Here is a 56,839-nt window from a genome sequence, read left to right as displayed (position 1 = left end):
AGGGCGCGTCCGAATAATCGGAGGGTTGCTCCACATGGCCTTGGTTGCTCAGGGCGTCGTGCTCGGCCGGGGTGAACTGCGCCAGCATCAGGTCCTGCGTCATGTCCACGGCCGGGGCGATCAACACCAGACCTGCGACCCGATGATCGCCTTGCGCGAGCATGGCGCGTACCAACAGGAGGGCGAGCCAGCCGCCCATGGAGGAGCCGACGACGATCTGCGGCCCGGTCGTGGTGGCAAACACCGACTGGGCTTCCTCGAGCCAGCGGCTGATCGTGCCCTCATTGAAATCGCCCCCCGAAGCGCCATGGCCCGAATAATCAAAGCGGGTGACCGCAAGACCCTGTTCGGCCCCCAGGGCATCAAGCGCCAGCGCCTTGCTGCCATTCATGTCCGAGCGAAAACCGCCGAGCCAGAAAATACCGGGGGCTGCACCCTCCCGCCGGGCCACGGCAATGGACCGGGCGGCGTCGCCTGTGCCGACGGAAAGCAAGGATGGCTCAACCATGAAATGCACCAATCATTATCCAGTTGGGAACGCAAAGCGGCTCAAGAGCGCTTTAGTGTGGCCCCGAACGCCCAGCAGGCAAGAAATCCCTGCTTGTGCAGTTGACTTCCGGTGCCGCTACCACGATTTTACGCCTGTTTTCACCACTTTGTTTAACTACACAAGGAACGCCCGCCATTCGCCGTCCCATGAGACCCGTTACGCCCCAGAAAGATGGGCCGCTCTCCAATGAGGATATCACCAGCCCTGATGTTCAGTTGATCGATGCCGAAGGTGAGAACCGCGGCATTGTCCGAACGCGCGAGGCGCTGACTGAAGCCCAGGAAGCAGGCCTTGATCTGGTGCTGATCTCGCCTAACGCCCAGCCGCCGGTCGCCAAGATGCTCGATCTCGGCCGCTTCAAATATGCTGCCCAGAAAAAGGCGGCCGAAGCGCGCAAGAAGCAGAAGGTGATCGAGGTCAAGGAAGTCCAGCTGCGTCCCAATATCGATACGCACGACTACGAGACCAAGATGAAGGCCGTTCAGCGCTTCCTCGACGAGGGTGACCGGGTCAAGGTGACAATGCGTTTCCGTGGCCGCGAAATGGCGCACCAGGAAATCGGCATGCAACTGCTCATCAAGGTCAAGGACCAGATGGAAGCCCTGGCCAAGGTCGAGTCGCAGCCGCGCTCGGAAGGCCGCCAGATGGTGATGGTGCTGGCGCCCAAGTAAGCGCTGGCGCTTCAAAGGTATTCAAAGGCAGGCCAGTGGCCTGCCTTTTTGCTTGTGGACCCTACTGCCCGTATGGCTCAAGCTCATCGGCGCGGGGGATGGCCGGCTGCGCTCCGGGTTTGAGGCAAGCCAGGCTCGCCGCCGCCGTTGCGCGCCGCACTGCGGCCTCAAGCGACAGCCCGGCATCGAGCCCGGCAGCGAGATAGCCGCAGAACGTATCGCCTGCGCCAACCGTGTCGACGGGGGTGATCGGCAGGGCAGGCACGCTGATGACGCCTTCCGGGGTCGCGGCCCGCGCGCCATCGCCGCCGAGGGTCACGATCACGGTCTGGTTGTGCTGGATGGCCCAATCCTGCATTGCCACCATGATATCGGCATGGCTTTCACCGCAAAGCAGCGCAAACTCGCTTTCATTGGCGACGAGGATGCTCGCCTGCGTCGCGATCGCGGCGGTGGTGGGCAGGAAAGGGGCGGTGTTGAGGATCGAGATCGCCCCACGCTCCCGGGCGAGCTCCAGCGCGCGCTGGGTGGCTTCCTGGGGGATTTCCTGCTGCAGCAGCAGCACCGAACCGGCCTGGAGCCCCGAAAGGGCGGCATCGGCATCAGCCGGGCCCAAAGTGCCATTGGCGCCGGGCAGCACCGCAATGACGTTTTCGCCCTGGGCGTCCACCAGGATCATAGCAATGCCGGTGGGCTCGGCGGCAATCTTGACCTCGTTGAGATCAACCCCATCGGCCTTGAGCAGCTCGAGCGCTGCCTGGGCGAAGACGTCGTTGCCTACGGCCGATACATGGCGCACTTCCGCCCCGGCGCGGCGGGCAGCCAGAGCCTGATTGGCCCCCTTGCCCCCGGGGGAAACCGAAAACGTGCCGCCGGCCACCGTTTCACCTGGGCTGGGCAAGCGGGTGACAGTGCCGATCTGGTCGAGATTGGTGGAGCCAAAAATGGTGATCATGTGGGGCAGGCCGCCTTAAGTATGGTGTTCCAGTTGCGCGTGGTGGCAAGACCCGCCTTGTCCTGCATGTGCCCGAGCTTGTCCATGCCCGGCACACTCATTTGGGCGTGTCCCTGGTCTGGGGGTAAATGGCCTCACCGCGGGCCAGCATGGCGACGAACTCGGCGATCTTGCGAGCGCGACCGGCAGGGGTGCGCAAATTGGCGAGGCGAAACGCCAGGGCAAAGCGGTTGGTCTTGCTCAGCCCCTCAAAGGTGGCGAGAGCGGCAGGATCGGCGGCAATCGCCGCCATCAAGTCGGCCGGTATGTCCATCTTGCTGGGGGACGCATAGGCGGCGTCCCAACGGCCATCGGCCTTGGCAGCCCCGACCTGGCGCAGGCCGTGCTCGGTCATGCGCCCCTGGGCAATCAGTCTCGAGACATGATCGCGATTGACCTGGCTCCAGATGCTGCGGGGCTGCCGGGGGGTGAAGCGCTGCAGAAACGAGGCCTCGTCCCAGGATTTGCGGATGCCGTCAATCCAGCCCCAGCACAAGGCGACGTCGAGCGCCTCGGCATAGGTAACCGTGGGGGTGCCATTGCCCTTCTTGAAAATGCGCAGCCACAATTCGGGCTCGCTCCCGTGGTGCTCGGCGAGCCACGCTTCCCAGGCGGCCGCGTTGGGAAAGGCGCGGATCCGGTCGGGGCGGGGCACCACCGGGGCCATCAGGTGGTGAGCGGATTGGCGCCGGCAAGGATCGCGAGGAGCTTGGCGTCGAGCAACTCGCTTTCGGGCAAGGTGATGCCGAAATTGGCCGTCAGGGCTTCGCGCAGTTCGGCCTCGTCGGTGAGGGTCCGCTGATCGGGCTCGCCTTCGGGACCGGGCAGGCTCAACTGGTTGCCGGACAGCACGATCCGGCTGCCCTTGGGGGAGAGGGCCGCGGTCAGCGTACGGCGCTGCGAGGAGGCGGGATCGCTCCAGACGAACTGGTTGGAGGCTTCGATGTCGCCTTCGGCGTTGGTGTCAAAGCTATAGAGCGGCACCCAGTCCTCGCCGAGCTTGGTCTGCAGCTCCCAGCGCGGATCCCCGCCCAGGAGGCGATAATCGCCATGGGGGGTGGTCTGCTCCACATCGGCGCGCAGCTTAAGAGGTGCTGTCGGGGTCGTGGCGCCAAAGCCGGCATCGGCGAGATAGGTCTGCCCGGCAAGCTCGACCAGCACGATCAGATGCAGATCCGGATCGATTTCGGTCTGCGGGCTGGGCCAGAGCACCGAGGCCAGCAGAGGGCGGGCGGTATAGTCGAGCTCGCCCAGCATGCTCAGCAAGAGGCTGTTGTGCTCAAAGGCGTTGCCGCCGCGATTGTCGGCCAGGAGCTTGCGCTCAAGGCTCGCCTGATCGAGCAGCACCGGTTCGCCCAGCAGGGGATCGAGATTTTCAAAGGGAATGCTGGCTGGATGCAGCTGCACCAGCTGCTCTAGCGTGCCAAGGGTTGGAGCAATGGAGCCGGCGAAGCCGATCCGCTCGAAATAGGCATTCAGATTAACCTTTGGCCGCATCAGCCACCCGTTTTGCTGTTTCCGTTGCGGCGCAATATGCCGGTGGGTCACGCTTTTGTCACCCGCCAAGCACCCGGAGGGGCCGACCGGAGCGCCGGAGCACGCCTGCGCGCCGCGGTGGAGCGCAGGCCCAAGCTGCAGTTTTTCGGCCCTTTACTGGGCCTGCTTGCGCACCCGGATCACCACATCCACATGGCTCACCTGCATGCCCTGGGGGGCTTCAGGCAGGGTCCGGAACTCCACCGAAGAGGCCGGAATGTCGATCATGCGCTGCTCGTCCTCAACATAGAAATGGTGGTGGTCGGAGGTATCGGTATCGAAATAAGAGCGCGATGCATCCACCGCCACTTCGCGCAGCAAGCCCGCCTGGTGGAACTGGTGGAGGGTATTGTAGATTGTTGCCAGCGACACATTGACCCGTGCCAAGCTGGCTTCGCCGTGCAGCTGCTCGGCACTGACATGGCGATGCGGGCCGCCAAACAACAGTTCGGCCAGGGCCACGCGCTGCCTGGTCGGGCGCAATCCCGCCATGCGCAGCACGGCCGTGAGACACGGTTTACGGGAAGGAACAGGTCGGAGGGTCTGGGATCGCTCTGACATGGGGTCCTTGAAACGCAAGATCGGGATCAATAGTCCGGACCTTATAGCTTTGGCGGGCGTTTAGGACAAGCTAGAGCGCCTGGGAGGGCTAACGGGATGCCCCCGATCCCTTGACCCTCCCCCTGCGCGCCTATACGAGACGATTTAAACATAAGGAGCCAGGCCATGGCCGAGCGCCAGCACGCTTTTGGATACGAAGAACTCCTGGCTCACGGCCGGGGTGAATTGCCCGGGCAAGGCGATGCGCGCCTGCCCGCTCCACCCATGCTGATGTTCCATCGCATCACCCATATCGACGATACCGGCGGCGCCTTCGGCAAGGGCCAGGTGCGGGCCGAACTCGATGTCGATCCAAGCCTGTGGTTCTTCCAGTGCCATTTCGTCGGCGATCCGGTGATGCCGGGTTGCCTGGGGCTCGATGCCATCTGGCAGATGACCGGGTTTTTCCTCAGCTGGATCGGCCAGCCCGGTCGCGGCCGTGCGCTCGGTGGCGAGATCAAGTTCACCGGCCAGGTCACCAATGACGTCAAGCTGGTGGAATATGCCATCGACCTCAAGCGCGTGATGCGCGGGCGACTGACGCTGGGCATTGCCGATGGCTGGGTCAAGGCTGACGGCAAGGTGATCTATGAGGCCAAGGACCTGCGGGTAGGCCTGTTCACCGACAGCCAGATGGGCGAACAAAAGGTCGCCTGAGCCCCTTTTACCCAACAAGCCGAGGGGTCCGGTTCAACGGGCACCCGCACTTAGGAGCGGAACAGATGAAACGCGTCGTCGTGACCGGCATGGGCATTATTTCTTCCATCGGCAATTCGGTTGCCGATGTGACCGAAAGCCTGCGCACCGCCCGGCCCGGCATTTCCTTTGCCCAGGATTATGCCGATCTGAACTTCCGCAGCCAGGTCAAGGGCGATCCGATGCTGGATCCCTTTGCCGAGCTTGATCGGCGCACCACGCGCTTCATGGGACGCGGCGCCGCCTGGAACTATCTAGCCATGCAGCAGGCCATCGCCGATGCCGGGCTGGACGCCGCCGATATTTCCAACGAGATGACCGGCATCGTGATGGGCTCGGGCGGCAGCTCCACCCGCACCATCGTCGAGGCCGCCGACATCACTCGCGAAAAAGGGCCCAAGCGCATCGGGCCGCTGGCCGTGCCCAAGGCGATGGGTTCGACCGCTTCGGCAACCCTGGCGACCGCCTTTGGCATCAAGGGCATCAATTATTCCATCACCGCGGCCTGCGCGACCTCCAAGCACTGCATCGGCAATGCCGCCCAGCAGATCATGCTGGGTCAGCAAAACATCATGTTTGCCGGTGGACACGAGGATCTCGACTGGACGCTGTCGAACCTGTTCGACGCCATGGGCGCCATGTCCTCGAGCTATAACGCGACGCCGGAACGCGCTTCGCGCTGCTATGACCGCGACCGCGACGGCTTCGTGATCTCGGGCGGCGCGGGCGTTCTGGTGCTCGAGGAGCGTGAGCACGCCATTGCCCGCGGCGCCACCATCCATGCCGAGCTGATCGGCTATGGCGCCACGTCCGACGGCGTCGATATGGTGGCTCCTTCCGGCGAAGGCGCCGAGCGCTGCATGCGCCTGGCGCTGCGCGACGTGAAGCAAAAGGTCGACTACATCAATCCCCATGCCACTTCGACGCCGGTAGGCGATCTCAAGGAGATCGAGGCCCTGCGCGCCGTGTTCGGCAACGAGGACAAGTGCCCGCCGATCGCTGCGACCAAGTCGCTGACCGGCCATTCACAGGGCGCCACGGGCGTGCATGAGGCGATCTATTCGATCCTGATGATGAAGAACCGCTTCATTGCCCAGAGCGCCAATATTGACAATCTCGACCCGGCCTTCGAGGACATGCCCATTTTGCGCGAACGGCGCGACAATGTGGATCTGGGCGTGGTGCTGTCCAACAGCTTTGGCTTTGGCGGCACCAATGCGGCGCTCGTCTTTAAGCACCCCGACGCCTGAGGTTGTTAGAGGGCGAACTCGGAAAACCGGGCGTCCTTGCCATCATAAACCAGCACCCGCCCGACGAGGGGGGTGCCGATGCCGGTGATGAGCTTGACCGCTTCCATCGCCATCAGCGTGCCGATCACCCCGGTGAGCGGGCCGATAATGCCCGTGGCCTCGCAGGAGGGCAGATCGGCATCATCGGCGGCGGCGGGATAAAGCGCCGCAAAGCCTGGGCCGCCTGGGGCAAACACCGTCACCTGGCCAGCAAACATCGAGACAGCACCCGAAACCAGCGGCAGGCCAAGCTTGGCGGCGGCTGCGGCGGTGATGCGGCGCGTGGCGAGATTGTCAGTGCCATCCAGCACCAGGTCGTATTGCGCCAGGAGCGCTTCGGCATTGTCCGCAGTGACGGCCGCCTCATGGGGCACCAATTGCACATGCGGGTTGAGCGCTTCGGCAAAAGCGGCGGCGCTCTGGGCCTTGTTGGTGCCCACACCGGCGCCGGTATGGATCACCTGCCGGTGCAAATTGGACAGCGACACCGTGTCGTGATCGGCAATGCCGAGCGTGCCAATGCCGGCGCCGGCGAGATAGGCGATGACGGGGCTGCCCAGCCCGCCCGCACCCACCACCAGCACCCGGGCCCGCTTGAGCGCCTGCTGGCCGGCCCCGCCCATGCCCTTAAGCACGAGGTGACGGCCATAGCGGCGGGTTTCTTCGGATGAGAGTGGGCGGGGATCAGCGGGCAAGCGGCACCCCCGGTTTATGGCACGCTGGTGCCGGTGGAGCCAAACCCATTGGCGCCACGATCGGTGTCATCAAGAACGCTCTGCACGCCGAACTGTGCCGGGGTGACGGGCGCCACGAGGAGCTGGGCAATGCGTTCGCCGCGGCGGATCTCGAAGGGCTCCTGCCCCAGATTGATGAGGAGGGCGCAGATCTCGCCGCGATAATCGCAGTCGATCGTGCCCGGCGCGTTGAGGACGGAGACCCCGTGTCGGAGCGCCAGGCCCGAGCGGGGCCGCACCTGCGCTTCAAAGCCGGCGGGGAGCGCCATGGCAAAGCCGCAGGGCACCGGCGCCCGCTGGCCGGGCGCGAGCACGAGAACTTCACCTTCGGCGATGGCGGCTTGCAGGTCCATGCCGGCGGCGCCGCTGGTTTGGGCGGCGGGAAGGGGGAGGCCCTCGCCATGGGGCAGCCAGCGGAGAGGGATGGTTACAGCGGCCATCTAGAGCACCGCGCCGATGAGGATGCCAAGCAGTAACAGCGCCCCCGCACCAAGGGCGAGGGGCAGGCGACTGCCGGCATCGCGCAGCCGGGCCTGTTGCTCGAGCCGGGTTTGCGCCAGCACCAGTTCGGCTTCCGCCAGAATGGTGGGCACGCGCTTGCTCGCATCGGTAAAGACCTCAAAGCCGCGCTTGAGATCATCGATCCGGCCCATGGGCCCGGCTTCCCGGCGCAGCCAGTCGCCGACGACTGGTTCGGTCAGCGACCAGATATCGAGATCGGGATCGAGGGCGCGGGCGACGCCTTCCACCAGCACCATGGATTTTTGCAGCAGCACCAATTGCGGCTGGGTCTGCATGGAAAACAGGTCGGTGACGGCAAAAAGCTGCCCCAGCACCCGCGCCATGGAGATATCGGCGGCGGTGCGGCCATGCAGCGGCTCGCCGATGGAGCGGATGGCGAGGGCGAAATCGTCCACCGACTGGTTGGCGGGCACATAGCCGATCTCGAAATGCCGCTCGGCGACGAGGCGATAATCGCGGGTGATGAAGCCGTAAAGAATATCGGCCAGGAACCGGCGCTCGGAGCGCCCGATCCGGCCCATGATGCCGAAATCGACGGCGATCACGTCATTGCTGCCCGGGGCGGCAAAGAGATTGCCCGGATGCATGTCGGCATGGAAAAAGCCGTCACGGATGGCGTGCTTCAAAAAGCTCTGCAGGATATTGGCGGCCAGAACCTTGCGAGCGATCCCCGCCGCATCGAGTGCCGCGAGGTCGCGAACGGGGATGCCCTCGACCCAGGTCGTGGTCAAAACATTCTGCGCGGTATGGTCCCAACTGACGGTGGGGATCACAAAGCCGGTGTCATTCTTGATGTTCTCGGTCATTTCCGAGATGGCGGCGGCTTCCAGGCGCAGATCGAGTTCGAGCCGGGCGGAGCGGTCGAGCGTTTCCACCACCTGGAGCGGACGCAGGCGCCGCAGCTTGCGGGCGAGCCGCTCGAACAGGCGCGCGCCGGCATAAAAGCTCTCGATATCGGCGGCAAAGCTTTGCACGATGCCGGGGCGCAGGATCTTGACCGCAACGGTGGTCGGGGCGGCACCCGTGGGCACGAGCCGCGCCTTGTGCACCTGGGCAATGGAGGCGGCCGCGACGGGCGCCGAGATGTCGCGCAACTGCTCGGCCTTGGGGCCGAGCGCCTGGGCAAGAATCTCGGGGACGAGCTTGGGGTCGAACGGCTCCATGCGGTCCTGCAGGCCCTGCAGGTCGGCGGCAACCTCGGGACCCACGACGTCGGGGCGGGTCGCCAGCGTCTGGCCGAATTTTACATAAGTCGGGCCGAGGAGGCGCAGGGCGCGGTTGAGCCGCTCCACATGACCCGTGCGGCGCACTTCGGGGCGCTCCACGAGGCGCCCCAGCGCGATGGGGGCCCGCAGCGCGGGCGGCAGGCTTTCCTTGGGGATGATCGACAGGGCGCCTTCGCGCGCCAGCACAAAGCCGGCTCGCGCCAGGCGGAAATAGGGCGACAACCACATGGGCTAGAGCTTCCAGCCGCTGAACAGCGCCGCGATATTGCCGGTCATGGCGGTGTGCTTGACCCGCTTGAAGCCCGCCTGGGTCAACATGGCCGAAAAAGCGGGCGGGGAGGGGAACTTGCGGATCGATTCGACGAGATACTGATAGGGCTGACTGTCGCCGGTCACGAGCCGTCCCATGGGCGGGATCACCCGGTCGGAGAACTGGCGATAGATCGCGTCGAGCCCGGGCACATCCACTTGGGAAAATTCCAGCACGAGGATGCGCCCGCCGCGTTTGAGCACCCGGTGCGCCTCCGAAAGCGCCAGGGGAATGCGCGGCACATTGCGGATGCCAAAGGCGATCATATAGGCGTCAAAGCTGTTGTCGGGGAAGGGCAGGGCCTCGGCATTGGCCTCGACGAAGCTCACCTGGTCGGGATAGCGCCACTCGCGCGCCCGCTGGGCGCCCACGCGCAGCATGTCCGAATTGATGTCCGAAACGACGACCTCGGCATAACCCACCGAGCGATTGATGATGCGCTCGGCAATGTCGCCGGTGCCGCCCGCCATATCGAGCACGCGATAGGGCCTTGTGCCCGATTTGGGAGGGCTCAGCTCGGTGACCATCGCATCCTTCCAGATGCGGTGCACGCCCCCGCTCATCAGGTCGTTCATCAGGTCATAACGATCGGCGACGCCGTGGAACACGGCATTGACCATGCCCTGCTTGTCTTCGAGCGCGACAGTTTGCTCGCCGAAATGGGTGGTCTCGCGCGTGTCGGTCATGGCATGGAACTCTTGAACGCTGGGGGCCTTGGTTTCGGGCGCACCATAGCGAAGCCCGCCTTGCTTTGCCATGGCGCAAAGCAGCACAGCGCCAGGAGCCGAGGATGCCAGAACTGCCCGAGGTCGAAACCGTGCGCCGGGGCCTGGCGCCATGGCTCGAAGGCGCGCACATCGAGAAGGTGACGTTGCACCGCGAAAACCTGCGCTTTCCCTTTCCGCGGGGTTTGAAGGAAAAGCTGGAAGGCCAGAGCGTGCGCCATGTCGGGCGGCGGGCCAAATATCTGCTGATGGAGCTCTCGAGCGGAGCCACGCTGTTGAGCCATCTCGGGATGACGGGGGCGTATCGCTTTGCCGAGCACCCTATCGACAAGCCGCCGCGCTATTATGAGCTCCAGCCCCGGCCCAAGCACGACCATATGGTTTGGGAAATCTCTCACCCCGTCCATGGCCGTTCGCACCTGATCTATGCCGATCCGCGCCGCTTCGGCTTTGTGGATCTCTATGATGACATCACGACGAGCCCCTATCTGCAGGGCCTAGGTCCCGAGCCACTGGGCAACGCGTTCAATGTGGAGAGCCTGAGCGCGGCGCTCAAGGGCAAGAAAACCCCGATCAAGGCCGCGCTGCTGGATCAGCGCGTTGTTGCTGGTCTGGGCAATATCTATGTGGCCGAAGCGCTGCATCGCGCTCATATTCACCCGACCGTCTTGGCCGGAACGCTGCTCGACGAGGATGGCACGCCCAAGCCTGCGCTCGAAGCGCTGGTGTCCGCCACCCGCCAGGTGCTGATCGAGGCCATCGAGGTGGGCGGCTCGACCCTGCGCGACTTCCGCAATGCGGAGGGGGGATCGGGTTATTTCCAGCATCGCTTTGCCGTTTACGACCGGGAAGGGCAGCCTTGCCCCACCCTTGGTTGTACCGGTACGATCGAGCGTACCGTGCAGTCCGGCCGCTCCACCTTCTTTTGTCCGGTTTGCCAGGGGCAGCCCTGAGCGGGGCGCGGGTGAATCCAGTTGACGCCTGCCGGCCTATCCCCTATAGAGCCCACGACCTGGCGGCTCCTGTGCCGCCGCTTTCATTTCGCCCCGTACCCTGCTGCGCATTTTGCGCATCTCGTCCGGATGGACCGCAAGAGGACCGTTATGGCCAATACGCCTTCAGCCAAAAAGGCTACCCGCAAGATTGAAGCCCGCACCGCGGTCAACAAGTCGCGCCGCTCGCGCGTTCGCACCTTCATCCGCAAGGTTGAGGAAGCCATTGTTGCCGGCGATCACGCCACTGCCATGCAGGCGCTCCGTGCCGCTGAGCCCGAGATCAACCGGGCTGCCACCAAGGGCATCGTCCATGCCAATCTGGCTGCGCGCAAGGTGTCTCGCCTCAACAACCGCGTTAAGGCTTTGAGCGTCTGATCCCTGCCTTTGCAGGAGCGAGCCAAGCATTGAACGGGCCCCGCAAGGGGCCCTTTTTTATTGCCCGATCGCGGGGTGCTTTTTTGCCTTTGTCGGCAGATTGTGTCAGCTGCGTGAATGCGGCACGCCAAAGAGTGTAACAAAGCGCTGCGACAAAAAGCGCCGCATAATCATAGGCTTGCCTTGATTCTGCGTTGACGGCCGCAGCTTCCAATTTTCCGGATACCGTCGAATTTGCCGGTCGGTCGAAATATTTTTTTCGCCTTCACAAAGCGCTTGCTACGCGATTCATCGTGGAGTCACAGAGCCTTGAGCGAGGGGGTCACAGAGCCCTTGCTGGAGGTTAACGGAGGCCGGGCGAGTCAACCCCCATTTTGAAAAATTCACGTGTTGCGAGCCCAAAACCCACACTCTAGAATGCCTCTCGTCAGCTCAGGACGGGACGCGAAAAGCGCCATCCGAACCGAGTTGACGGGTCGAATAGGCTTATGGATTGGATCGCTTTGGCAGCAATGGCGAGGCGAAGTGCGGTGACGATGGCAGCGGTGAAATTGGTTCATCCGGTCCGGTCCGGACCTGCATCAAGAACAAAAGCCCACTAACCGACTCCGGTTGGGTTCAGCGACAAGAACGTAAATAGCCAATGGTGGCTTGCGCCGCCAACGATACTTCTTTGCGTCCACAGCTTTGGGACGCAATGGCGAAGCTTTGGCTGCGGAGACCCTCCGCCGCCATAACAAACCAGGCCGGCCCGATCTTGCGGACGGGGCGGCAACACGAATGGGGCACCAGAATATGAAGCAGCAGATTGCCGCCGGAAGAGCAGATTGGGACCGATCCAGCGCTTCTTCCTTTTCGTCGACCAGCATGGGCGAGGTGTCTGCCGTGAACGAAGCCGAGTTTCCCTCAGCCGATCAGCGTCAGCTCTGGAACCGGGTCCGTGCCCGCCTCAAAACTGCGGTTGGCGAGGATGTGTTCACCTCCTGGTTCGCCCGCCTCGAACTCGAGGAAATCGCCGGCGAAGTGGTGCATCTGTCTGCCCCCACCCGGTTTCTCTGTTCCTGGGTTCAGTCCAATTATGCCGATCGCATTGTGGAAGCGTTCCGCCTGGATGATGAAGCGATCACCCGGCTCCAGGTCACGTTGCGCGTCAATGGCCAGCCCCGCCAGCGCCCGACCCTAGTGGCTGAATCGGCGCCCGCCGAAAGCGCCGCCGCTGCGCCCGCGCAGTCGCCACAGCCCTCGGCGACCGTGACGCGGATTGGCCGCGAAGCTCCCGCCCCCAAGGGCGATGCCCTTTCGGGCAGCGGCATCGATCCGCGCATGACCTTCGATACATTTGTCGCCGGCGCCGCCAACGAAATGGCACTGGGCGTTGCCCGCCAGATCGCGCAGGCCGCCGCCAATGACACCGTGACCTTCAACCCGGTTTACATTCATTCCACCGTGGGCTTGGGTAAGTCGCACCTGCTCAATGCCATCGCCCATGCCACCCAGCAGGCCGATGCCACCAAGAACATCGTCTATCTGACCGCCGACCACTTCATGTACCATTTCATCACCGCCGTGCAGCGCCAGTCCGCGCTCGGCTTCAAGGAATGGTTGCGCCGGGTCGATCTGCTGCTGATCGATGACATGCAGTTCCTGCAGGGCAAGTCGGCTACCGAATTCGGCCATACGCTGGGTACGCTCCTGACGGGCGCCAAGCAGGTCGTCGTGGCCGGCGATGCGCCCCCGCGCGATCTCGAAATGCTCGACGAGCGCGTGCGCTCGCGCCTGTCGGGTGGGCTCGTGGTGCCGATCTCGGGCTTTGACGTCGAGCTGCGCCGCTCCATCGTGCAGCGCCGCGCCGATCAGGCGACCGCGCGCTTTGGCATGCACTTTCCCGCCCCCGTGCTCGATTATGTCGCCCGTGCCGTGGTCAGCCATGGCCGCGATCTTGATGGCGCCGTCAACCGTCTCGTGGCCGCCAACCAGTTGACCGGCGAACTCATCACCGTGCCGCTGGCCGAAAAGACCCTGGGCGACCTCATCCGCACCCATGACGCCAAGCGCGTGCGCATCGAGGACATTCTCAAAATGGTGTCGCGCCACTACAAGGTGCCGCGCAACGAATTGCTGTCCGCGCGCCGCTCGCGCGATGTGGTGCGGCCGCGCCAGATCGCGATGTTCCTTGCCAAGGCCCTAACCTCGCGCTCGCTGCCCGAGATCGGCCGCCGCTTTGGCGGGCGCGACCACACCACCGTGCTCCATTCGGTGCGCAAGGTCGAGCAGATGATCAAGGACGATGTGGAACTCGCCCAGGAAATCGAACTGCTTAAGCGCATGCTCGAGGAATAGGACGGGCTTGGCGTGAAGTGAGTTGCGGCGAGGCTTTGAGGTCTCGCCGTACTTGTTTTGGGGCAATGGGCCAGCGTGTCGCGCTCCCGGGCCTTGCCAATCGGTTCACAAATTGTAAATGTCCAAACCCGCCTAGCCGGGGTGTTGGCTGGCCCGATCAGCCGCGTAGTGCTTTGGAAGTTGTTGCCATGAAGATTACCCTCGAACGCAATCATCTGCTCAAGTCGCTGAGCCATGTGCATCGGGTGGTTGAACGGCGCAACACCTATCCAATCCTGGCCAATGTGGTGTTCAAGGCCGCCGAGGACGCGGTGGAACTGCGCGCCACCGACCTTGATATCGAGGTCACCGAAAGCGTGCCCGCGATGGTCTCGACCCCGGGCACCACCACGGTTCCCGCTCACACGCTCTATGAAATTGTGCGCAAGCTGGCCGATGGCGCCGAAGTGCGGCTTGAAACCGAAGGTGGCGAGCAGATGCTGCTGACCTCCGGGCGCTCGCGCTTTCACCTGGCATGCCTCTCGCCCGACAGCTTCCCCGATCTCAAATCCGGCGCCTTTGGCCACGAGTTTTCCATGCCCGCGAGCGGCTTGCGCGAGTTGATCGAGCGCACCCAGTTCGCCATTTCCAACGAGGAAACCCGTTACTACCTCAACGGCATTTACCTGCATGCGGTGGAATCCAGCGCCAACGGCCCGCTGCTGCGCGCAGTCGCGACCGATGGGCACCGCCTGGCCCGTGCCGAAATGCCGGCGCCTGAAGGCGCCCAGGGCATGCCCGGTATCATCGTCCCCAAAAAGACCGTGGGCGAAGTGCAAAAGCTGCTCGACGGTGTTGATGGCGATGTCAAGGTCGAGGTGTCCGACACCAAGATCCGCTTCACCGTGGGTCCGGTCGTGCTGCTGTCCAAGCTGATCGAGGGCACCTTCCCCGATTATGATCGGGTCACGCCCAAGAACAACGACAAGCAAATGAATGTCGATCGCGCTTCCTTTGCCATTGCGGTGGATCGCGTTTCCACCATCGCCTCGGATCGCGGCGGCAAGGCGGTCAAGCTTTCGGCCAAGGATGGCCTCTTGGAGTTGTCCGTCACCAATCCCGATCACGGCACAGCCAGCGAAGAACTCGCGGTGGAATTCGACACCGATGGCTTCGAGATCGGCTTTAATGCCCGTTACCTCTTGGACATTGTCGGGCAGATCCGCTCGGAAAGCGCCGTCTTCATGTTCAATGATGCGGGCTCGCCGACCCTGGTCAAGGAAGAGGGCGAGGCCAGCGCGCTTTACGTGCTGATGCCCATGCGGGTCTGAGCGGCGTTCACAAGTTGAGCATTGATGCGGAGCCAATGGCTCCATTGCGCCTGCGGGGTCATCGATGATCCGCCACCTGTCACGCCTGCGCCTGACGGCCTTTCGCAACTACACTGCCGCTGCGCTCGATCTGGATGGTCGCCATCTGGTTCTGACCGGCTCCAATGGCGCAGGCAAGACCAATCTGCTTGAGGCCATTTCCCTGCTGTCGCCCGGGCGCGGGCTGCGCCGGGCGACGTTCGACGCCGTGAGTGAGCAAGGCTCCGACACGGGTTGGGCAGTGGCCGCGACGGTGGAAACCGAAGCCGGACCCACCGACATTGGCACCGGCGCGTCCCTCGGCGATTCCGGACGCCGGGTGCGCATCAATGGCGCCAATGCCCGCTCGGTGGAGGCGATGAGCGAGTATCTGCGCGTATTGTGGCTCACCCCTGCTATGGACGGGCTGTTCTCGGGCCCCGCCAGTGACCGCCGCCGCTTTCTGGATCGCCTCGTGACCACGCTGATCCCCTCCCACGGGGCGGCGGTGTCGGACTACGACAAGGCGATGCGCCAACGCAACCGGCTGCTTGAAGAAGGTGGCGATGTTCGCTGGCTCGGCGCCATCGAGGCGCAGATGGCCGAGTTGGGCGCGTCCATTCACCTCGCCCGGGTCGACAGCCTCGAGCATCTGCAAACCCTCATCGCCCATAGCCTTGAGGACGAGAGTTTTCCGGCGGCCGATCTGGCGTTGACCCCGCTCTGGGAAGACGGGCCGGCACCCACCGTTTCAAGCGAGCTCGAAACGGCCTTGGGTGAGCTCTGGCTGGGCTCGCGCGGCCTTGATCGGGCGGCCGGGCGCACCATATATGGTCCACACCGTCTGGATCTCGAAGTGACCTATCGCCAGAAGGGCATGCCGGCCGCCTTGGGCTCGACTGGCGAGCAGAAAGCGCTGCTGATCGGCCTCATTCTGGCGCATGCGCGCCTGGTGCATCACCGCACCGGCATCACGCCATTCCTGCTGCTGGACGAGATTGCCGCGCATCTGGATCCAGATCGCCGCCGTGCGCTGTTTGGCGCTCTGGACGGTCTGGGCACGCAGTGTTTTCTCACCGGCACGGACAGTTTGCTGTTCGCCGATCTGGGCGAGCGGGCCCAGGCAGTAACGGTGCGCGACGGGCGGCTCCTCACGGAGCGCTAAAGCCCGGACTCACCTGCCGATTTGCGCTATATAGACCCATTCGACTTGGGGTTGACGCCCCAGTTGGATACAACAGTTTCACTCCCTAACGACTTGATTCGGACCCCATGACCGACAGCGAAAATTCCGTTCCCAACGAATACGGCGCCGATAGCATCAGGGTGCTCAAAGGCCTCGACGCGGTGCGCAAGCGCCCGGGCATGTATATCGGGGACACGGATGACGGCTCGGGCCTGCATCACATGGTCTATGAAGTGGTCGACAACGCCATCGACGAAGCGCTGGCCGGCCATGCCGACCTCGTAACGGTCACGCTGAACGCCGATGGCTCGGTGACGGTGATCGACAATGGTCGCGGCATCCCGACCGACATCCACAAGGAAGAAGGCGTTTCGGCGGCCGAGGTCATCATGACCCAGCTCCATGCCGGCGGCAAGTTCGACCAGAACAGCTACAAGGTTTCGGGCGGCCTGCATGGCGTGGGCGTGTCCGTGGTGAATGCCCTCAGCCAATGGCTCAAGCTCAAGATCCGTCGCGACGGCAAGATCTTCGAGATGAGCTTCACCCATGGCGATGCCGATGGTCCGCTCCAGCAGACTGGTACCTATGTGCCCGACAAGCAGCCCGGCACCTATGAAGGCCGCTCAGGCAGCGCCATCACCTTTTTCCCGTCGGACCAAACCTTCACCATGGTGGAGTTCGACTTCAAGACGCTCGAGCACCGCTTGCGCGAACTGGCCTTCCTCAATTCCGGTGTGCGCATCCTGCTCAATGACCTCCGGCATCCCGAGCCGGTCAAGGTCGAGTTGTTTTATGAAGGCGGCCTCGAGGCCTTTGTGCGCTATCTCGACAAGGCCAAGACGCCGGCGATCGACCACCCCATCACCATGATCAGCGAAAAGGACGGCATCACTGTCGAAGTAGCGCTGCAGTGGAACGACAGCTACCACGAAAACGTGCTGTGCTTCACCAACAACATCCCCCAGCGCGACGGCGGCACCCACCTTGCCGGCCTGCGCGGTGCGTTGACGCGCCAGGTCACCAGCTATGCCGAAAGCTCTGGCATCAGCAAAAAGGAAAAGGTGACCGTTACCGGCGACGATACGCGCGAAGGGCTGACCTGCGTGCTCTCGGTCAAGGTGCCCGATCCCAAGTTCTCGAGCCAGACCAAGGACAAGCTTGTGTCCTCCGAGGTGCGCCCGGTGGTCGAGAACATCGTCAATGAAAAGCTCGGCCAGTGGTTCGAGGAGCATCCCAACGAAGCCAAGATCATCGTTGGCAAGGTCGCCGAAGCTGCCGCTGCACGTGAAGCCGCCCGCAAGGCGCGCGAATTGACGCGCCGCAAGGGTGCGCTCGAAATCTCCTCGCTCCCCGGCAAGCTTGCCGACTGCCAGGAACGCGATCCGGCAAAATCCGAAATCTTCATCGTCGAAGGTGACTCGGCCGGTGGCTCGGCCAAGCAGGGGCGCGACCGCTCCAACCAGGCGGTGCTGCCGCTGCGTGGCAAGATCCTCAATGTGGAGCGCGCGCGCTTTGATCGCATGATCTCGTCCGACCAGGTCGGCACGCTGATCACGGCGCTGGGCACCGGCATTGGGCGCGAAGAGTTCAACGCCGACAAGCTGCGCTACCACAAGATCATCATCATGACCGACGCTGACGTGGACGGCGCCCATATTCGCACGCTGTTGCTGACCTTCTTTTATCGGCAAACGCCCGAACTGCTGGAACGCGGCCACATCTATATCGCCCAGCCCCCGCTTTATAAGGCCAAGCGCGGTCAGTCCGAGCAGTATCTCAAGGACGAGCGGGCGCTCGAGGACTATCTCCTGGCGGCCGGCCTCGACGATGCGGTGTTCACCACCAGCGCAGGCGTCGAGCATGGCGGGCATGATCTGCTCTCGATCCTTGGGCAGTCGCGCGACATCGTGCACGCCATCGCCAATCTCAACACCCGCTACAACCGTAGCCTTGTTGAGCAGGCCGCTATCGTTGGTGGCATGGACCCTGAGGGTCTGGCCGATCCCGAGCGCGCCGCCGCGACCGCCAAGCGCATTGCGGGGCGCCTTGATCGCATCTCCGATGAGCTCGAACGAGGCTGGATCGGGGAACTGGCCGATGACGATGGCCTGACCTTCTCGCGTACCGTGCGCGGCGTCACCGAAACCCACCGCCTCGATCCGGCACTGCTGGGGAGCGCCGATGCGCGGCGCCTGCGGCAACTGGCCGAGCGGCTCGACGAACTCTATGCCGGCGTTCCCACTCTGACGCGCAAGGGCGAAACGATCCCGATCTTCGGGCCGTCCTCGCTGTTCAATGCCGTTACCGATGCCGGCCGCAAGGGCGTGTCGCTGCAGCGCTATAAAGGCCTGGGCGAGATGAACGCCGAGCAGCTCTGGGAAACCACGCTTGATCCCAATGCCCGCACCCTGCTCAAGGTGGAAATCGACAAGTCCGACGAGGCCGACAGCGTGTTCACCGCCCTGATGGGTGATCTGGTGGAGCCGCGCCGCGATTTCATCCAGGACAACGCGCTCAGCGTCTCCAATCTGGACGTTTGACCTGGCTGATGGCGGGGTGTCGCAACCCCGCCACAGCGCCGGGAAATCGGCTGTTATCACATAAACCGGCCACATTTTGCCGGGACAAGCAAAGTCGTGTGGACGCGCGGCAGCACCCCGATTGGGCGGGCGCCAGGTGAGCGGCCAGACCAGCATCTCTTTGCCAGGCAAGCGCATTGCGCGATACCGGGCCGGGACACCGTTCAGGGTTCAGATTTGATGGATTTCCGCATCACCGCCGATGACCGTGTCGGGGCTCAGCCTGGCAGGAAAGCCAAACCCGCGCAGCGTTCCGCCTCAGCCAAGAGCCGGGAACGCGTCGAGCCTTCAATGGGCCGCTCCGTTGGGGTGTTTGTGGACGATGAACGCACGGGCGGGGCGTCACCCGGGCCCAAGGGCGCCAAGCGCCCCGCGCAAAAACGCGGCAAGGCAACGCCACCCCGTCGCCCCGGCAAGCCCAAGCGGCGTCGTTCGGGCGCGGGCGGCTTTCTGATCGGCGTGCTCCATTGGGGCTTTGTCTTGTGCCTTTGGGCCGGCATCGCCATCGCCGGCGTCGTGGTTTACTACGGCGCGCAACTGCCATCCTCTGACACCTGGGCTGTGCCGGATCGGCCGCCCAATATCCGCATCCTTGCCGCTGACGGGCAACTGATTTCCAATCGCGGCCAAACCGGCGGCGAAGCCACCGTGCTACGTGAGCTGCCGCAATATGTGCCCGCGGCGCTGCTCGCCATCGAGGATCGGCGCTTTTACGACCACTTCGGCGTCGATATTGTCGGCCTTGCCGCCGTGGCGGTGGAAAGCCTGCAGGCTGGACGCGTCACCCGTGGCGCCTCGACCATTACCCAGCAGCTGGCCAAGAACCTCTTTCTCACCCCCGACCAGACAATTGGGCGCAAGGTGCAGGAGGCGCTGCTCGCCGTGTGGCTCGAGCAGAACTATTCCAAGGACGAAATCCTCGAGCTTTATCTCAACCGCGTGTTCTTCGGCCACAATTCCTACGGCATCGAGGCGGCGGCGCAGACCTATTTTGGCAAATCCGCCCGCAATCTGTCCCTGGGGGAAGCGGCCATGCTGGCCGGTTCGCTCCAGGCGCCATCTCGCCTCAATCCCAAGTCTGATCCTGCCGCCACCTCGGCGCGGCAAAAGCTCGTCCTCAGTGCCATGGCCGAAGAGGGTTATATCACCCGCGAGGAAGCCCAGGCCGCGCAGATCGATCCCGATCAGACCATCCGCACCAAGGTGGCCGGCTCGGAATCCTATGTCGCCGATTGGGTGGAGTCATTGATGACCGCCTATATCGGTGAGATCGAAGGCGATGTGGTGGTCTCTACCACAGTCGACTGGGACCTGCAGAAGCAGGCCGAGTTCATCGTGCGTGAAGCGGTGGCCAATGAAGGCCCCAAGCGCGGCTTCACCCAGGGTGCGCTCGTGGCCATGGATGTGGATGGTACCGTTCGCGCCATGGTGGGTGGCGTGGATTACCAGGCCAGCCAATACAACCGCGCCGTCACGGCCAAGCGCCAGCCCGGTTCGACCTTCAAGCCATTCGTGTATCTCGCGGCCATGGAAAAGGGCTACACCCCTGATACCCTCGCCGAGGATGCCCAGTTCGAATATCAGGGCTGGAGCCCGCGCAATGCTTCGGGCAAATATGCCGGCACGGTAACGCTGCGCCAGGGACTGGCTTATTCGCTCAACACCATCGCCGCACGGCTCGCCATTGATGTCACGCCCCAGGCGGTGATCGACACCGCCATGCGGATGGGCATTTCCTCGCCACTGACGGCGGTGCCCTCGATTGCGCTCGGAACCCAGGAGGTGAACTTGCTTGAGCTCACTTCCGCTTATGCACCCTTTGCCAATGGCGGCATGGGCGTGATCCCCAATGTGATCACCCGCATCGAAAGCAAGGACGGCGAGGTGCTTTACGAAGCCAGCACTGCCGGCCCGGGCCGCGTCATTTCCCCCAATATCCTGGCCGAAATGAACGACATGCTCAAAACCGCCGTGGAAGTGGGCACCGGCAAGGGCGCCAACCTCAATGGCTGGCCCTTTGGGGGCAAGACCGGTACCAGCCAGGAATCCAAGGATGCGCTGTTTGTCGGCTATACCGCACGCATGGTCACTGGCGTGTGGCTGGGCAATGACGACAACACCAAGACCACGCTGTCCGGCGGCAATGTGCCGGCAGCGATCTGGAGCCAGTTCATGACCAAGGCCCATGAAGGGCTAGAAGTGGCGCAGATACCAGCCGGTTCCGGTGAGGCCAGCGGCGCCGGGGGCACGGCCTCCAGCCAGCCGGTTGCCCAGCCGGTTTATGATCCCCAAACCGGTCAGCAAGCCGTCGACCCGACGACCGGTCAGCCCATGGTGCAATATGTGGATCCGGCGACCGGCGAGCCGGTGGACGGCTTTGCTGAAGCAGCGTCTGCTCCCGCAGCGCAGATCGATCCCACTACGGGCCTGCCGGTCGATGCTGGCCAGTCGGCTCCGGCGATCGATCAGGCTACCGGCTACCCCGCCGGGACCATCGTTGACGCCTCGGGCCAGCAGATCGATCCTGCCACGGGCTATCCCGTGGGCGAGGCAGCTCCAGGCTTTGACAACACCCCGATCGATCCTGACACCGGCATGCCCATGCAGCTGGTGGTGGATCCGGCAACCGGCCAGGAGGTTTGGGTCCCGAGCCAGCCCGCGCAGCAGGCCCAGCCGCAATGGCAACAACAGCAGCCCCAGGGCATCCAGCCGCCGGGCGACTTCGTAGCGCCCCAGCCGGTGGAAAGTTTTGCGCCGCCCCAGCCGGTGCAAACCCAGCCCGCCCCCAGTGGCGAGCGCAAGCCGCGCACGCTGATGGACATGATCTTTGGTGGTTGAACTGGTTCTTCGAGGCTAATTGGCGCGAAACGCCATCAGCTCGCGGCCATGGGTCTTGAGCCAGGCCCGGCCGCGATCCATCTCGGGCAGGGTGCGCTTGACCGTAGCCCAAAAGGCGGCGGAGTGGTTCATCTCCACCAGATGAGCGACCTCATGGGCCGCCACATAATCGAGCACGAAGGGCGGCGCGAGGATCAGCCGCCAGTTATAGTTGAGGCTGCCGCTCGAGGAGCAGGAGCCCCAGCGGCTGGCCTGGTCGCGCATCGTAATGGAGCGCACGGTGACCCCGAGCCGGGCGGCATGGTGGGCGCTGCGCAGCTTGAGCTCGCGAGCCGCCTCTTCCTTGAGCCAATCAACGAGCCGGCGGGCGCGGTGCGCCGGCTCTCCTGGCACAAACAACACTTTCTCCCCATCCTGCTCGCCCACCTCCACCCGGCCGCGCAGCTTGCCCGTGGCAACGATCCGGTGCGGCACGTTCCGTAGCGGCACGAGCACGCCATCGGCAAAACTGACGGGTCCAGTCGCGCCGTCGAGCCGTTCGGCCAGCCAACCGGTTTGGCGCTGCAAAAAGGCTTCGGCGTCGCTCCAGCGGCCGCCGGGCGGCAGGGTCAGCACCGGCGTGCCGTCATGGGGAATGGACAGGCGATAGGAGCGCGCGCGGGCATGGGTGCGCACGGCCACGCTCACGGTGCGATCGGCAATCCGGATCTCGGTCGAGGGAGGGATTTTGCTTTTAAAGAACAGGGCAGTGGTCCGCAGCGAATCAGCCACGCCCAGACTAGCGCGCCCGCCAGCCACACCCCAAGAAAAAGGCGCCTTCCTTGCGGAAGACGCCTTTGCTAATGCGGTCCCGGGCAGGGCTTAGCTGCCTCAGTTGGCCGTGTTGTTGTCGCCATAACCCTGGCGGGTGCCGTTACGCTCGCTCATGAAGCGGTCGAACTCCTCGCGGTCCTTGGCCTTGTGCAGATTGGCCATGTATTCGCGAAAGGCCTCGATCTCTTCGTCGAGCCGGCGGCGCTCTTCCTCAAGCCGGCGCAACTGCTCGCTGCGATACTCGTCAAAGGCGGCATTGCCGCTAGAGGACGCTGCAAAGCCACCGCTAACGCCAGCCGGCTTGTTGGAGGAAACAAAGGAGCGAGCCTTGTTCCAATAGGCCTGGGCCTTTTCAGGCGAGCCGCCAAATTTTTCACCCCACAGGATATAGCCAAGAACGGCCAGACCCAGGGGCCAGAAGATGATAAAGCCTAGAACCATCAGGGCGATGGTCAGGGGGGACCAAGCCGGTTTGATAAGGGCAGTGTTCATGTTTCGCATTCTCCCAGTCACAACAGGGAATACGTGGTCCCCTCGGGCGCGGGATCAAGCATGACGGACCAAAAATTTCGTCTTGAATCATACGCCCGCCATTCCCATGCGCTATGGAGGGGTTTCCCCGGGAGGCGCGCGCCATGAGTTCAGTTGAAACGGCCGACGGGCTGCTGCGGCCTTCCACCTGGCGCCGGCTCCGGCTTGAAACCCTGGTCTTGCTGCGCTGGCTAGCCCTTGCCGGCCAAACCATTGGCGTGTTGTTCGTGGCGTTCGGGCTGGGCTATCCGGTGCCGCTAATGGAATGCGCTGTGTTGATCGGGCTTTCCGCCGCGCTCAATATCTGGCTCGTCTTGCGCTTTGGTCCCGCCCACCGGCCCACCTCACTCTTTATCGCGAGCCAGATCGCCTATGACTGCCTGCAGCTTGGCGGCCTGCTGGCGCTGACCGGGGGGCTGCATAATCCCTTTTCGGTGCTGCTGCTGGCCCCTGTATCGGTCTCGGCAACCACTTTGCCGCGCCGCGACACGCTTCTCATCGCGCTTCTCGCAGCCCTGATCGCCTCCATATTGGCGGTCTGGCACCTGCCGCTACCCTGGAGCCCCAATGAGCGCATTGTTTTCAACCGCATCTATGTGGTTGGCATCTGGGTCGCCATTATCTGCGGCCTGACCTTCATTACCTTTTATATCAACCGCGTCGCCCATGAAGCCCGCCAGATCGGGGACGCCCTGGCAGCAACCGAGTTGGCGCTGTCGCGACGAGAGCAACTTTCAGCCCTTGATGGGCTTGCCGCCGCCGCTGCCCATGAATTGGGGACCCCTCTTTCCACCATTGCTCTCGCGGCCAAGGAGATGCGGGCCGAAGTACCAGCGGGCAGTGATCTGGCCAGTGACGTGGAATTGATCATCAGTCAGGCCGCGCGCTGTCGCGCCATTCTCTCTAAATTGCGCAATCTTGGCAGCGAAGGCGGCGATCCCTTTGCGGCGGCGCCCCTGACCGATCTGTTGTCCGAAGTCGCTCGTCCTCACGAGGCGCTCGGCAAGACCATCCTGTTTGATGTGGACGGTGCGGGTGGTGAGCCTCCGGTGTTCCAGCGCAGCGTCGGTCTGCTTTATGGCCTGGGCAATCTCATTGAGAATGCCACCGATTTCGCCCGCAGCACTGTTCGTGTCGGCGTCCGCTGGGATGCTGACAGCGTGTGCGTGACCATTGCCGATGATGGGCCCGGTTTTGCCCCCGAGCTGATCGCCCGACTGGGCGAGCCTTATCTCACGACGCGGCCGCGCGATCCTCAAGGCAGCGATGCCCATCAGCCAGGGGGACTTGGGCTCGGCATTTTCATTGCCAAGACGCTGCTGGAGCGCACGGGCGCACGGCTCGAATTTGCAAATGCTGACCCAGAAGGGCACGCCCAAGTAACCATTGTTTGGCCACGTTCAGCCGTGGAGGGCTGAAACGGCCGCCGGGCTTTTGCTTTTTGCGCCTGCAATACCTAAATAAGGCGCATGAGCACGATTGAAGAACTTTTGGCCGCCGATTCCAGCTTGTTGCTGGTGGACGACGATGCCGCATTCCTGCAGCGCCTCGAGCGCGCCATGGCCCGGCGCGGCTTTGACGTCCGCTCCGCTGGCTCGGTCGCCGAAGGGCTGGCGGCGGTGGCCGAACATGCCCCCGCCTATGCGGTCGTCGACCTTCGGCTTGAAGACGGCAATGGCCTTGAAGTGGTCTCGGCTCTCCACCAGCAGCGTCCAGATGCCCGGGCCGTGGTGCTGACCGGCTATGGCAATATCGCGACGGCGGTGACGGCGGTCAAGCTCGGTGCTGTGGACTACCTCTCCAAGCCCGCCGACGCCGACGATGTCATCAATGCGCTGCTGGCCACCGGGGAAGACAAGCCCGAGCCGCCGGAAAACCCGATGTCGGCCGACCGGGTGCGTTGGGAGCATATCCAGCGCGTCTATGAACTATGCGACCGTAACGTTTCGGAAACCGCGCGGCGTCTCAACATGCACCGCCGCACGCTGCAGCGCATCCTCGCCAAGCGCGCCCCACGCTGATCTCTAGTCGAGCCGGCCGAGGCCGCGCTCGCTCCTGAGGGCCGGATCCATCAAGCCATGGATCCGCTCGGCGCCCAGTCGCGCCAATTGCAGCAACAGCGCCCGCCGCCGCGCCGGGGGCAGGGGCGTATCGGGGCTCGGACGCAGCACCGCTCCTTCATGCCCATCGGCCACGATCAGCCCTTCGCTCTCCGGAAAGATCTCGGCTTCCAGTTCAGGCGGCTTGGCAAAAAAGAACCGATCGGAAAACGCCCTGTATTCCGGCCATTTCGTATCCACCTGAAAATCTTGCAGGCTCGATTTGATCTCGACGATCCAGATCTCGCCCTTGGGGCCGACCGCCAGCACATCGGCGCGCCGGCCATTGCTCAATGGCACCTCGGCATAGGGGGCCATGTTGTAGACGTCACGCAAGAGACGCATCACGCCGCGTTGCACCCGCAGGGCCGTGGGCGATTGGCGCCCATCGACAATGGGGGGCAGCTCAGCCATGGGGCGCGGGCGCCGGCGTGCCCGTCACGGGCAGCACTGCATTGCGAGTGGAAAGGGCGCGCACGGCCAGCAGGCCCGCGGCGAGCACGGGCAGGCAGATCAGGTAGGAATTGCGGATGCCCAGATATTCAGCCACGAAGCCCAAAAGGGGCGGGGCGAGGAAGAACACCACAAAGCTGATCTGCCCCAGCGCCGCAACATTGACCGCCGAGGGGCGGTCGGTGCGCTGCGCGGCGGCCGAAACGGCCAGCGGATAAACCGCGCTGCAGCCAATGCCCATCAACGCAAAGCCGGTCAGCGCCAGCACAGGGGAGGGAGCAAGGCCCACCAGCAGCGTGCCGCAGGCGGCAAGGGCCAGGAGGATCGTTGCCACAAGCCTTGGCCCCAGCCGCTCAACCACCGGATCGACGGTAAGGCGGGTGAGGGCCATGAAGAAGGAAAAGAGCGTGAGGCTGAGCCCGCCGATAAAGGGCTCCACGGCAAACACATCGCGCATATAGATGGCCGACCAGTCGATGCCCGCGCCCTCAACCAGGAAGGCGGCAATGCCGATGATGCAAAGGGGCAGCAACCCCAGGGTCGGGAAGGCAATGCGCGGCGTGTCGCCCTGATGCCCGTCAGTCCGGCGCGGTGCACTGCGCATGCCCGCGATCATGTAGCCGCCAACGCCCAGCACGACGAGCGCGATCAGCGCCAGATGCAGCTGCATCGAGAGCTGGGACTGGCGCACCACGGCGCCGAAAAGGGCGGTGACGAAAAAGCCGGCGCTCCAGAACCCATGGGCGCGGTTCATGAACCGTTTGCCATATTGCGCCTCGAGCCGGTCGATCTCGACATTGAGGTTGATCTCGAGCGCACCCGACAGCAGCCCCGTGCAAAAGAACACCGCAAACACTGCCGGCGCGACGCCCAGCCAGGGTACGCAGGCAAACAGCAGCGCCGGGCCCAGAACGGTAATGAAGGCGGTGGTCCGGGCGCCCAGCCGGTCAATCAGCGGCGCCGACAGGGTCAGCGACAGCAGCGAGCCAATCGACATGCCGATCAGCGTCAGCCCCAGCTGGCTTTCCGTGACGCCCAGCGCGTGCTGCAGGTCGGGCAACCGCGACAGGAGCGCCCCCGTGGTCAGGGCAAACAGGAAAAAGCAGGCATAGATACGGTGCTGTGGTGCAATCGACATGGCGTGAACTAACTCGGTATGCCCGGCAATTCAGCGCGAGAATGGCGCTGCCGGCCTGCCCGCAAGGGGTGAGCCAGCGCCAATCGGGCTGAACAAGGGATGAAAGCCGGCCGAAAGCTAGTGGGTTTCTGCCCAAAGGGAAAGAGAGGGCCGCAAGGTGCCTGCTCGGGAAAGAAGAAAAGGCGCCCCAACGGGGCAGCCTTTTTCGTTGGAGCGACTAGAGCTTTTCGATGCACACGGAGGTTGTGCCCCGGTTGCGGAAACCCAGCTTGTTGGCGGCGCCCTTGGAAAGATCGATGATCCGCTTGCCGTGGAATGGACCGCGATCATTGATCGTCACCTGGATGGTCTTGCCCGTGCGCTGGTCAGTCACCCGCAATTTGGTGCCGAAGGGGAGCGAGCGGTGCGCCGCGGTCATGGCATCTTGGTTGAAGATTTGTCCCGATGCCGCGCGCTTGCCGTTAAAGCCCGGACCGTACCAGGAGGCGCCGCCACATTGGGCGTAGGCGGCCGAGGAAAAGCACAGGGCGGAAGCAGCAACGGCCAGGGTTAACAGAGTCTTTTTAAACAAGCGTCCAGTCTCACTTCAATTGATGTGAGCAGACGATACCCGGCGGGCCGGGGCCAGAATGTGGACTAATTTACCAAAATGCGTTTTCAGGCGGAACCAATGCCGGCAAGGGGCGTTACGCCGCCCCGATTTGCTGGAATGTCGCGGTAAGTTCCTTGGCGTAGCTAGAATGAGGTTCTAGTTCAAAGCGCCTGGTCGCCGCGGATGCAGCTGAATCGCGCAAACGCGGGATTGTGTTTGCGTGGTGCTGCACATCAGCCACACCAACCCTACAAGGGCAATAAACGACCGTACTGTCTGTTAGTTCCGGGGAAACCACAGGAAATTGCGGCGATGTTGCCGACAATGCGGCGGCTTCGTGGCGCTCGTATTCTGATATTTGACCAATTGATAAAAGATTGGGGTCGCGCTAGCCTCCTCAAGAAGACTGCAGCAGGGGAGGAGAAACCATGCCGGACGGTGTTCTCAAGGAGGGCATTGCGCCCGCACGGCTCGAACCGGCGCAGTACCGCGCCAATTTCGCCGAACTGCATCCCCCTCTCGACAAGCACGAAGCCTTTGTGGAAGCCGATCGCTGCTACTTCTGCTTTGATGCGCCCTGCATGAATGCTTGCCCCACCAGCATCGATATTCCGCTCTTTATTCGCGAGATCGCGACGGACAATCCGCTGGGGGCAGCCAAGACGATCTTCGAGCAGAATATCTTGGGGGGCATGTGCGCCCGGGTCTGCCCCACCGAGCAGCTCTGCGAGGAAGCCTGCGTACGCGAGGAGGCCGAGGGCAAGCCGGTGCGGATCGGGCTGCTGCAGCGCTATGCCACCGATATCGCGATGAGCGAAAACCGGCAGTTCTTCACCCGCGCGCCCGCCACCGGCAAGAGTGTGGCGGTGATCGGCGCGGGGCCGGCGGGACTGGCCGCCGCGCATCGCCTCGCCACCAAGGGCCATGCCGTGGTGATGTTTGATGCCCGCCCCAAGCCTGGCGGGCTCAATGAATATGGCATCGCCTCCTACAAGGCGACCGACAGCTTCGCCCAGGACGAGGTGGACTATGTTACCGCCATTGGCGGCATCGAGATCGTCAATGGCCAGGTGCTTGGGCGCGACCTCACGCTGGAGCGGCTGTGCGAAACCTATGATGCGGTGTTTCTCGGCATTGGTCTGGGGGGCGTCAATGCGCTGCGGGCCGAAAACGAGAATGTGGCCGGCGTCAGCGATGCGGTGGATTTTATCGCCGATCTGCGCCAGGCCGAGGATTTGTCCCGCCTGCCCATCGGGCGGCGGGTGGTGGTGATCGGCGGCGGCATGACGGCGATCGATGCGGCGGTGCAGGCCAAGCTCCTGGGCGCCGAAGAGGTCACGATGGTCTATCGCCGTGGCAAGGAACACATGAACGCGTCGGAATGGGAGCAGGACCTCGCCGCCTCCAAGGGCGTTACTATCCGCCACTGGCTGGCGCCCAAGCGGGTGCTGACCGATGGCCGCAAGGCCATTGGGCTGGAACTGGCCTATACCGCGCTGGTGGATGGCCGGCTGACGGAAACCGGCGAAACCACCACCATTGCGGGCGACCAGATTTTCAAGGCCATCGGGCAAACGCTCGCCATCGAGGGCGGCGGGCCGATCCTGGCGGGCGGCAAGATCGAAGTGGATGCCGAGGGGCGCACCTCCATGCCCAAGGTCTGGGCGGGCGGCGATTGCGCCGCGGGTGGCGATGATCTGACGGTGACGGCCGTGGCCGAAGGGCGCGATGCCGCCGAAAGCATGCACATCTTCCTTATGGGAGGCAGCAATGGCTGACCTGCGCAACAATTTCGTTGGCATCAAGTCGCCCAACCCGTTCTGGCTCGCGTCCGCGCCGCCCACCGACAAGGCCTATAATGTCGAGCGCGCCTTTCGCGCCGGCTGGGGTGGCGTGGTCTGGAAGACGCTGGGCGAAGAGGGCCCGCCCGTTGTCAATGTGAACGGGCCGCGCTATGGCGCGATCTGGGGCGCCGACCGGCGGCTCTTGGGGCTCAACAATATCGAGCTCATCACCGACCGGCAGCTGCAGATCAACCTGCAGGAAATGAAGCAGATCAAGATGGCCTGGCCCGACCGGGCGCTGGTGGCATCGATCATGGTGCCCTGCGTCGAGGAGGCCTGGAAAGCCATCCTGCCGCTGGTGGAGGAAACCGGCGCCGATGGCATCGAGCTCAATTTCGGCTGTCCTCATGGCATGAGCGAGCGCGGCATGGGCGCCGCCGTCGGGCAGGTGCCTGAATATATCGAAATGGTTGTGCGCTGGTGCAAGCAATATACCCGCATGCCGGTGATCACCAAGCTCACCCCCAATGTCACCGATATCCGCAAACCCGCCCGCGCCGCCAAGGCGGGCGGCACTGATGCGGTGTCGCTCATCAACACCATCAACTCCATTGTTTCGGTTGATCTCGACCTCTTCGCGCCCACCCCGACCGTGGGCGGCAAGGGCACCCATGGCGGCTATTGCGGCCCGGCGGTCAAACCCATCGCCCTCCATATGGTCGCCGATATTGCCCGCGATCCCGAAACCTATGGCCTGCCCATCTCCGGCATTGGAGGAGTGACCACCTGGCGCGATGCGGCCGAGTTCATGGCGCTGGGCGCGGGCAATGTGCAGGTCTGCACCGCCGCCATGACCTATGGCTTCAAGATCGTCGAGGAAATGATCTCGGGGCTCAGCCAGTGGATGGACGAGAAGGGCCATGCCGATCTCGAAGCCTTTACCGGCCGCGCCGTGCGCAATGTCACCGATTGGCAGTATCTGGATCTCGAATATATCGCCAAGGCCAAGATCGACCAGGATCTGTGCATCAAATGCGGGCGCTGCCACATCGCCTGCGAGGACACCTCGCACCAGGCCATCACCAAGGAAAAGGATGGTCGGCGCTATTTCGAGGTCAAGAACGAGGAATGCGTGGGCTGCAATCTGTGCGTCAATGTCTGCCCGGTGGAAGACTGCATCACGATGGAAGCCCTGCCGGTCGGCTCGGTGGATGAGCGCACCGGCCGCGTCGTGACCGGGCGTTATGCCAACTGGACCACCCACCCCAACAATCCCAGCGCGGCGCAAACGCCGATGGGCGACATCTCGGTGGTTGAGCCGGCACAATAGCGCCCTCCCTTCAGCCAAGCACTGGTCAGCGCCCCGCAGCACGGCACTCGCTTGCGGTTAGGCGCTGATGATGCTCGTCCAGCGAGCGCAGGGGTGCGCCTACTGCTAGCCGCTGACGCCAAATCCAACTCGCAAGAACGTTTAAACCTGCGGAAGGCTCAGACTGCCTCAGGTTAGCGGCGGGCAACGGGATGAGCGTCCGAGCCTTTCCCCCGCCGAACCCTAACGGAGATCAACCATGTTCTACACTGACGGAAAGCTGCAATATCCGGTCCGCGTTGAAACGCCCGATCCACTATTCGCCCGCGCGCTGCAGCAGGCAATCGGCGGCGTGGAAGGCGAAATCCGCGTTTGCATGCAGTATTTCTTCCAGGCCATGGGTGCCCGCGGTAACCCGAAATTCCGTGACCTGTTGCTCAACACCGCCACCGAAGAGCTGGGCCATATCGAGATGCTCGCCACCGCCGTGGCCATGAATCTTGAGGGCGCACCAGTCGGCATCAGGGACGAAGTGGCCAAGGACCCGATCGCCAGCGCCGTGCTGGGTGGCATGAACCTCAAGAACTTCCTGTCCGCCGGGCTTTCGGCCATGCCGGTCGATTCCGACGGCGTCCCGTTCGACATGTCCCACATCTATGCCAGCGGCAACATCGCTGCCGACATGACCGCCAATGTCATGGCCGAGTCCACCGGCCGCGTACTGGCCGTCCGGCTCTACAACATGACCAGCGATCCCGGCATGAAGGACATGCTCCAGTTCCTGATCGCCCGCGATACCATGCACCAGAACCAGTGGATGGCCGCGATCGAGGAGCTGGGCGGCGACAAGGGCGTGTTCCCGATCCCCAACAGCCATCCGCAGGCCGAGGAAAAGACCGAATTCGCCTATGGCTTCTTTAGCCATACGCTCGACAAGCAGCCCCCTGAAGGCCGCTGGTCCAAGGGTCCTTCCATCGACGGCAAGGGCGAATTCAGCATTGTGGTCAGCGAGCCCCTGGGGCAGGTCCCCAATCTCGGGCCAGCCCGTCCCAAAGGCGGCGCTCAAAAAGAACAGATGTAAGCCAAGCGGCTTGCACGATTCCTGTGGGGCTGGCTTGTGCCAGCCCCATTTCTTTATGTCAGCCGAGCAGTGGCATCAGCCGGACCCGGGCAGGATTAGCGCTCACTTGCTCCACAATGCCGTGGGCCAGGAGGCGCCGCATCAGCCCCTTGCCACCGCTTAGGCGCTTAAAGAGTTGCGGGTTAGCCTGGGCGAGCCTCGAGCCAATGTGGCCCGGATCGGCCCGGCCCGTGGCGTTGTCGCTCAGCGCCCGCACAAGATCTTCCAGCTCGTCCCGCTCAGCTGCAGAAAGCGCGGCCAGCCCCTTGGCACCGGGAGGAGCTGCCGGTTTCTGGGGCGCGGGAGCGGACTTGCTGGTTGTGGGCGCCGAGGAAATAACGATCGCCTTGGCCAGCAGGGCGCTGGCGCAATCCGCCTCGGGCAAACAGGTGAACCCGGTGCAGCCGGCGCGAAAGGCTTGCGGCGCCTTTGCCGTCCCGAAGCCCAGTACGTCCAGCCCCATGTCGCGCAGATGCAGCGCCAAGGGAGTGAAGTCGCGGTCATTGCTGACCAGAGCAATGGTATCGACTTGCCCACGATGCGCCAGGTTCATCGCCTCGATGGCAAGGCGGATATCGGCGGAGTTCTTGCCCTTGCCCAAGCTTGGTTGCAGCACCAGCATCAAGCCGTGCGTGCTGGCTTCGGCCCGCCACGGCCCGAGCGTCGGCTCGGCGAAATCACCCACGGCCTTGGCAGTGGTCACCTGGCCGCGCTGCGCCAGTTGCGAGAGCACGGGCTCAATGCAGCCTGCTCCGATGTTTTCCGCATCAAACAGCACAGCGATCTGCCGCATGATAGTCCCCCCGCCCCGGCCGCAGGCTAGCGCAGGGGCTCTCTCCAGAGCCTCTCCAAATTGCCTGCAATTGCGCGGATCAGGCGCCGCTGCGGCGGGGGGTGAGGCCGTGCATGAACAGGTGCTCGAGAAAGCGCGCGGCGTCCTCGAAGCGCCCTTCGCCGCCGCGGGCGGGCCCGAGGACGGCGCGCACCTGCACGTCGAAATCGGCGTAATGCTGGGTGGTCGCCCAGATCGAAAAGATCAGGTGATAGGGGTCGGTGCGCGCGAGCTTGCCCTGGTCCATCCAGCTCAGCAGCACCTGGGCTTTTTCGTCGACGAGGTTCTTGAGATCGACCTCGATCATCTCGATGATCCGCGGCGCGCCCTGCAGCATCTCATTGGCAAAGAGCCGGCTTTCGCGCGGGAAGTCACGCGCCATTTCGAGCTTGCGCCGGATATAGGAGCGGATCTCGGGGAAGGGATCGCCCGCCGCATCCATCTCGCGCAGGGGCGCGAGCCAAGTCTGCAACAGCGCCGCAATCAGGCGGCGATGGATCTCTTCCTTGCGCGGGAAGTAATAGAGCAGGTTCGGCTTGCTCATCCCCGCAACCTCGGCGATCTGGTCGATCGTGGCCCCGCGAAAGCCATGCAGCGAGAACACATCCAGCGCGGCTTCCAGGATAATGTCGTGCTTTTCACGCTGGATCCGCGTCAGCGGCCGGCTGGGCTTGGCGCCTGGGCCGGCTGCCGCGATCTGCCCATCGGCACCAGCGGCGGCCGCAAGATTTTTAGCATCGGGGGGCGGCATTTTGGCCTTGCGGGAAGTTCTGGGAGTGCTAACGTTTTTCCATATGGTCAAAATTCTTGGGTTCGCCGGGCCACGTCAAGAGCCAAAAGCGCGCACCGAGTTGGTTCTTGGAGGAGTTAGCCGTGGCGTCAACGTCCAGCAGCAGAGCGCCCAATGATCTGAGTGCCTTCTGGATGCCGTTTACCGCCAACCGGCAATTCAAGAAAGCGCCCCGCATGCTCGTTGGGGCCAAGGACATGCACTACACCACCGCCGATGGCCGCCAGATTCTCGATGGCACGGCCGGGCTCTGGTGCGTCAATGCCGGTCATGCCCGGCCACGCATCGTGGAAGCGATCGGCAACCAGGCGGCCGAACTCGATTATGCGCCCGCCTTCCAGATGGGGCATCCCAAGGCGTTCGAGCTGGCGAGCCGCCTCGTCGACCTCGCGCCCGAAGGGCTCGACCATGTGCTCTACACCAATTCGGGTTCTGAATCGGTGGAAACCGCCCTCAAAGTGGCTCTGGCCTACCACCGCGTGCGCGGCGAAGGCAGCCGCACCCGCTTGATCGGTCGCGAGCGGGGCTATCACGGCGTCAATTTCGGCGGCATCTCGGTGGGCGGCATCGTCACCAACCGCAAGATGTTCGGCACGCTGCTGGCGGGGGTCGATCACCTGCCCCACACCCATAACCTGCAGAAAAATGCCTTCAGCAATGGCTTGCCCCCGCATGGCATGGAACTGGCCGACGAGCTCGAGCGCATCGTGGCCCTCCATGATGCCTCCACCATTGCGGCGGTGATCGTTGAGCCGGTGGCGGGCTCGACCGGCGTCTTGATCCCGCCCGCCGGCTATCTGCAGCGCCTGCGCGAGATCACGAAGAAGCACGGCATCCTGCTGATCTTTGACGAGGTGATCACTGGTTACGGACGGCTGGGCACGCCCTTCGCGGCCGATTATTTCGGGGTGACGCCCGATATCATGGTCACGGCCAAGGGCCTCACCAATGGCGTTATTCCGATGGGCGCGGTGCTGGTTTCCGCCGAAATCCACGACGCCTTCATGGCCGGGCCGGAAAACGCCATCGAGCTGTTCCATGGCTATACCTATTCGGGCAATCCCATCGCCTGCGCCGCCGCGCTCGCCACGCTGGAAACTTACCGGGAAGAAGGGCTGCTGACGCGCGGGGCGGAACTGGCCCCCTATTTCGCCGAGGCGCTGCATTCGCTGCGCGGCGAGCCGCATGTGATCGATATCCGCAATATCGGACTGGTTGGCGCCGTCGAGCTCGAGCCCATCGCCGGCAGTCCGACCAAGCGGGCCTTCTCGGCCTTTATCAAGGCATTCGAAAGCGGCTATCTGATCCGCACCACTGGGGACATCATTGCGCTGAGCCCACCCCTCATCATTTCGCGCGACCAGATCGACGAACTGGTGGATGGATTGCGCACAGTTTTGCGGAGCATCGAATAATGCGGCTGATCGAAAACGCCGTAGCAGGCAAGCGCTACATTTCCAGCGGCCGGCGTGTGCCGGTGTTCAATCCGGCCACGGGCGAACAATCGGCCGAACTGCCGCTGTCGACGCCTGCCGAGCTCGACGCCGCGGTGCAGGCTGCAAAGGCCGCGCAGCCCGTTTGGGGCAATACCCCGCCCATGAAGCGGGCGCGCATCATGTTCCGCTACAAGGCCCTGCTCGACCAGCATGCCGATGAGCTGGCGCGCGAAATTTCGCGTGAGCACGGCAAGGTGCATGACGATGCGCTGGGGGAAGTGGCGCGCGGCATTGATTGCGTCGAATTTGCCTGCGGCATTCCCCAACTGCTCAAGGGCGAGTTCTCGCGCAATGTGGGCCCGGCGATCGACTCCTATTCCGAGCGCCAGCCGCTCGGCGTCGTGGCGGGCATCACCCCGTTCAACTTCCCTGCAATGGTGCCGATGTGGATGTATCCAGCGGCCATTGCCTGCGGCAACACCTTTATCCTCAAGCCCTCCGAGCGCGATCCTTCGGCCTCGATGCTGGCCTGGAACCTCTTTATGGATGCGGGTCTGCCTGAAGGGGTGTTCAACATCGTTCATGGCGACAAGGAAATCGTCGACGCCATTCTCGACCATCCCGACATCAAGGCGGTGAGCTTTGTCGGCTCCACCCCGATCGCCGAATATGTGTATCGCCGCGGTACGGCCGCGGGCAAGCGCATGCAGGCGCTGGGCGGGGCCAAGAACCACATGGTGGTGATGCCCGATGCCGATCTCGACCAGGCGGCCGATGCGCTGATGGGCGCCGGTTACGGCTCGGCCGGCGAGCGCTGCATGGCCGTTTCGGTGGCGGTGCCCGTGGGCAGGGAAACTGGCGACGCGCTGATTGCCAAGCTCAAGCCGCGCGTCGAAGCGCTCAAGATCGGCCCGGCAACCGACCCCGATGCGCAGATGGGCCCGGTGGTGACCAAAGCCCATCGCGACAAGATCATCGGCTATATCGACTCTGGCGTCGAGCAGGGCGCCGAGCTCGTGGTCGATGGGCGCAACTTCTCGCTCCAGGGCTATGAAGGCGGCTATTATGTCGGCGGAACCTTGTTCGACAATGTGACCCGCGACATGACTATCTACAAGGAAGAGATCTTCGGGCCGGTGCTCTCGGTGGTGCGGGCGGCGGACTATGCCGAGGCCGTCGATCTGATCAACAGCCACGAATTTGGCAATGGCACCGCGATCTTCACCCGCGATGGCGATGCGGCGCGCGAATTTGCCGACAAGATCGAGGTGGGCATGGTCGGCGTCAATGTGCCAATCCCGGTGCCGGTCGCCTATCATAGCTTTGGTGGCTGGAAGCGCTCGCTCTTTGGCGACCATGCCATTTACGGTCCAGAAGGCGTTCACTTCTATACCCGCCTCAAGACCGTCACCACCCGCTGGCCCGCCGGCATCAAGGGTGGCGCCGAGTTCTCCTTCCCCAGCGTTAAATAAGGAACACAACCGCATGCCGTCCCCCGGAGAAAACCTGCGCATTAATGGTGACCGGCTTTGGGACAGCCTGATGGACATGGCCAAGATCGGCCCGGGCGTGGCCGGCGGCAATAACCGGCAAACCCTGACCGACGAAGATGGAGAAGGGCGGCACCTCTTTGCGCGCTGGTGCGAAGCGGCGGGGCTCACCCTCGGCGTTGACCAGATGGGCAATATGTTTGCCACCCGCCCCGGCACCGATCCCGCGGCGCTGCCGGTTTACATCGGTTCGCACCTCGATACCCAGCCCACCGGCGGCAAGTTCGATGGCGTGCTCGGCGTTCTGGCCGGGCTCGAAGTGGTGCGCTCGCTCAACGACCTCAACATCGCCACCCGCCACCCCATCGTCGTGACGAACTGGGCTAATGAGGAAGGGGCGCGCTTTGCTCCGGCCATGCTGGGTTCGGGCGTGTTTGCCGGCATCCATAGGCTCGACTATGCCTATGCGCGGCGGGATGGCGAGGGCAAGAGCTATGGCGAGGAGCTCAAGCGCATCGGCTGGTTGGGCGACGAAGAGGTAGGCGCGCGCCCCATGCACGCCTATTTCGAATATCACATCGAACAGGGCCCGATCCTTGAGGCCCAGAACAAGCAGATCGGGGTCGTCACCCATTGCCAGGGCCTGTGGTGGCTCGAATTCACGCTGACGGGCAAGGAAGCCCATACCGGCTCGACCCCGATGAATATGCGCGTCAATGCCGGGCTGGCGATGGCACGGATCATCGAGATGGTGCAGGCCGTCGCCATGGACAACCTGCCGGGCGCGGTGGCCGGCGTCGGCCAGGCCCGGTTCTTCCCCAATTCACGCAATGTTCTGCCCGGCAAGGTGGTGTTCACGGTTGATTTGCGCTCGCCGGATCAGGCCAAGCTCGACGCCATGCGGCGCCGGATCGAGGAAGAGGCCGCCAGCATTGCCGCCGCGCTCGGCGTGGGTTGCAGTGTCGAGGATGTCGGCCACTTCGATCCCGTCACCTTCGCGCCCGAACTGGTAGACCGCGTGCGCAGCGCTGCCGAAAAATTGGGCTATTCGCACATGCCCCTCATCTCGGGCGCCGGCCATGATGCCTGCTGGGCGGCCAAACTAGCGCCCACAACCATGATCATGTGCCCTTGTGTTGATGGCATCAGCCACAACGAGGCCGAGGAAATCAGCCCGGACTGGGCCGCCGCTGGCGCCGATGTGTTGTTCCACGCCGTGCTCGAAACCGCGGAGATCGCGGACTGAGACATGGCATAGCGATTGCATAGAATGGAAAAGATCGTGCAGGGGGGATGTGACGATGAGCATAGTCATCAAGAACGGGACGGTGGTTACCGCTGACCTGACCTATAAGGCCGATGTGCTGATCGAAGGCGAGCGCATCATCGAGATCGGCGCCGATCTCGATAGCGACGAAGTGCTCGATGCCACTGGCTGCTATGTGATGCCGGGCGGCATCGATCCGCATACCCATCTCGAAATGCCCTTCATGGGCACCTATTCCGCCGACGATTTTGAAAGTGGCACGCGCGCCGCCCTTGCCGGTGGGACAACCACCGTCGTGGATTTCTGCCTCCCGAGCCCCGGCCAGTCCCTGCTTGAAGCGCTGCAGATGTGGGACAACAAGACCGGCAAGGCCTCGACAGACTTTGCCTTTCACATGGCCATCACCTGGTGGGACGAGCAGGTCTGGCGCGAAATGGCTGAGGTGGTGGATCGCGGCATCACCTCCTTCAAGCATTTCATGGCCTATAAGGGCTCGCTGATGGTCAATGACGACGAGATGTTCTCATCGTTCAGCCGTTGCGCCGAGCTCGGGGCCTTGCCGCTGGTCCATGCGGAAAATGGCGATGTCGTCGCCGCCATGACCCAGAAGCTGCTCAATGCCGGCAATAACGGCCCCGAGGCCCATGCCTATTCGCGCCCCCCCGAAGTGGAGGGGGAAGCGACCAACCGGGCCATCATGCTGGCCGATATGGCGGGCGTGCCGCTTTATGTGGTCCATGTCTCGTGCGAGCAGGCCCATGAAGCCATCCGCCGCGCGCGCCAAAAGGGTATGCGGGTTTATGGCGAGCCGCTGGTGCAGCACCTGACGCTCGATGAAAGCGAATACGCGAACCCCGATTGGGACCATGCCGCGCGCCGGGTGATGTCGCCTCCGTTCCGCAACAAGCAGCACCAGGATTCCCTTTGGGCTGGCCTGCAATCCGGCTCGCTGTCGGCCGTGGCGACCGATCACTGCGCCTTCACCACGGCCCAGAAGCGCACCGGCATCGGCAATTTCAGCAAGATCCCCAATGGCACGGGAGGCCTCGAAGATCGCCTGCCGGTATTGTGGACGGCCGGGGTCAATACCGGGCGCCTGACCATGAATGAATTTGTAGCGGTGACCTCGACCAACATCGCCAAGATCCTCAACATGTATCCCAAAAAGGGTGCGGTGCTGCCCGGCGCCGATGCGGACCTGGTGGTCTGGGACCCCAAGCGAAGCAAGACCATATCGGCCCAACGCCAGCAATCGGTGATCGACTACAATGTGTTCGAGGGCTTTGAAGTCACCGGGCTGCCCCGCTTTGTCTTGAGCCGGGGCAAGGTGTCCATCAGCGAAGACGAGGTGCGGGCCGAGCCGGGTCACGGCAAGTTTGTGCCGCGCGAGGCCAAGAACCCGGTCAGCCGCGCCCTGTCGCAATGGAAGGATCTCGTGGCACCGCGCCGCGTCGAGCGCTCCGGCATTCCCGCGAGCGGCGTCTAGCCATGACGTCAATGCTCGTCAAACTTATTCGCTCCAAGCACTAGAGGGCCAACTCTTGTCCGTGTTGTCTGCTGCACCCGCCATTTCTTCTCCCACGGCTTTGCAGTCGGCACCCGTTGTCTCAGCGCGTGGCCTGGGGCTGATGTTCAAGACCAATGATGGTCCGGTCCATGCCCTATCCAATGTCGATCTCGATATCGGCAAAGGCGATTTCGTATCCTTTATCGGCCCGTCGGGCTGCGGCAAGACGACGTTTCTGCGCACCATTGCCGATCTGGAACAGCCGACATCAGGCACGCTCACCATCAATGGGCAAACGCCCGCAGAGGCGCGCAAGAGCCGGGCCTATGGCTATGTGTTCCAGGCCCCCGCGCTCTACCCCTGGCGCACCATCGAAAAGAACGTCGCCCTGCCGCTCGAGATCATGGGCTATTCCGCGGCTCAGCAGCGCGAGCGCATCACCCGCACGCTTGAGCTCGTGAACCTGACCGGCTTTGCCGGCAAATTCCCCTGGCAGTTGTCGGGCGGCATGCAGCAGCGCGCCTCGATCGCCCGGGCGCTGGCCTTCGACGCTGACCTCTTGCTGATGGACGAGCCCTTTGGCGCGCTCGACGAAATCGTACGCGACCACCTCAATTCCGAACTGCTCAAGCTTTGGCAACGCACCGGCAAGACCATCTGCTTTGTCACCCACTCCATCCCCGAGGCGGTGTACCTGTCGACCCGGATCGTCGTGATGTCGCCCCGCCCCGGGCGGGTCACCGAGGTGATCGACTCAACGCTCCCCCGCGAGCGCCCGCTCGACATCCGCGAAAGCCCCGAGTTTCTGCAGATCGCCGCGCGGGTGCGCGACGGTCTGCGCGCCGGCCACTCCTATGACGAGGTCATGGTCTGATGGGGCGCCTGCAGCGAGCTTTGCCCGTTCTGGCTGTGCTGCTGATGCTTATCCTCGCCTGGTATGGCGCTGCCATCGCGATGAATGCGGCCTGGCAAAACGATGTGAACCGGCGCGCCGGCATCGAGAATGTACCGGCAACCGAGTTTGTCCTGGCAACCTGGAACCAGGAAAAGCCGGTTCTGCCCGCGCCGCATCAGGTGGTGGGTGAATTGTGGAACTCGACAGCTTTGGTGGCGCCCAACAAGCCGCGCAGCCTGCTGTTTCATGCCTGGGTGACCTTTTCAGCGACGGCGCTGGGCTTTGTGATGGGGAGCCTGCTTGGTATCGCGCTAGCCATCGCCATTGTCCATAGCGAGGCGACCAGCCGCTCGCTGATGCCCTGGATCGTAGCGAGCCAGACCATCCCCATTCTGGCGCTGGCACCGCTGATCGTGGTCATTGGCTTTAACATCTTCACCGGCAGCCTGGGCCTGCCGACCGATCCGGCGCGGCTGCTGTCCAAGGCCATCATCTCGGCCTATCTGAGCTTTTTCCCGGTGACCGTGGGCATGGTCAAAGGGCTGCGCTCCCCCGAAACCATCCCGCTCGACCTGATGCGCACCTACCATGCCTCGCGCGCGCAAACCTTTTGGAAGCTGCGCTGGCCCGCAGCGGTGCCGTTCCTGTTTGCCTCGCTCAAGGTGGGCGTGGCCGCGAGCCTTGTCGGGGCCATCGTGGGCGAATTGCCGACCGGAGCGGTGGCGGGGCTCGGGGCACGCCTTCTCGCCGGATCCTATTACAGCCAGACCGTCCAGATCTGGGCGGCGCTCGTCGCCGCGTCGATCCTGGCGGCGCTGTTGATCCTCCTTGTCGGCTGGGTCGAGGCGCTGGTCGCCCGCCGCATGGGGGTGCGCGCGTCATGAGCCAGTTCCAGCTATACCTCGCCATCCTTGCGAGCGGGCTTTGCGCGGCAGCGCTGGGCCTGACGCTTCTGAGCGGGGTCGAGCCGACGCTGCTGCTGCACGGGTTCCTGGTGTTGGGCGCCCTGTCGCTGTTGCGGCTGTGGCTGCATGCGGGGCTGTGGCTCGATGGGGCGCTCGCGGTCCTCGGCGCGGTCGCGGTGCTTGCGAGCCTGCAGCTTTACCCCGGGCCGCCCGCTTTCCTGTGGTTAGCGCTGGTCGCGACCTGGCTGTGGAGCTGGGTGTTTGTCGAGCGCTTGTCGGACCTGACGGCACCGAGCCTGGGGCAGAATGGCGGCCTGGGCTTGTTGATCCCGCTGACCTTTGGCCTCGCCATTCTCGTGACCTGGGAAGCGATCACGCGCGGCGCTGGTGTGCCGCAGGTGATCCTGCCGCCCCCCTCCCAGATCGGCAGCCGCATCGCCGCGAGCCTGCCGACGCTCTGGACCGATTTTCAGCAAACCTTTCTCAAAGCGGTGCTGGCCGGCTACGCCATTGGCTGTGGGCTGGGCTTCTTGGTGGCCATCCTCATCGACCGCTCGCCTTTCCTCAAATCCGGGTTGTTGCCTCTGGGCAGTTTTGTTTCGGCGCTGCCCATCGTGGGGGTCGCGCCCATCATGGTGATGTGGTTCGGCTTTGACTGGCAGAGCAAGGCGGCCGTGGTCGTGATCATGACCTTCTTTCCCATGCTGGTGAACACCATTGCCGGGCTCAACGCCGCTTCGGCCATCGAGCGCGACCTGATGCGCACCTATGCCGCCAGCTACTGGCAGACGCTTGTCAAGCTGCGCCTGCCCGCAGCGGCCCCCTTCATCTTCAATGCGCTCAAGATCTGTTCGACGCTCGCGCTGATCGGCGCCATCGTCGCCGAATTTTTCGGCTCGCCTGTCGCGGGCATGGGGTTCCGGATTTCGGCCGAGATCGGCCGCATGAATGTCGACATGGTCTGGGCCGAGATCGCCATGGCGGCGCTCGCCGGCTCGGTTTTTTATGGGGTGGTCGCGCTGGTCGAGCGGGGGATCACGTTTTGGCATCCGTCCATGCGTCGTGCGTGAGGCGGCACAACAGGGGAAAGCAGCATGAACAAGTTCTTGGTCGGGGCTTTGGCAGGGGCCATTTCGCTCGCCTCCGCACATGCGGGATATGCGCAGGACAACAGCGTGACTCTCCAGCTCAAATGGGTCACCCAGGGTCAGTTCGCCGGCTATTATGTTGCGGCGGCAAAGGGCTTTTACGAGGAAGAAGGGCTTGATGTGGAGATCAAGCCCGGCGGCCCCGATATCGCCCCCGAACAGGTGATTGCCGGCGGCGGCGCCGATGTGATCACCACCTGGATGGCGGCGGGGCTCGCAGCGCGCGAGCGCGGCGTGCCGCTGGTCAACATCGCCCAGCCCTTTGCTTCCTCGGGCCTGCTGCTGACCTGCCGCAAGGATGCCGGGGTCGAGACCACCGCTGACTTTCCCGGCAAGACGCTGGGCGTCTGGTTCTTTGGCAATGAATATCCCTTCTACGCCTGGATGGCCAAGCTGGGCCTCGCCACCGATGGCAGCGAAGGTGGCGTCGAAGTGCTCCGCCAGGCCTTCAATGTCGATCCGCTGATCCAGAACCAGGCGGCCTGCATCTCCACCATGACCTATAACGAATTTGGCCAGGTGCTGCGGGCGGGCCTGACTGAGGACGATCTGACGGTCTTCAACTATCGCGACGAAGGCGTCGGCATGCTCGAGGATGGGCTCTATGTGCTCGAGGAAAACCTCGCGGATCCGGCTTTCGTCGAGAAGATGACCAAGTTCGTGCGCGCCTCGATGAAGGGCTGGGAATACGCCCGCGCCAACCCCGAAGAAGCCGCCCAGATCGTGGTCGACAACGACATGACGGGGTCGATGACCGTGGAAGACCAGCTCTACCAGGTCACCGAGGTCAACAAGCTGACTGAAGGCTCAACCGGCGCGCTCGATGAAGCCGCCTATCAGCAGACCGTTGATACGCTGCTTTCGGCCGTGTCGCCCGACAATCCGGCCATCACCAAAGCACCCGAAGGCGCATTCAGCCATGTCGTGACCGAGGGCTTGTAGTCCCTTCGCCAGATCGATTGAGAGGGGCGGGAGCAATCCCGCCCTTTTTCATGCCGGGATTTGCCGCTCTTTTGTGCGCTTTTGTACAAAATCTGGGCACTATCTGGAACGAAAAGCATTAGCTCACGGTTGAGTGATCATCGCGTCAAAAGCCTGAGGACTCCATCATGAACTCCATCATTTATCTCGTCGGTCTTGTTGTGGTCGTCCTGGCCATCCTGTCTTTTCTTGGCCTCAGCTAAGGGAAGCGGCAGCTTTCTTCCGTTTCCCCCCGCGAAAGGCTCATCATGACCATAGAATCTACTCTGGGTGTAACCCGCGTAGCCGCAACCGCTTCGGATGGCGACCAGTCCTCCTATGTTGACTGGCCCGCCATCATTGCAGGGATTGTGCTCGCTTCGGCAATTTCCGTCGTCTTCATCAGCTTCGGATCGGCAATTGGGCTGAACTTCCTCGACTTCAATGCACGCGAAGGCGCCTCGCCGATCTTCATCGCCATCGTGGCGGCCAGCTGGTTCTTGTGGGTGCAGGTATCGAGCTTCATGGCTGGCGGGTACCTCACCGGTCGTTTGCGCCGCCGCTATCACGACGCCACCGAGCACGAGAGTGATGTGCGCGATGGTGCCCATGGCCTGCTGGTTTGGGCCGGCGCCGTTGTGGTTGGCACTGTTCTGGCCGTGAGCGGCATTGGCGCTGCTGTAAATACAGCGGGTGCCGCACTTTCCACTGCAACCCAGGCTACCGCCAATGTGGCGGGCGGCGCAGCTGAAGCAGTTGATCCAAACGCATACTTCATCGACACTCTGTTCCGCTCGCAGCAGCCAACCAACCCCGAAGCCGCACGAGCCGAAGCGGGCCGCATCTTCGCGCAGGCCGCTTTGGGCGATGGTGCCGTGGTGGAAGAGGACCGCACCTACCTGGCCAATGTCGTTGCCGCCAATACCGGGCTGGCACCAGAAGAAGCCAATGCCCGCGTTGATCAGGTGATCGGCAATATCGAGCAGGCCCGTCAGGATGCGCTGGAAACCGCGCGTACCGCGCGCAATACCGGCATCCTTGGTGCATTCCTTTTGGCTGCATCGCTGCTGATTTCGGCTATCGGCGCCTTCTGGGCCGCCCAGAAGGGTGGCAATCACCGGGACGAGAACAGCGTGTTTGCTGAAGTGTTCCGCCGCTTCTAAGCGTCACTGGAAAGGAAAACATCATGTTGCGTGGTTTGGGTCTCTGGCTCCTCGGTGTGCCGATCTGGTTGATCATCATCATCGTACTCTTCTTGAACTAACAGAAAAGGGCGGGGAGCAATCCCCGCCCATTTTTGTGTTGTCTGCAAAGCGGAAAAGACTCAGGCCTGGATGGCCGCCGCCACGATCACGCGGGCGCCCGGGGAATTATCGGCGATTTCCATGGATCCACCGAGGCGCTGCACCAGGCTCGCCAACATGCGCGAGCCGAACCCCGTGCCTTCGGTCACCCCGCTATAACCGCGTCCGCTATCGGCAACGATCAGGCGAAGCATGTCACGGTGCTGCTGCAGGCTGATGAGCAGCGGGCCGGGTTCACCGCCATAGGCATATTTGGTGACATTGGTCACGAGCTCGTTCACGATGAGGCCGACACTAACCGCCCGATCGGTGCTGATCAGCATGGGGACAAGATCCAAGGTCACCTGTCGGCGCCAGCGCTCGTCCATGGATTTCAGCAACTCATCGACCAACTCGGTAAGATAGCGCGACAAGTCGATAATCTCGACACTGTCATCCTGGTAAAGGCGCCGGTGCGCCAGCCCGACCGCCGATAAGCGGCTCTCCGCCTGCGTCAGATGTGCGCGCACTTCTTCGCCAGCATTGCGCCCCTGCATGCGCAGGAAGGCGCCCACAAGCGCCAAACTGTTCTGGACGCGGTGATTGACCTCGCGCAACAAGAAATCCTTCTGGCGGATTAGGCTTTCATTCTCGTTGAGGGTCGTGGTCAGCTCGCGGTTAAGCTGCTTGATGCGACTGTTGTTGCGCGCCTCGGTCATCAAGCGAACAACGCGGGACGCGGACTCCGTCTGCGCCAATGTCCAGGGCCGTGAGCGGCCGCGCACGCTTTCGGACCATGCTTCGAATGAAGCGCGCGGCTTAAGCACCGCCCCCGGCTCGTGCGGTACGTCCTTGTGCGGGTTGCCGGCCCATTTGACAGTCTGCAACTGTTCGGCCCGGAACCACATCAGAATCGTGGGTACCTCGGTTGACATCGTGACGGCGAGGAGCCCGCTGGCACTCTCCTGAAACGCTGCTGCTGCGGCATAGTCCTTGCTCAGTTCACGGCTGGCGACCGGCTTGAGGGACCCGGGATGGCGCACATGTTCCGCCAGTTGGCGCACATCCGTTGGGTCGGGACAATTGCCGGCGCGAAACAGCTCGCCCCCCTGAACGGCGGCAAAGCCATCGGCTTGCAACAAAGCGGCGAGTTCTTCGCCGGATCGCGCAAAGAACTCTACTAGGGAGCTGTCCGTGCCGAGGCGGGCGAGGATGGCGTCTTCCTGCGCGCGCAGCGCAATCCGCTCGCGATACAACTCGCCCTCGTCACGCGTCTTGACCTGCCGGGCGAGACTGGTTGCCATGGCCTGACATGCGAGCCTTGTGGTCAGCGATAATTCGCGCGGTTGGTGGTGATGGCAGGCGATGAGCCCCCACAAAACGCCATCAACCACGATGGACATGGAGGCCGAAGCGCCCACCTCCATGTTCTTGAGGTACTGGATATGGATCGGCGACACACTGCGCAGCGTCGAGTCACTGAGATCAATCGACGTCAGGTCGCGGCTCGCGCTGACGATCGGCGCCGGCTCGTACTGCACATCGGCGATGACGCGAACCTTGTTGCGCACATAAAGCGCCCGCGCCTGGCGCGGGATGTCCGTGGCGGGGAAATGATGGTTCATGAAGCTGGAAGAGTGATCGCTGATGCTTTCGCCCAGCACCACGCCCGCCTCGTCATCGATGAAGCGGTAAACCATCACCCGGCTATAGCCGGTGAGCCGCTGGAAAATGCCCGCCGCTCGATTGGACAGGTCAGCCAAGGTGGTCGAGCGCTCCAAGGTGGCGCCCAGTGTCTCCAGCTGCGCCAGGAATTGCGCGTCCAGATCGGCGTTTTCGTCGGGGTCGGTGAGTTCAACCACCAGATGCCCACCACTACGATAAGCGACGCCATCACGCGCTCGTCCACCAAACTGCACGCGGCCAAGCACCAGCAAGCCGGAAGTCGGGATTTTGCCGGCAAGCGCTTGCACGTTGAGCCCCGTGAGCTCAGCTAACGGAAGCCCAAGGATTGGAGCAGAACCGTCGGGTCCGGCAAGGCCTTCAACAATGCCGGTATCGGCATCAGCAATCAGCATTGTGCCATAGGGCTGGATGGATCCGGGAATATGGATCGGCTCCAGGTCGCAATTGGTCAGGTCAACGGTCTTAGGCTCTGGCAAAGACAGGCTCCGAATGGATCGACAGAGCCAGTTGAAACACGGCCCCTGCGGCATGCAATGCTGCGGAATGGTCAAGCTCAGCAGTTCCGAGCAAAGCCACGAACCGCTTCCAGCGCCCCGGATCGTCCGTTTGCGCCGCCAGATGCCGTGCTCCGAAATGCTCGCTTAGTCCAAGCTGTTGTGCCCGCGCAAAAAGGATGCGCGCACCCACGCCCGAGCCCTCCAGCACATAAAGCGCCCCGAGCGCAGAAGCAAATCCCGAGGGAAGCTCGAGGATGGGGGCGCTTGGAAGATCAGCTTGCCTCAGATCCTTCAGGTCGGCGCGGAGAGGCCCCGCCAGTTCCTGCACCAACCATTCTGGCCGGCCTCGGACGGTAGGCTCCACCGCGGCGCGGAACCGGTAGGAGCGGATAACAAAGGCCCGATAATCGTCCAAGCTTTCGAATTGGCCCACAATATTGTCGAGGCGCGTATGCACGGCTTGAGTATGCGATCGCAGTGCGCTGCGCAGGCTAGTGTCGGCCAAACCGGTCAGTCTCCTACCGCTTCCGCTTGCTGCGCCAGGGCATGTGTGGCGCGGACGGGGTGCAATCCACTTTAGCAGCAAGTCACGCGGTTCAAAGCGCTGCGGCCGAAGGCAGACCTTCATATGTGCGCAGTTTGAGCGATAAGCGCATCCTGCCGCAAGTGGCACAGCACCCGCAAAGCAGAGAGCTGACTGGAGAGAGCTGAATTTGCGGTGACTGTGGCGCATCGGCGCCGCAATCACCTTGCTCTCGGGGATTAGCGGGGGGTGGGCCGGGCAGGATGCCGGCGACCATAACCCTGGCGGGATCGCACCAAGGCATAAGCCAAGGTCAACACCGCACCGGTAACCGCGACTTTGCGGATCAAGCCGGGCATGTTGTGGGCGACTTCAGATTTGATGCCCATTTCGGCCGGGATATTGGGCACCCGGCCGGCCAGCAGGTCGGCCGCTACGCCTTCAACCACGTTGATGCGGTCCGCTGCCAACAGGATCAGCCAATGACTCCATTTGCCCTCGCTAGCCTTGAACGCCTGACGCCGCAACGCCCCACTGACGCCGCTGGGCGGAGTAGAGGTGCCAAATACCGCGGTGCGCCGATTATGCTCGGTTGAACGGAGCACCTCGACAGTTTCTGGCTGCAAGGCTGGTCGTGGCCAATCCAGCCCACCCTTGCTGTCCTTGGAAATGTCGCGCATCGGATAGGTTGGATTGTTCGCCGGGTCGGCGTCGACCCCCCAACCGACCACCTGGGCCGGATCAATCCGCTGCTGGGCCGCCATGGCTTCAGGCGACATTGACTGAGGAAGGGACGAGGACGGGCTTGATGCAACCATCGAGCTTGGCAGAGAAGATGTGGTAGGCATCGGAGACCTCCTCGAGCGGCACTTTGTGAGTAATAAGGGCTTTGGGATTAATGCGGCCGGCCTGCACATGCTCGATCAGCCGGGGCAGAAGGCGCTTCACCGAAGCCTGGTTGGCGCGAATGGTGATGCCCTTGTTGACGACATTGCCGATCGGCACGAGATTGCCGGTCGGACCATAAACCCCGACAATTGAAACAATCCCGCCCTTTTTGACCGAGTTGATCGCCCAGTGCAGCGCGGTCGCGGCACCCGCTTCGAGCTTGAGCTTGGTGCCAAGCAGGGTGTGCAATGCACTTCCTGCTGCGTCTCCGCCCACCGCATCGATGCAGACGTCAGCGCCCAGCGAGTCAGTGATCTTCTTGAGGAAATAAACCGGATCTTCGATAGAGCGGAAATTGTAGACCTCGGCCGGGCCGTACTGGCGCGCGAAATCGAGCCGGTATTCGAGGTGGTCAATGACGATCACCCGTCCGGCCCCAAACAGCCACGCGCACCGGGCGGCCATGATGCCAACGGGGCCAGCCCCGAACACCACCACAGTATCGCCGCGCTGGATGCCGCCCATTTCGGCGGCCTGGTACCCGGTGGGCACCACGTCTGTCAGCAGGACTGCATCATCGAGATCCATGCCGGCGGGGATCTTGGTCGGCCCCACATCGGCATAGGGAACGCGCACATATTCGGCCTGTCCGCCATCATAGCCACCAGCGGTGTGGGAGTAGCCGAAGATGCCGCCCACGGCAGTCGCCTGGCTGTTAGACTCGTGGCAATTGCCAAACAGACCCTGCTGGCAGAAATGGCATTTGCCGCAGGCAATATTGAAGGGCACGATCAAATGGTCACCCACGGCGAGGTTGCGAACCTCCGAGCCGACCTCGACAACAATGCCGGTAAACTCATGCCCGAAGGTCATGCCGATCCGGGTGTCGGGCACCATGCCGTGGTAAAGATGCAGGTCCGAGCCGCAGATGCATGAGCGCGTCACCCGCACGATCGCATCTTCCGGATGGAGGATCTCGGGCATCGGCTTTTGCTCGGCCCGCACCCGATAGGGCCCTCGATAATCCATCGCCAGCATGCGCATCTCCTTGCAATAGCTTGGGTTGAATGCTGAGGATGCCTGCGGCGTTCCCCTTTCCCAGGGACCCGCTAACCTAGGTGCCGGTTCCCCTTGGTCGGCACCTTTCACTCAATCGTGTGCCTAGATCGAGGGGACAGCTCCCACGATGCGGAGGGACTGGCCTTCATAGCCATCGAGACCGATGAAGAGTTCGCCCGATTCCGGCAAATCCCCAAAGATCGTGCCATGTAACATGTCGATCACGGGTCCGGTCTGGGCATGCTCCAGGGTGATGGTTTCCTCGACCCGATCTGGCCCAAAATTGAGCGCAGTCACCTGCAGCCCGCGTTGATCGGGCAGTTCATGCACCATCACGAGCAGGCTGTTGTTCTGCACGTCTGGAATGGCGATCTGCTTGGCCGCGAAGAGACCATGCGCCTGGCGCACAGCCAGCAGGTGCTTGAGCTCGTTGGCGAAGGACTTTGGATCTTCCAGCTGCTGATTAAGTGGACCATAGAGCATACGCGCTCTGGGCAGGCCCGCGCTGGAGTGCTCGGCGCCCGGATTGACGTCGATCAGATCATAGGCGCCGCGCTCGATCCAACGGGTGTCGCCTTCGCTGGTGAGCTCACTGACCGATTCCACCGGAAGCGGCAGGGCGCCGACTAAATCCCATCCCGACAGGGCGAAAACGCCCGGCTGGTAGGCGTTGTACATGACCAGCAGCAGGTGGATGCGCTTGATCAGCTCCTTTTGCTCGGGCGTTATCGCACCGAGATCGCGGATGCCGAGCGCAGCGGTGATCACGCTAATAGTGGTGCAGGCGACGCCATTGGCCACAAAGCGCAGATTATAGGGTGCGGCTTCGCCCGTAAGCTTGAGGTAAAGGGTGTCGCGCAGATGCTCGCGCAGCAAGGACCCTGGCCAGGTCTGGCCTTCGAACACATAAGTGTCGTTGGCATGCTTGGTCCAGAAATGCACCAGTTCGAGCGTCAGCTCGTCATGGTTCTGCAGCGCGTGGATCAGCGAAGCTGGATCAATGCCAAATTCATGGACCGTGCGCAGCATCAGCCGCAGAAATTCCGTGCTGCCGGTCAGGACTGCGTGGTGGTAGGCGGGGCGGGTGATGAAGTCGTAGCTGAGATCAGCGCCTCCCTTTGACATTTCGGCGATGTCATCGACGGTCAGGTTGAGCTCCTGAAAGGAAAAGCCACCTGCTTTGCGCACCATGCCGGCAATGAGTTGGTTGCCAACAAGGGAAAGCGGATGGCCCTCGGACCAAGCCGTCTCGTTCTGCTGAACCTCCACACCAAGGAAGCCGTTCGCATCCAGCCGCAAGCCGCGCGCACCCAGAATATCGAGTGAATGCAGTGCGTCCCCGACAATCATTTGTGGGGCGGCAAAGGTTGGATCGAGCCAGTTGAGCGAAGGCTGGCCTTCCTTGAAATAGTGCAGATAAACCCAGCGCCGCGCTACGCCATCCACGCCCACGATCACGTCGGTGGCGCTCCAGTCGGTTTCCTTGACCCCTGGCTCGAAAAAGATCACGCGCCGGAGCTGGCCAACAATATAGCCCTTGCTCTTGAGTGCATCGACGCAGGAGGGGGACATATTGGCGGCGCGGCGACCCTCGGGAATATCGGGCAGCAGGTGCCAGTCTTCCTCGGGGATTTCCACCATGTGGTAGAGGCCGGGATAATCCCCATAGAACATTTCGGCCAAGCGGAAATCGGCGCCCTTGCCAGTATGGGCGGGGATGATGTCATCGATAACGATGGAATTGTAGGCGGCTGCCACCCGGCTCATGGCTACGAATTCGTCGAGCGTGCCAAATTGCGGATCGATCTCGAAGCTGATGCGGTCGAAATTGCCGTCGACGGTTGGCGTCTTGACGCCGTCCCGAATGCCGCCGGCTTCCTTCATCGGGCCGGTATGTACGCCTTGCACGCCGATGGCGGCGAGCGAGCGCCAAAGCTCGGGATCGCCAAGTGTAGCCAGTACGCTCTCGCCTTCGCGGGTGACGATCGCGGCGGGATAGGCGGTGAACCAGACCGAGGCCAGCGCCGAAGCCGCGCGTGGCCGCGCTTCTGCATATGGATTGCGCCAGAACCGCCCTTGACCAGCATAGCGGCTGGCAAGCTTGCGGGCATTGTTGAGCATGGACTGTTCTAAGAGCCAGTCGATGTATTGCGGATCCGGTTTGTCCATATCTGGCCTGTTCGCTGGTCGGGCAATGATCTAGTGCGGGTTATGCTGTATGTCGGCTGAGCCTGAACGCTTCGGTTAAGCCGTCGTTGCCTTGATCTGGCAGAAAGCCACTAGCCTGCCCTTCTGAACGGCTCGACAAGGCGCCAGGCTTCGGGGTCCTCGGCAAGTTCCTCAATGGTCATCGCGTACTTTCGCCGCCAGTTGGGGTGCTCGGTGGAGGTGCCGGGCACATTGACCGGGGCGATGTCACCAGTCATGTCATCAAGTTGCGTGACCAGCAGCGTGGACCGGGTCATGCCAAGAAAGCGGTGCGCCTCCCGGGCAAAGAGCTCAGCTGAGACTTCAGCTATCCCCGGTGCAGGGCTGAACAATCCAGCCTGCGTGAATGCCTCGAGGATGTTTAACCGCTCCCGGTCGCGCCTTTCTTGCTGGCTGCGCGTTTCCTCCTCGGTTCCATAAAGCCCCAAGCTGTCCTTCAAAGTGATGTCGTCGCCTTCCCACCACGCCGCAAGCGTTGGCAGATCGTGACTGCCGGTCACCGCTAGCGCCAGTTCGGGGTACTGGTCCGGCGGCACAAACTTGCCGGTTTGGAAATCCTGCTCAAAAAACAGCACGCGGTAGGACAAGATGTTGGCAGCGGCCAGCTGTTCGCGGAAGCCGGGCGGCACGGTGCCGAGATCTTCCCCGACAACCAGGCATTGCTGCCGCTGGGATTCCAGCGCCAAAACCCCAATCAGATCATCGAGGGGAAAGCTCACATAAGCGCCTTCCGCTGAACTCTTGCCCTCGGGGATGCAATAAAGACGGGCCAGCCCCATCACATGGTCGATCCGCAAGCCGCCGGCATGGGCCATGTTGGAGCGGATCAACTCGGCAAAGCTTTTATAGCCTTCGCGCTTGAGCGCAATTGGATCAAATGGGGGAAGGCCCCAATTCTGCCCAGCGGGATTGAAGATATCGGGCGGGGCACCCACCAGGGTGCTCTGCAGGAAGGCGGGCGGATTTGCCCAGGTTTCCGCACCGGAGCGATCACATCCCACCGCCAGGTCTCGATAAAGGCCGATAGCCATGCCCTGCCGGCGGGCTTCCTCGGCTGCCCTTGCTAGCTGTTCATCGGCGAGGAACTGGAGATAGATCTGGAAGTCCAATTCAGCCTCGTGCTCGCGTGCGAACTGCATTTGTGCTGGCGAGCCGGCGATCTGCATGTCGGTCGGCCAGTCCTGCCAGCTGGCTTGCGACGGATTCTCGCTGGCAAAATGTTGTCGCATGACCTGAAACAAGGCTACGCGTTCAAGGCTTTCGCCCTTTTCTGCGCGGAAGGCGGCCATCGCGTTTTTGCGCTCGGCACTGCCTGCTTTCGTGAAGCTCTCAAAGACGAGCTGCAGTGCCTCGAGCTTAAGCGCGGTTACTGCAGCGTAATCGACCAGCTTTGTGGCGCGGCAGTCGCCCAGGCGCCGCTGGAAATCGGCCGATTCCACCAAGGTCTGCGCCGCTTCGGACTGGCCGAACTCAGGCACCGCCAGCACGTCGATATAAAGGGGGTTCAAGAAAAGCCGCGTTGCGGGTGAATAAGGGCTTGCAGCTTCAGGATCGTCCAAGAACATCTGGTGCAGGGGGTTGAGCCCGATCACGGCACAACCGCGAGGTCCAGCGACCTTGATCAGCTCTTGCAAGTCTGAAAAATCGCCGATGCCCCAGTTTGCGGCTGAACGCAGCAGATAAAGCTGCACAGCAATACCCCAATAACCCGTCGCCGTTTTTGGGGGCAACCAGCAGCGACCGGGGCTGACGATGAGGTTTGCCTCCGCACTTATTTCTGGAAGTTGCAAGCGGTGGTATCCGAATGGCAGGTCGGGAATGCGCAAGCTGACCTTGCCCTGGCGCGAAGCAGCGAAGGAATCGGCGACGCCGCTGATCTCCTTCCCGTCCTCCAGCACGACTTGCCAAGCGAGCTGGTCAGTGCCGGCCGGGAGCTTGACCTCGAGCGCGCACACGCCGTCTTGCGGCGTCAGGACGATGCTGGCGGGGAGGGGGCGTGCGGCGGCTTCGTGATCGAATTGCTCAAGTGCGGTCTGGGCTTCAGCCTCATCGGCGACTGAAACGCCCATGCTCGCGAGCAGAAGCTGAATTGTTGCCGCGGATACCGATATGTGGCGCCCTAGCGCGTCCTCGAACTGCACCCCGATGCCGTAACGCTGTGCGAGTTGTTCCAGCGCAGACCGCGCTTCGTGATGGTCGTTGGACATCGGTTCTCCTCATCGACGTACAGGACGTCGGGCAGCAACAAACTACCTAGCGTCCTCTACGGCTACGGCAATCTGCCAGCGGCGCGTTTGTTCCTCACCGACCACCTGCAGTGGTTAGGTCCGGGTCCACCCGCGGTCAGCGGGTTTTGCCGTAGGCGTCACTAAACTTCTGACAAGAAAGCGAAACTAAACCACAGATTGAAGCATTTGGTCCGCAATCATGCCGGAAGTGGGGACATCATGCTGCTCGACAATAAAAAGGCTAAGCCCAGCAAGGCTCGAGTGGCAACCGCTCAGCCGGTGAGCGCTCCCCGACAGGTGGATGCCGGCGATCAGGAATTGTTCCGGCTGGCTGCCAACCGGGTAGCCATCGAAGGGATCGTGCCCGAGATTGATGGCGGCCGTTTCCCCGCCAAGAGCGTGGTGGGCGAAGAGGTGGTGATCGAGGCTGATATTTTCAGCGATGGTCATGACACGATCGACGCGGCCCTGCTGTATCGCCCGGCGGGAACCGAAGCCTGGTTTGAACAGCCCATGGAGTTCGTCGAGAACGACCGCTGGCGCACGACGATCGCCTTTCCCGAGAACCGGTTGTACGAGTTCACCCTTGCCGGCTGGCGGGACCTTTATGGCAGCTGGCGCAAGGAGATCGCCAAAAAGCACGCTGCGGGCATTGATGTCAGCCTGGAACTCGAGGAGGGGCGTCGCCTGCTCGATGTCGCACAGCGCTCAGACCGGGCCAGCGATGCTCACAGGCGGGAACTGTCCGGCGTGTTGGCGGCATACACAGCGCTGCAGAACAATCCCGAGCGCCTGGCGCTATTGAGTTCCGATGCTGTGGCCGACGTGATGCAGCGCGCCGCTGCGCGAACCAATTTCAGCCAGTATGAGCGCGTGCTCGAGATCTTCGTTGATCGCAAGGTCGCTGCGTTCGGCGCTTGGTATGAGCTCTTTCCGCGCTCGCAGTCGGGCAGTCCGGACCGGCACGGTACCTTTGACGATGTGATCGCGCGGCTACCCTATATCCGCGATCTGGGCTTTGACGTCCTGTACTTCCCGCCCATCCACCCGATCGGGCAAACCAACAAGAAGGGCAAGAACAATAGCCTGAGTGCGACCGTCGAGGACCCCGGCAGCCCCTATGCCATTGGATCGGCGGATGGCGGTCATGAGGCAATCGAGCCCAAGCTTGGCACGTTCGAGGATTTCGACCGGCTGGTTGCAGCTGCCGCCGAGTATGATCTTGAGATCGCGCTCGATTTCGCCATCCAGTGTTCCCCCGATCACCCCTGGATCAAGTCGCATCCCGAATGGTTCGACTGGCGTCCGGACGGCTCGATCAAATATGCCGAGAACCCGCCCAAGAAGTACGAGGACATCGTCAACGTCCACTTCTATCGCGATGCGATTCCAAGCCTCTGGCATGAGCTGCGCGACATCGTGCTGCTTTGGGTGGATCATGGCGTCCGCATCTTTCGCGTCGACAATCCCCACACCAAGCCCTTCCCGTTCTGGGAATGGCTTATCGCCGAGGTGCGCGCCAAGGATCCAGGCGTCATCTTCCTTTCGGAAGCTTTCACCCGCCCCAAGGTGATGAAGCGGCTGGCCAAGGTCGGCTTCAGCCAGAGCTATTCATATTTCACCTGGCGCAATGTGAAGTGGGAGCTCGAGCAATATCTGACCGAGCTGACCCAGGAAGAATCCCGCCATTACATGCGGCCCAATTTCTTCACCACCACCCACGACATCAATCCGCGCTATCTGCAGGGCAGTGGCCGGCCCGGCTTCCAGACCCGGTTGATCCTGGGGGCAACCCTGGGCGCCACCTATGGCGTTTATAACGGCTTTGAAATCTGCGAATCCGAGCCGGTGCCGGGCAAGGAGGAATATCTCAACTCCGAGAAATACGAGATCCGCGCTTGGGATTTCGACAAGCCCGACAACATCAAATGGGACATTGCCTTCATCAATCGGCTGCGCCGCGAGCATAAGGCGCTCCAGGAGTTCACGAGCCTGGCTTTCTACAATGCCTGGAACGACAACATCCTGTGCTACGGCAAGCGCACCGCCGACCGTTCGGACTTCTTGCTGTTCCATGTGTGTCTTGATCCGCACAACCAGCAGGGCGCCGATTTTGAAGTGCCGCTGTGGGAATTCGGGCTACCCGACGATGCTTCGATCGAGGTCGAGGACATGGTCACGGGCCACCACTTCACCTGGCATGGCAAGTACCAGCACATCCATCTCGATCCCTTCTACAAGCCATATGCCATCTGGCGGCTGATTGCGCCGGGGGCCCCGCGATGAACGCCCCGACAGCGCCGATGGCTTCGCCCATTCCCACGCTCTTTTCCACCGATGGGCAACTGATTTCGGCCATCACCGGCGAGGGCAAGACACAGCTTGAATCCGTGACCCTGCCGGCATTCCTGCCGTTCCAGCGTTGGTTCGGCGCCAAGGACAGCACGATCACTGGCGTCAGCCTTTCTCCGCTGGGGGAACTCGAGTCCGGCGCTCACGCCCTCATTGCCGCCGATGTTGCCGTCGGGGGAGAAACGCAGCGCTACCTGCTGCCGCTTTCCGCAGTGTGGAGCGATATGGGCCGGGGCAGTGCCGGCTCGGCAGCACCCCCGGTGCTCGCCAATATCAACAGCGACTCCAGGTCCGGTGTGCTGATCGATGGTGCGCTTGACGGCGGCTTTGCCAAGGCATTGCTGCAAGCCTTGCGTGAGCAGAACATCATGAGCACGGCAGCTGGGGACGTCGTATTTTCCGCCAGCGAAGCTTTGCGGGCCAGCAGCGATCTTGGCGAGCCACGCCCCCTCGGCGCCGAGCAAAGCAATGTTTCGATCGCGTTTGGTAACACCATCATCCTCAAGCTCTACCGCCGGTTGCGCTCGGGTGAGCAGCCCGATGTTGAAGTGGCGCGCTTCCTGACCGCTGTCGGACAGTTTGCCAATACGCCTGAATTCCTGGGCGAAATCCAATATCGTCCGACTTCGGGTGAGGCAACGACGCTCGCCGCCGTGTTTGCCTATGTGCCCAACCAGGGTGACGCCTGGGCGGCGGTAACCAATGCCTTGACCGAGAGCCTGTTGGACGGCGCGGCTGACGACGGCAACTGGATCGGCGCTATCCTGGGGCAGCGCACGGCCGAAATGCACAAGGCCTTCGCCGTGGATACAACCGAGGCCGATTTCCGTGTCGAGCAGTTGGCCGGATCTGACATTGCCGGTTGGGCCGCCGAAGCGGTCGCCGAAGCACACGATCTTCTCGACCGTCTCGAGCAGAACCTGCCCAGCCTCCCGGGCGTGGCCCGTGCGATAGCCGAGCAGATTCTCAGCAAGCGCGAACTGCTGATCGAGCGCATCGAGGCTGGCTCAGAGATGGCACCCTCGGGTGGGCGCTCGCGCATTCACGGCGATTACCATCTCGGCCAGGTCCTGGTGACCGGGCGCGACGTGATGATCATCGATTTTGAAGGCGAGCCCAAGCGCAGCCTGCCCGAGCGACGGGCAAAGTCATCCCCCCTGCGCGATGTCGCCGGCATGCTGCGCTCGTTCCATTACGCCGCCTGGACTGCCCTCAGCCGCTACCAAGCCGAAACGGGCAGCCTACCTGATGGGGTGCGGACACGGGTCGAGAATTGGCGCCGCGGCATCAGCGCTGACTTCGTCGCGGCATACGAAACCAGCGTGGCTGGTGCCTCGAGCTTTCCGCCCGACCCAGCCCTGGCCAAGGCTTTAACTGAGATGTTCCTGCTGCAAAAGGCTATCTACGAGGTTGGCTACGAGTTGGCGAACCGGCCCGCCTGGGTGGAAATTCCCCTCAGTGGCATCCAAGACCTCCTGAGTGAAGGCTGAACCCGTGGACAATCCGATGAACCAAGACACTGCGCGGCCGTCAGCCTATCCTGGCGATGTCG

Annotated in this window: 49 protein-coding genes (2 of these 49 running past the window's edge); 27 read left to right on the top strand and 22 right to left on the bottom strand. The window is 62.9% G+C overall.

Going from position 1 to position 56,839, the window contains the following annotated elements; translation table 11 throughout:
* Positions 1-508: the 5' portion of an alpha/beta hydrolase gene (locus tag AC3YMN_RS06575; protein WP_489889409.1), read on the bottom strand. It extends 272 nt beyond the left edge of the window; only the first 508 of its 780 coding nucleotides appear in the window; the start codon lies at positions 506-508; its stop codon lies beyond the left edge, outside the window.
* A gap of 176 nt (positions 509-684) precedes the next feature.
* On the opposite strand from AC3YMN_RS06575, the gene infC reads away from it, so the two are divergent.
* Positions 685-1,221 carry a translation initiation factor IF-3 gene (gene infC / locus AC3YMN_RS06570; protein ID WP_172124743.1) on the top strand — a complete coding sequence of 179 codons (537 nt, stop codon included), beginning with the start codon at positions 685-687 and terminating at the stop codon, positions 1,219-1,221.
* A 61-nt stretch (positions 1,222-1,282) separates the two neighbouring features.
* Here infC and AC3YMN_RS06565 read toward each other — a convergent pair whose 3' ends face one another.
* The 4 genes from AC3YMN_RS06565 to irrA all read right to left on the bottom strand — a co-directional run bounded on the left by AC3YMN_RS06565 (position 1,283) and on the right by irrA (position 4,312).
* Complete coding sequence (locus tag AC3YMN_RS06565) at positions 1,283-2,176, bottom strand: ribokinase (protein WP_489889408.1); 894 nt, start codon at positions 2,174-2,176, stop codon at positions 1,283-1,285.
* Positions 2,177-2,273: 97 nt separating this feature from the next.
* The gene (locus AC3YMN_RS06560; RefSeq protein ID WP_489889407.1) at positions 2,274-2,882 is read right to left on the bottom strand and encodes a YdeI/OmpD-associated family protein; all 609 of its coding nucleotides are present in this window, start codon (positions 2,880-2,882) and stop codon (positions 2,274-2,276) included.
* A complete protein-coding gene (locus AC3YMN_RS06555) occupies positions 2,882-3,712 on the bottom strand; it encodes an arylamine N-acetyltransferase family protein (RefSeq protein WP_489889406.1) in 831 nt (276 codons plus the stop codon). The genes AC3YMN_RS06560 and AC3YMN_RS06555 overlap by 1 nt, the downstream gene beginning before the upstream one ends.
* A 153-nt stretch (positions 3,713-3,865) precedes the next feature.
* Complete coding sequence (gene irrA / locus AC3YMN_RS06550) at positions 3,866-4,312, bottom strand: iron response transcriptional regulator IrrA (protein WP_172121799.1); 447 nt, start codon at positions 4,310-4,312, stop codon at positions 3,866-3,868.
* Positions 4,313-4,477: 165 nt separating this feature from the next.
* Between irrA and fabA the strand changes: the two genes are divergently transcribed.
* Both fabA and fabB read left to right on the top strand, forming a co-directional pair.
* Entirely contained in the window at positions 4,478-5,008 is a 531-nt protein-coding gene (fabA, locus tag AC3YMN_RS06545) for a 3-hydroxyacyl-[acyl-carrier-protein] dehydratase FabA (RefSeq protein ID WP_127755108.1), read from the top strand.
* A 65-nt stretch (positions 5,009-5,073) separates the two neighbouring features.
* Complete coding sequence (fabB, locus tag AC3YMN_RS06540; RefSeq protein ID WP_127755109.1) at positions 5,074-6,297, top strand: beta-ketoacyl-ACP synthase I; 1,224 nt, start codon at positions 5,074-5,076, stop codon at positions 6,295-6,297.
* Between the two features lie 5 nt (positions 6,298-6,302).
* Here the strand turns inward: fabB and AC3YMN_RS06535 are convergent, their stop codons facing one another.
* Genes AC3YMN_RS06535 through ubiE form a run of 4 tightly spaced genes read right to left on the bottom strand, consistent with a single transcriptional unit; the run spans position 6,303 to position 9,814 of the window.
* Positions 6,303-7,031 carry a HesA/MoeB/ThiF family protein gene (locus AC3YMN_RS06535; RefSeq protein ID WP_489889405.1) on the bottom strand — a complete coding sequence of 243 codons (729 nt, stop codon included), beginning with the start codon at positions 7,029-7,031 and terminating at the stop codon, positions 6,303-6,305.
* Positions 7,032-7,045: 14 nt separating this feature from the next.
* Positions 7,046-7,510 carry a dUTP diphosphatase gene (gene dut, locus AC3YMN_RS06530; RefSeq protein ID WP_489889404.1) on the bottom strand — a complete coding sequence of 155 codons (465 nt, stop codon included), beginning with the start codon at positions 7,508-7,510 and terminating at the stop codon, positions 7,046-7,048.
* On the bottom strand, positions 7,511-9,046 hold the full coding sequence (gene ubiB, locus AC3YMN_RS06525; protein ID WP_489889403.1) for a 2-polyprenylphenol 6-hydroxylase: 1,536 nt from the start codon (positions 9,044-9,046) through the stop codon (positions 7,511-7,513).
* 3 nt (positions 9,047-9,049) lie between these two features.
* Positions 9,050-9,814: a bifunctional demethylmenaquinone methyltransferase/2-methoxy-6-polyprenyl-1,4-benzoquinol methylase UbiE gene (gene ubiE, locus AC3YMN_RS06520; protein WP_489889402.1), complete on the bottom strand. Its 765-nt coding sequence runs from the start codon at positions 9,812-9,814 to the stop codon at positions 9,050-9,052.
* A gap of 104 nt (positions 9,815-9,918) precedes the next feature.
* Between ubiE and mutM the strand changes: the two genes are divergently transcribed.
* The 7 genes from mutM (at position 9,919) to AC3YMN_RS06485 (ending at position 21,494) form a co-directional block, all read left to right on the top strand.
* On the top strand, positions 9,919-10,806 hold the full coding sequence (gene mutM, locus AC3YMN_RS06515) for a bifunctional DNA-formamidopyrimidine glycosylase/DNA-(apurinic or apyrimidinic site) lyase (protein WP_489889401.1): 888 nt from the start codon (positions 9,919-9,921) through the stop codon (positions 10,804-10,806).
* Between the two features lie 150 nt (positions 10,807-10,956).
* Entirely contained in the window at positions 10,957-11,223 is a 267-nt protein-coding gene (gene rpsT, locus AC3YMN_RS06510; RefSeq protein ID WP_127755115.1) for a 30S ribosomal protein S20, read from the top strand.
* An 867-nt stretch (positions 11,224-12,090) separates the two neighbouring features.
* Positions 12,091-13,563, top strand: coding sequence for a chromosomal replication initiator protein DnaA (dnaA, locus tag AC3YMN_RS06505; protein WP_127755116.1), 1,473 nt, complete (start codon positions 12,091-12,093; stop codon positions 13,561-13,563).
* A gap of 188 nt (positions 13,564-13,751) precedes the next feature.
* Positions 13,752-14,873, top strand: coding sequence for a DNA polymerase III subunit beta (gene dnaN / locus AC3YMN_RS06500; RefSeq protein WP_172121806.1), 1,122 nt, complete (start codon positions 13,752-13,754; stop codon positions 14,871-14,873).
* A 64-nt stretch (positions 14,874-14,937) separates the two neighbouring features.
* The gene (gene recF, locus AC3YMN_RS06495; protein WP_489889400.1) at positions 14,938-16,056 is read left to right on the top strand and encodes a DNA replication/repair protein RecF; all 1,119 of its coding nucleotides are present in this window, start codon (positions 14,938-14,940) and stop codon (positions 16,054-16,056) included.
* Positions 16,057-16,163: 107 nt separating this feature from the next.
* Complete coding sequence (gyrB, locus tag AC3YMN_RS06490) at positions 16,164-18,617, top strand: DNA topoisomerase (ATP-hydrolyzing) subunit B (protein ID WP_172121808.1); 2,454 nt, start codon at positions 16,164-16,166, stop codon at positions 18,615-18,617.
* A gap of 330 nt (positions 18,618-18,947) precedes the next feature.
* Positions 18,948-21,494 carry a transglycosylase domain-containing protein gene (locus AC3YMN_RS06485; protein WP_489889399.1) on the top strand — a complete coding sequence of 849 codons (2,547 nt, stop codon included), beginning with the start codon at positions 18,948-18,950 and terminating at the stop codon, positions 21,492-21,494.
* 15 nt (positions 21,495-21,509) lie between these two features.
* On the opposite strand, the gene AC3YMN_RS06480 is transcribed toward AC3YMN_RS06485, so the two are convergent.
* On the bottom strand, positions 21,510-22,265 hold the full coding sequence (locus AC3YMN_RS06480) for a M48 family metallopeptidase (RefSeq protein WP_489889398.1): 756 nt from the start codon (positions 22,263-22,265) through the stop codon (positions 21,510-21,512).
* A 99-nt stretch (positions 22,266-22,364) separates the two neighbouring features.
* A complete protein-coding gene (locus AC3YMN_RS06475; protein WP_489889397.1) occupies positions 22,365-22,799 on the bottom strand; it encodes a DUF2852 domain-containing protein in 435 nt (144 codons plus the stop codon).
* A 143-nt stretch (positions 22,800-22,942) separates the two neighbouring features.
* On the opposite strand from AC3YMN_RS06475, the gene AC3YMN_RS06470 reads away from it, so the two are divergent.
* Both AC3YMN_RS06470 and AC3YMN_RS06465 read left to right on the top strand, forming a co-directional pair.
* Positions 22,943-24,256: an ActS/PrrB/RegB family redox-sensitive histidine kinase gene (locus tag AC3YMN_RS06470; RefSeq protein WP_127751587.1), complete on the top strand. Its 1,314-nt coding sequence runs from the start codon at positions 22,943-22,945 to the stop codon at positions 24,254-24,256.
* Positions 24,257-24,307: 51 nt separating this feature from the next.
* Positions 24,308-24,859 carry an ActR/PrrA/RegA family redox response regulator transcription factor gene (locus tag AC3YMN_RS06465; RefSeq protein WP_489889396.1) on the top strand — a complete coding sequence of 184 codons (552 nt, stop codon included), beginning with the start codon at positions 24,308-24,310 and terminating at the stop codon, positions 24,857-24,859.
* A 3-nt stretch (positions 24,860-24,862) separates the two neighbouring features.
* On the opposite strand, the gene AC3YMN_RS06460 is transcribed toward AC3YMN_RS06465, so the two are convergent.
* From AC3YMN_RS06460 to AC3YMN_RS06450, 3 genes are all read right to left on the bottom strand, one after another.
* Positions 24,863-25,351 carry an MmcB family DNA repair protein gene (locus tag AC3YMN_RS06460; protein WP_127751589.1) on the bottom strand — a complete coding sequence of 163 codons (489 nt, stop codon included), beginning with the start codon at positions 25,349-25,351 and terminating at the stop codon, positions 24,863-24,865.
* On the bottom strand, positions 25,344-26,528 hold the full coding sequence (locus tag AC3YMN_RS06455; RefSeq protein WP_489889395.1) for an MFS transporter: 1,185 nt from the start codon (positions 26,526-26,528) through the stop codon (positions 25,344-25,346). The genes AC3YMN_RS06460 and AC3YMN_RS06455 overlap by 8 nt, the downstream gene beginning before the upstream one ends.
* A 217-nt stretch (positions 26,529-26,745) precedes the next feature.
* Complete coding sequence (locus tag AC3YMN_RS06450; protein ID WP_127751591.1) at positions 26,746-27,099, bottom strand: septal ring lytic transglycosylase RlpA family protein; 354 nt, start codon at positions 27,097-27,099, stop codon at positions 26,746-26,748.
* Positions 27,100-27,548: 449 nt separating this feature from the next.
* On the opposite strand from AC3YMN_RS06450, the gene AC3YMN_RS06445 reads away from it, so the two are divergent.
* The 3 genes from AC3YMN_RS06445 (at position 27,549) to AC3YMN_RS06435 (ending at position 31,294) form a co-directional block, all read left to right on the top strand.
* Positions 27,549-28,898: an NAD(P)-dependent oxidoreductase gene (locus AC3YMN_RS06445; protein WP_489889394.1), complete on the top strand. Its 1,350-nt coding sequence runs from the start codon at positions 27,549-27,551 to the stop codon at positions 28,896-28,898.
* Positions 28,891-30,234: an NAD-dependent dihydropyrimidine dehydrogenase subunit PreA gene (preA, locus tag AC3YMN_RS06440; protein ID WP_489889393.1), complete on the top strand. Its 1,344-nt coding sequence runs from the start codon at positions 28,891-28,893 to the stop codon at positions 30,232-30,234. Before AC3YMN_RS06445 ends, preA begins: the two co-directional genes overlap by 8 nt.
* A gap of 238 nt (positions 30,235-30,472) precedes the next feature.
* A complete protein-coding gene (locus AC3YMN_RS06435; RefSeq protein WP_489889392.1) occupies positions 30,473-31,294 on the top strand; it encodes a manganese catalase family protein in 822 nt (273 codons plus the stop codon).
* Between the two features lie 58 nt (positions 31,295-31,352).
* Here the strand turns inward: AC3YMN_RS06435 and AC3YMN_RS06430 are convergent, their stop codons facing one another.
* Complete coding sequence (locus AC3YMN_RS06430; RefSeq protein ID WP_489889391.1) at positions 31,353-32,126, bottom strand: NYN domain-containing protein; 774 nt, start codon at positions 32,124-32,126, stop codon at positions 31,353-31,355.
* A 79-nt stretch (positions 32,127-32,205) separates the two neighbouring features.
* The gene (locus AC3YMN_RS06425; RefSeq protein ID WP_489889390.1) at positions 32,206-32,916 is read right to left on the bottom strand and encodes a TetR family transcriptional regulator C-terminal domain-containing protein; all 711 of its coding nucleotides are present in this window, start codon (positions 32,914-32,916) and stop codon (positions 32,206-32,208) included.
* A gap of 122 nt (positions 32,917-33,038) precedes the next feature.
* On the opposite strand from AC3YMN_RS06425, the gene aptA reads away from it, so the two are divergent.
* The 9 genes from aptA to AC3YMN_RS06380 all read left to right on the top strand — a co-directional run bounded on the left by aptA (position 33,039) and on the right by AC3YMN_RS06380 (position 43,726).
* Positions 33,039-34,370 (top strand): omega-aminotransferase AptA, encoded by a 1,332-nt coding sequence (gene aptA, locus AC3YMN_RS06420; protein ID WP_489889389.1) that lies wholly within the window; start codon positions 33,039-33,041, stop codon positions 34,368-34,370.
* Complete coding sequence (locus tag AC3YMN_RS06415) at positions 34,370-35,863, top strand: CoA-acylating methylmalonate-semialdehyde dehydrogenase (RefSeq protein WP_489889388.1); 1,494 nt, start codon at positions 34,370-34,372, stop codon at positions 35,861-35,863. The genes aptA and AC3YMN_RS06415 overlap by 1 nt, the downstream gene beginning before the upstream one ends.
* A gap of 13 nt (positions 35,864-35,876) precedes the next feature.
* Positions 35,877-37,127: a Zn-dependent hydrolase gene (locus tag AC3YMN_RS06410; protein ID WP_489889387.1), complete on the top strand. Its 1,251-nt coding sequence runs from the start codon at positions 35,877-35,879 to the stop codon at positions 37,125-37,127.
* A gap of 55 nt (positions 37,128-37,182) precedes the next feature.
* A complete protein-coding gene (hydA, locus tag AC3YMN_RS06405) occupies positions 37,183-38,634 on the top strand; it encodes a dihydropyrimidinase (protein ID WP_489889386.1) in 1,452 nt (483 codons plus the stop codon).
* Between the two features lie 142 nt (positions 38,635-38,776).
* Complete coding sequence (locus AC3YMN_RS06400; RefSeq protein ID WP_489889385.1) at positions 38,777-39,529, top strand: ABC transporter ATP-binding protein; 753 nt, start codon at positions 38,777-38,779, stop codon at positions 39,527-39,529.
* On the top strand, positions 39,529-40,434 hold the full coding sequence (locus tag AC3YMN_RS06395; RefSeq protein WP_489889384.1) for an ABC transporter permease: 906 nt from the start codon (positions 39,529-39,531) through the stop codon (positions 40,432-40,434). The genes AC3YMN_RS06400 and AC3YMN_RS06395 overlap by 1 nt, the downstream gene beginning before the upstream one ends.
* The gene (locus tag AC3YMN_RS06390; protein ID WP_489889383.1) at positions 40,431-41,525 is read left to right on the top strand and encodes an ABC transporter permease; all 1,095 of its coding nucleotides are present in this window, start codon (positions 40,431-40,433) and stop codon (positions 41,523-41,525) included. The genes AC3YMN_RS06395 and AC3YMN_RS06390 overlap by 4 nt, the downstream gene beginning before the upstream one ends.
* Positions 41,526-41,549: 24 nt before the next feature.
* Positions 41,550-42,545, top strand: a complete 996-nt coding sequence (locus AC3YMN_RS06385; RefSeq protein WP_489889382.1) for an ABC transporter substrate-binding protein — start codon at positions 41,550-41,552, stop codon at positions 42,543-42,545.
* A 287-nt stretch (positions 42,546-42,832) separates the two neighbouring features.
* Positions 42,833-43,726: a hypothetical protein gene (locus AC3YMN_RS06380; protein WP_489889381.1), complete on the top strand. Its 894-nt coding sequence runs from the start codon at positions 42,833-42,835 to the stop codon at positions 43,724-43,726.
* Positions 43,727-43,887: 161 nt separating this feature from the next.
* Here the strand turns inward: AC3YMN_RS06380 and AC3YMN_RS06375 are convergent, their stop codons facing one another.
* The 6 genes from AC3YMN_RS06375 to malQ form a co-directional block, all read right to left on the bottom strand.
* On the bottom strand, positions 43,888-46,008 hold the full coding sequence (locus tag AC3YMN_RS06375) for a histidine kinase dimerization/phosphoacceptor domain -containing protein (RefSeq protein WP_489889380.1): 2,121 nt from the start codon (positions 46,006-46,008) through the stop codon (positions 43,888-43,890).
* Positions 45,995-46,534 carry a biliverdin-producing heme oxygenase gene (locus AC3YMN_RS06370; RefSeq protein WP_489889379.1) on the bottom strand — a complete coding sequence of 180 codons (540 nt, stop codon included), beginning with the start codon at positions 46,532-46,534 and terminating at the stop codon, positions 45,995-45,997. The genes AC3YMN_RS06375 and AC3YMN_RS06370 overlap by 14 nt, the downstream gene beginning before the upstream one ends.
* Positions 46,535-46,791: 257 nt before the next feature.
* The gene (locus tag AC3YMN_RS06365) at positions 46,792-47,331 is read right to left on the bottom strand and encodes a hypothetical protein (RefSeq protein ID WP_489889378.1); all 540 of its coding nucleotides are present in this window, start codon (positions 47,329-47,331) and stop codon (positions 46,792-46,794) included.
* Positions 47,321-48,478 carry a zinc-dependent alcohol dehydrogenase gene (locus AC3YMN_RS06360; protein WP_489889377.1) on the bottom strand — a complete coding sequence of 386 codons (1,158 nt, stop codon included), beginning with the start codon at positions 48,476-48,478 and terminating at the stop codon, positions 47,321-47,323. The genes AC3YMN_RS06365 and AC3YMN_RS06360 overlap by 11 nt, the downstream gene beginning before the upstream one ends.
* A 123-nt stretch (positions 48,479-48,601) precedes the next feature.
* Complete coding sequence (treS, locus tag AC3YMN_RS06355; protein ID WP_489889376.1) at positions 48,602-50,668, bottom strand: maltose alpha-D-glucosyltransferase; 2,067 nt, start codon at positions 50,666-50,668, stop codon at positions 48,602-48,604.
* A 110-nt stretch (positions 50,669-50,778) separates the two neighbouring features.
* Positions 50,779-52,914, bottom strand: coding sequence for a 4-alpha-glucanotransferase (gene malQ, locus AC3YMN_RS06350; RefSeq protein WP_489889375.1), 2,136 nt, complete (start codon positions 52,912-52,914; stop codon positions 50,779-50,781).
* 240 nt (positions 52,915-53,154) lie between these two features.
* Between malQ and AC3YMN_RS06345 the strand changes: the two genes are divergently transcribed.
* The 3 genes in view from AC3YMN_RS06345 to glgB are tightly spaced (at most 16 nt apart) and all read left to right on the top strand, a layout consistent with a single transcriptional unit that may run on beyond the window.
* On the top strand, positions 53,155-55,221 hold the full coding sequence (locus tag AC3YMN_RS06345) for an alpha-1,4-glucan--maltose-1-phosphate maltosyltransferase (protein WP_489889374.1): 2,067 nt from the start codon (positions 53,155-53,157) through the stop codon (positions 55,219-55,221).
* Positions 55,218-56,777 carry a putative maltokinase gene (locus AC3YMN_RS06340; protein WP_489889373.1) on the top strand — a complete coding sequence of 520 codons (1,560 nt, stop codon included), beginning with the start codon at positions 55,218-55,220 and terminating at the stop codon, positions 56,775-56,777. Before AC3YMN_RS06345 ends, AC3YMN_RS06340 begins: the two co-directional genes overlap by 4 nt.
* Positions 56,778-56,793: 16 nt before the next feature.
* A protein-coding gene (gene glgB, locus AC3YMN_RS06335) for a 1,4-alpha-glucan branching protein GlgB (protein WP_489889372.1) crosses the window boundary here: on the top strand, positions 56,794-56,839 show its beginning. The gene runs 2,174 nt beyond the window's last position; only the first 46 of its 2,220 coding nucleotides appear in the window; the start codon lies at positions 56,794-56,796; the stop codon falls past the right edge of the window.

This window comes from Devosia sp. Z11_6 (genome assembly GCF_058133665.1).
This window is presented reverse-complemented; position numbering and strand designations above follow the sequence as displayed.

Bases quoted from the DNA above. Each gene is read 5' to 3' on its own strand.
- AC3YMN_RS06565 (WP_489889408.1), bottom strand. From the start codon at position 2,176: ATGATCACCATTTTTGGCTCCACCAATCTCGACCAGATCGGCACTGTC.
- AC3YMN_RS06560 (WP_489889407.1), bottom strand. From the start codon at position 2,882: ATGGCCCCGGTGGTGCCCCGCCCCGACCGGATCCGCGCCTTTCCCAAC.
- AC3YMN_RS06555 (WP_489889406.1), bottom strand. From the start codon at position 3,712: ATGCGGCCAAAGGTTAATCTGAATGCCTATTTCGAGCGGATCGGCTTC.
- irrA (WP_172121799.1), bottom strand. From the start codon at position 4,312: ATGTCAGAGCGATCCCAGACCCTCCGACCTGTTCCTTCCCGTAAACCG.
- fabA (WP_127755108.1), top strand. From the start codon at position 4,478: ATGGCCGAGCGCCAGCACGCTTTTGGATACGAAGAACTCCTGGCTCAC.
- fabB (WP_127755109.1), top strand. From the start codon at position 5,074: ATGAAACGCGTCGTCGTGACCGGCATGGGCATTATTTCTTCCATCGGC.
- dut (WP_489889404.1), bottom strand. From the start codon at position 7,510: ATGGCCGCTGTAACCATCCCTCTCCGCTGGCTGCCCCATGGCGAGGGC.
- ubiB (WP_489889403.1), bottom strand. From the start codon at position 9,046: ATGTGGTTGTCGCCCTATTTCCGCCTGGCGCGAGCCGGCTTTGTGCTG.
- ubiE (WP_489889402.1), bottom strand. From the start codon at position 9,814: ATGACCGACACGCGCGAGACCACCCATTTCGGCGAGCAAACTGTCGCG.
- mutM (WP_489889401.1), top strand. From the start codon at position 9,919: ATGCCAGAACTGCCCGAGGTCGAAACCGTGCGCCGGGGCCTGGCGCCA.
- rpsT (WP_127755115.1), top strand. From the start codon at position 10,957: ATGGCCAATACGCCTTCAGCCAAAAAGGCTACCCGCAAGATTGAAGCC.
- dnaA (WP_127755116.1), top strand. From the start codon at position 12,091: ATGGGCGAGGTGTCTGCCGTGAACGAAGCCGAGTTTCCCTCAGCCGAT.
- dnaN (WP_172121806.1), top strand. From the start codon at position 13,752: ATGAAGATTACCCTCGAACGCAATCATCTGCTCAAGTCGCTGAGCCAT.
- recF (WP_489889400.1), top strand. From the start codon at position 14,938: ATGATCCGCCACCTGTCACGCCTGCGCCTGACGGCCTTTCGCAACTAC.
- gyrB (WP_172121808.1), top strand. From the start codon at position 16,164: ATGACCGACAGCGAAAATTCCGTTCCCAACGAATACGGCGCCGATAGC.
- AC3YMN_RS06485 (WP_489889399.1), top strand. From the start codon at position 18,948: ATGGGCCGCTCCGTTGGGGTGTTTGTGGACGATGAACGCACGGGCGGG.
- AC3YMN_RS06475 (WP_489889397.1), bottom strand. From the start codon at position 22,799: ATGAACACTGCCCTTATCAAACCGGCTTGGTCCCCCCTGACCATCGCC.
- AC3YMN_RS06470 (WP_127751587.1), top strand. From the start codon at position 22,943: ATGAGTTCAGTTGAAACGGCCGACGGGCTGCTGCGGCCTTCCACCTGG.
- AC3YMN_RS06465 (WP_489889396.1), top strand. From the start codon at position 24,308: ATGAGCACGATTGAAGAACTTTTGGCCGCCGATTCCAGCTTGTTGCTG.
- AC3YMN_RS06460 (WP_127751589.1), bottom strand. From the start codon at position 25,351: ATGGCTGAGCTGCCCCCCATTGTCGATGGGCGCCAATCGCCCACGGCC.
- AC3YMN_RS06455 (WP_489889395.1), bottom strand. From the start codon at position 26,528: ATGTCGATTGCACCACAGCACCGTATCTATGCCTGCTTTTTCCTGTTT.
- AC3YMN_RS06445 (WP_489889394.1), top strand. From the start codon at position 27,549: ATGCCGGACGGTGTTCTCAAGGAGGGCATTGCGCCCGCACGGCTCGAA.
- preA (WP_489889393.1), top strand. From the start codon at position 28,891: ATGGCTGACCTGCGCAACAATTTCGTTGGCATCAAGTCGCCCAACCCG.
- AC3YMN_RS06435 (WP_489889392.1), top strand. From the start codon at position 30,473: ATGTTCTACACTGACGGAAAGCTGCAATATCCGGTCCGCGTTGAAACG.
- AC3YMN_RS06430 (WP_489889391.1), bottom strand. From the start codon at position 32,126: ATGCGGCAGATCGCTGTGCTGTTTGATGCGGAAAACATCGGAGCAGGC.
- AC3YMN_RS06425 (WP_489889390.1), bottom strand. From the start codon at position 32,916: ATGCCGCCCCCCGATGCTAAAAATCTTGCGGCCGCCGCTGGTGCCGAT.
- AC3YMN_RS06415 (WP_489889388.1), top strand. From the start codon at position 34,370: ATGCGGCTGATCGAAAACGCCGTAGCAGGCAAGCGCTACATTTCCAGC.
- AC3YMN_RS06410 (WP_489889387.1), top strand. From the start codon at position 35,877: ATGCCGTCCCCCGGAGAAAACCTGCGCATTAATGGTGACCGGCTTTGG.
- hydA (WP_489889386.1), top strand. From the start codon at position 37,183: ATGAGCATAGTCATCAAGAACGGGACGGTGGTTACCGCTGACCTGACC.
- AC3YMN_RS06400 (WP_489889385.1), top strand. From the start codon at position 38,777: ATGTTCAAGACCAATGATGGTCCGGTCCATGCCCTATCCAATGTCGAT.
- AC3YMN_RS06395 (WP_489889384.1), top strand. From the start codon at position 39,529: ATGGGGCGCCTGCAGCGAGCTTTGCCCGTTCTGGCTGTGCTGCTGATG.
- AC3YMN_RS06390 (WP_489889383.1), top strand. From the start codon at position 40,431: ATGAGCCAGTTCCAGCTATACCTCGCCATCCTTGCGAGCGGGCTTTGC.
- AC3YMN_RS06385 (WP_489889382.1), top strand. From the start codon at position 41,550: ATGAACAAGTTCTTGGTCGGGGCTTTGGCAGGGGCCATTTCGCTCGCC.
- AC3YMN_RS06380 (WP_489889381.1), top strand. From the start codon at position 42,833: ATGACCATAGAATCTACTCTGGGTGTAACCCGCGTAGCCGCAACCGCT.
- AC3YMN_RS06365 (WP_489889378.1), bottom strand. From the start codon at position 47,331: ATGTCGCCTGAAGCCATGGCGGCCCAGCAGCGGATTGATCCGGCCCAG.
- AC3YMN_RS06360 (WP_489889377.1), bottom strand. From the start codon at position 48,478: ATGCTGGCGATGGATTATCGAGGGCCCTATCGGGTGCGGGCCGAGCAA.
- treS (WP_489889376.1), bottom strand. From the start codon at position 50,668: ATGGACAAACCGGATCCGCAATACATCGACTGGCTCTTAGAACAGTCC.
- malQ (WP_489889375.1), bottom strand. From the start codon at position 52,914: ATGTCCAACGACCATCACGAAGCGCGGTCTGCGCTGGAACAACTCGCA.
- AC3YMN_RS06345 (WP_489889374.1), top strand. From the start codon at position 53,155: ATGCTGCTCGACAATAAAAAGGCTAAGCCCAGCAAGGCTCGAGTGGCA.
- AC3YMN_RS06340 (WP_489889373.1), top strand. From the start codon at position 55,218: ATGAACGCCCCGACAGCGCCGATGGCTTCGCCCATTCCCACGCTCTTT.